The following is a 57671-nucleotide window of genomic DNA, read 5'->3' as shown; positions in this document are numbered from 1 at the left end:
AATCTACTTATATTAAAACATTGAACCGAATGATTGAACTAATTCCATCCGTAAAAACATCTGGAGAAATCGCTTATCGTGGGCGAAACATTTTTGATAAATCCTATACAGTAGAAGAATTACGAACAAAAGTAGGAATGGTGTTTCAAAAACCGAATCCCTTCCCGAAATCGATTTATGAAAATGTTGCGTATGGTCCTAAAATCCATGGTATTCGTGATAAAAAAATCTTAGACCAAATTGTTGAAAAAAGCTTAAAAGGTGCAGCTATATGGGATGAAGTAAAAGATCGTTTACACCAAAATGCATATGGTTTATCAGGTGGGCAACAACAACGTCTTTGTATTGCACGTTGTTTAGCGATTGAACCAGATGTGATTTTAATGGATGAGCCAACTTCTGCATTAGACCCGATCTCTACATTAAAGGTAGAGGAGCTAGTTCAAGAATTAAAGAAAAACTTTAGTATCATCATCGTCACTCATAATATGCAGCAAGCTGCACGTATTTCCGATAAAACAGCCTTTTTCTTAAATGGGGAAGTAGTTGAATATGACCAAACAAATAAGATTTTCTCGACTCCATCTGATAAGAGAACGGAAGATTATATTACGGGAAGATTCGGATAAAACAAATAGGCGATGGAAGGAGTGGCTCTGATGTCAATTAGAGAAAGATTTGATGTAGATTTAAAAGAATTACAAAGTAAATTAATAGAGTTAGGCAATTTTTCGATGGATGCCCTTGAAAAATCAGTGATTGCCTTGGAAAACCAAAATATTGATTTAGCGCTAAAAATTATGGAAGATGATACGAAAGCAGATATTTTGGAAGAAGAAATTAATGATTTAGCGATTTTACTGATTGCTAAGCAGCAGCCCGTTGCTATTGATTTACGTAGGGTAATTGTCGCTATAAAAATTGCCAATGATATTGAAAGAATTGCAGATTTTGCAGTGAATATTGCAAAATCAACGATACGAATTGGAAATGAACCACTAATTAAACCAATTGAGCATATTAAGAGAATGCATGAGATTAATCGTGAAATGCTTAATTTATCATTAGAAGCTTATTATGAAGAGGATATAGTAAAGGCGAAAAAAGTAGCGGAAATGGACGATGAAGTGGATTTCTTATATGGTCAGACAATTCAGGACTTATTGCAATTAAATCTTCATAATCCCGAATTTATTCCGCAAATAACCCAACTTTCTTTTATTAGCCGATATCTAGAAAGAGCAGCAGATCATACAACAAATATCGCTGAACATGTCTTTTATTTAGTAAAAGGCAAGAGATATGATTTAAATAATTAGGGAAAAAAGCTAAGGAAACTCCTTAGCTTTTTGTTATGGTTTTGGCAATTTGTTCAAAACTCATCTCACTTGTTAACTCAAACACCCCTAATTGGATTTTTGTGCTGTAATGATGTTCATCTAAATAATTTTGTAGTTTTTCGGGTTCTTTAACTAATTTTGCTTTTGAAAGTCGGTCAACGATATCTTGGGAAGTCATACCGCTAACGATTTCTAAATGATAGGTAATCATTGTTTTTTGCGGACTATTATTTAACTTTGCTTTATTTTTGTTTTGCGCTTGATTTTCTTTTGTTTCTTTTTCTATTTGTGCTCTTATTTCCTTTTTAACTTCCTCGAATTCCTTCGTTGTATAGACTTGGTAGTCCGCTTTCTTTAAGGTGTTTTTAGCATCTTCAACAGTGACCTCTGTTTTTTCAGATTGCTTATCTAATACAAGGTAACTAGTGCCTATTATACTAACTGAGAATAATATCCCAAAACCAAACGAACGAAAGGCTCGATTATTCATATTGAGAACCTCTATTCTCATTTAGAATTCTTAAGACGCTCTCTGGAGAAAGAGAGGATTGTTGGGCAATTTGATCAATGGTCTTACCTTGCTGTGCGAGTGCATAGACTTGACTTTTGATAATATCGTGAACGACGGTTTGTGAAGCTGGTTGTTCAGTATAGCCACTAGATGCATGAAAGCCATCCATTAATAGTTCCTCTTCTAATATAGAAATCTTTTTCTTTATTTGGTATAAATCTTGTGCTTGCTGTAGGGTAAGTTGATCAATCTCTTCTTTTAATGATTTATAAGGATCTTTTATGAAAAGAGACAACAGAATAATTAGGATGGAGAGTACTAACAGCCCAATCATGATATTTAACATTTATGGCACCTCGTTTAATATGTCGAATTCTATCCCCATTCTACCATTAATAAAAACAATTTTCGATTTCTCACGAAAATTAATGAGTAATTTTGTCATGAGAAAAATAAAAAAGATTGTTAAATGTGTCGAAAAGTTAGAAGGAATAAGATGTGAAATATTTTTTTATGGCTCTAGGCTTTTGAGTCGGTTGATGAGGCAAATTACGACAATATGCGTTCATTGTGGGGGAGAACGTTCAGTGCTACCATTAATTTAAAGGAAATCGGAATAATTCGAATAGATTTAGCATATACATATAAGTTTTGAAAAGAGGGAACTGATGATGGAAGATATGGCTTCCATAGGAAAGAACTATTTAGTTTTAACATTGACCAAGGATCAAAAATTAGCCTCAGACTGGAAAATTGCTCAGTGGCAGAAAGAAGTGGTTGTGTCCTTTTTTCAGGAAAAAGTAAATCAATCAATCATTATATTTCGAATTTATGATGTCACAGATCTTCATTTTAATGGCTCAAATGCACATTCCTATTTTGAATATTATTTAAAGGAAGAACAATCAAGTTGGGTGGTTAAAGGGGTAAAGCCTGGAAGAACGTATGTAACTGAAATTGGCTTTAAAATTTATCCGAATCACTTTTTCCCAATCCTCCGTTCAAATGCTGTTACGATGGCATGTCCGACAAGTCATAAACTGAGCGGAAAAGATTGCGTCAAACCCTTATACCAAAATATGAGTACCGGGAAGCCCGATTGGAGACAGAATGTAAGTACATATAGCTATTATGAAAATGTGAATGAGAGAAAATAGATAGCCGTAATTTAAGTGGGAGGTGGAATCTAGCAGTGAATGTTTTAAATCAAAAAAAATTACGAATCCTTTTACTTACTTGGGAATTCCCTCCTCATATCGTAGGTGGTTTGGCTAGACATACAGAAGGACTTTCTTTTCATTTACAGCAAATTGGTGTGGAGGTTACCGTCATAACCTCAAAAGCATTAGAGATAAACCTCGACTATGAGAATATGACAGGTATTCATATCCATAGGGTAGAGCCGTTAAATAGAATGGATGATCAATTTTTAAACTGGATTGGCGGTTTTAATCTAGCGATGATTCAAAAAGCTTTGGATTTAAATGATATTCATAAATATGATATCATTCATGCCCATGATTGGTTAGTTGGAGAAGCAGCCATATGTTTAGCGAAATTAATGCATATTCCATTAATTACTACCATTCATGCAACGGAGTATGGAAGAAATGAAGGTATTTACACAGAGCTTCAACAATTTATACATCATAAAGAGTTCATTCTCATACATGCATCCATTCATATCATTGTTTGTAGTGAATTTATGAAAAATGAGGTTGGAGAAATCTTCGCTTGTTCCAATGAGAAAATTTCTGTCATTCCAAATGGAATTGAAATGGAAGAGGAAATAAAAGAAAATTCTCAGCTTCTTCATCCCCTTTTAAAAAATGAAAGTCGATCGATAATTTTTACTATTGGCAGACTAGTACGAGAAAAAGGCTTTGATTTAATTATTGAGGCGGCTGCAAAAATGAAGGGGAAAGATCTTTGTTTTGTCATTGCGGGGGTTGGGCCGATGCATCATGTATATGAACAGTTAATCAAACATTACGAACTTGAAAAGAATGTCTACTTGATCGGTTTTATTTCCGATGAGCAAAGGGATCTCTTTTTCAAACATTGCAAAGCTGCTGTCTTTCCCAGTCGTTACGAACCTTTTGGAATTGTTGCACTAGAAGCAATGAAAGCAACTTGCCCAATCATTGTTTCAAATACAGGTGGACTAAGAAGATTAATTAAACCTTTTGAAACGGGATTTATTATGAAGATGAATGATGTAGATAGTCTGGTTGAACAGATTAACTATATTTTAAATAAACCAGAAACTGCTAAAAAGTTTGCAAGAAACGGGAAGAAACTCGTGAGTCACCTCTATAATTGGAGACAAATCGCAAAATTTACGAAACAATTGTATGAAGAAATACATCTTTTATCCTCGAATAAAAAAGAAATTCACAATCTAAATACTAAATAAATTAAAAAAGGTGAACATATGAAAACAATAATGGGAGTAGCGGAATCTCAACAAGATGAAGTAATGTTATCACAATTAAAAATGGTGATTGGAATATGGGTAAATAGCCAAATCTATTGGTTGTACAATCAAAGTGAAAAAATCATTTCAAAGGAACAACTAACCATTAATGTAAAGGATGAGCATATTCATTCCAAGGTAAGGTCAAGCAATATTTATATTACAAACCATAATCAATACGCAAAAGAAATGAAATTAATCATCATGCATCGTTATGTGCAAGCATCAAAAGATCACTTTACCTTTATCTCTCCTTCAGAGCAGGTTATTTTTCATTTAGCCAATAAAAAGGTATTTTTAGTTAATGGACATTATGAAGATCAATTGATGCAACAAGCCACCATCCAACCATTCTGGACGATGAATACAGATAATATGTGGACATGTAAAGAAAAAGGAATTTTAAAATATCAGCCAATGGCTAAAGGATTGGCGGTAAGTTTATTTACTTTAAATCTTTCTATTCCTTCGAATGAGACAAAAAAGGCTTCTACATGGACGATTCAAGGGGAAGCAAAGAGTGAATTATCTAAACTAAATACAACGCTTTTAAAAAAACACACTAGCATTTCCTTTAAATAAATGATATTATAGAAAAGTCGTAAAAACGTACTAGCTTTTATCGTTTGGAGGGAAATATAATGCGTGTAAATATTACGTTAGCTTGCACTGAATGTGGAGAGCGTAACTATATTTCAAACAAAAATAAACGTAACAACCCAGATCGTCTTGAGCTTAAGAAATATTGCCCAAGAGAGAAACGCACAACTACACACCGTGAAACAAAATAAGCAGTGGGATATCCTACTGCTTTTTTTGTGCATTTAAAAATAAATTTTATAATAATAAAATATTTTTTGAAGGGTTGCGAGTCGCGATGAATAAAAAAGAGTATCGAATACAAGTGCTTAACGACCTGAAAAAGTTGTCCAAACCTGAGCATGAACAATACTCCTATGAAATTGCCTGTCGACTATTTGAAGAACCATTATGGAAAGAAGCGAGAATGATAGGGGTTACTATATCCAACCATCCAGAAGTAGATACATACCAAATTATTCGTAAAGCTTGGGAGCTAAATAAGATTGTAGTTGTACCAAAATGTCATCCAAAAGAAAAACAAATGAGCTTTCATAAAATTAGTCAGTTTACACAGCTTGAAACTGTTTATTATGGACTTTTTGAACCAATTATAAATAAAACAGAGAAAGTCGAAGCTGACCAAATCGATTTATTAATTGTTCCAGGGCTTGCATATAACCTTCAAGGTTATCGTTTAGGATTCGGAGGAGGTTATTATGACCGATTTTTAACAAAATATAAAGGTAACACTATCTCAATTGCCTTCTCCATCCAATTGAAGGATGACCTCCCGATTGAAGAGCATGATATTCCTGTTTCGAAAATTATAACGAATGATAAGAATTTTAGAATCGATGATTACTAAAATAATCGTTCTATTTGTCCTTTCAATTGGATCAAGGGAAGCGTACAAGATTCGAGCTCTCTCTAAATCTGGAGCTTTTGCATCATTTTTTGTTGGTGCTAGTATCTATATTGGATTTGAAATAAAGGGTCTTATACTACTCGGAATCTTTTTCGGAACATCTAGCTTTTGGTCGGTTTTTAAAGGTCAGCAAAAAAAAGTGATAGAGGAGAAAATGGAAAAAGGGAGCCAAAGGGATTGGGTTCAAGTATTAGCAAACGGAGGGGTTGCAGCCTTAGCGAGTTTATTGTTTTATTTCACCAATCAAACGATTTGGCTATTGGCGTTTATAACTTCGATAGCAAGTGCTACAGGTGACACTTGGTCATCTGAAATCGGTCCTTTAAGTCGACGACTTCCGGTATCGATTCGAAATTTTAAAGTAGTCAGTAAAGGAACATCTGGAGCGATTAGTTTACTAGGTACAGTTGCTGCCTTATTGGGAATAGGTTTAATCATTCTTTCAGGGTATATCTTCTTTTCTATTTCGTTAAATATACTATGGATCATTTTAGCCTTCGCAATCGTCGGAAATGGAATGGATACCTTTCTAGGAGCCTATTTCCAAAGAATTTATCGTTGTGAAATTTGCTTCATGGAAATAGAAAGACCTAACCATTGTGGTGAAAAGGCAAAAATAATACGGGGGTTACACTATTTAAACAATGATGGAGTGAATTTTTTATCTAGTTTCTTAGCCCCAAGTTTAGCCATTCTAACTTATTTATTCATTGCTTTATAAGTATCTTCATTTGTTTGGATAAAATCCTACCTACCTTCCCAAACTACAGTTAGGAGGGATGGATATGACAAGATTATTCACATCTATTATTATGATTGGTACTTTAGGATACACAGTTTTTCGCTATCGTTATCGATTAATGAACATGATTTTAGGAACAGGGTATTTAAGAAAAATCATCGTTCGATTAGTTATGAATATCCCAGGTATTCGAAAAAGAATGATATCTACTGTTTTTTCAGGACCGTCCAATTGGTGAAGACCAATGGCGGTCTTTTTCTTTTATTTGGTTTATAATAGATGATAGCTATAAGGCGAGAGGAGAATTATTGTGGTAGAGGAATATACATTTTGGGAACTTGCCTATCATTTTGTTAGAGAGGAAAATTATCGTGTCCTTCATCTTTCAAAAGAACAAAATGAACTTTGGCTTGAAAATCCAGATTCGAAACAAGCACCATTCATTCGATTAGTCAATCATGCATTAGATTGGAGCAATTGGGTTGAAAGGGACATACAAACAACTGGATATAACGGGGAAAAAATTCGAAAACAAACGTTTAAGAAAGGCCTTCATATCTTAAATATCTACATAAGTCCATATCCACCTGTTGACGATTATGAGCATCTCATCAAACAAACAAATAAATTTGACCATACAATTGTACAATCGATTATTATGGCCAAATCTACATACAATGATGCAATCGCTGATTTGCAATCTAATTTTACAAAAAAAATTAATATGACTAATACTGAAAATAAACCACTATCAACTGAGTTAGTAGAGGAAATAAAAAGAAACACTCTCCAAATGACGTTTAACAAAATACAAGAAGAAAAATCTCTTTTTTCCTTTGGAAAACCGATTTTCACTTATATTTTTATGGCATTGCAGGTCATCGTTTTCATCCTTTTAGAATTAAAGGGTGGAAGTGAAAATACTGCAACTCTTATTCAGTTTGGGGCTAAATATAATCCCCTAATACTTGAGGGTGAGTGGTGGCGTTTCTTTGCTCCTATTTTTATTCACATCGGATTTTTACATCTATTGATGAACACGCTTGGGTTATATTATTTAGGCACAGCAGTTGAAAGAATTTACGGAAGTGCACGTTTCTTTTGGATCTATTTATTCGCTGGGTTTATCGGATCTGTTGCAAGTTTTATGTTTAGCCCTAATTTATCTGCTGGTGCAAGTGGGGCGATTTATGGATGTTTTGGGGCGCTTTTATATTTAGGCTTGGTCTATCCTAAATTATTTTTCCGAACTTTAGGTCGGAATGTCATTGTCGTTCTTTTATTAAATATTGCAATTGGTTTTTCCATCCCAAACATTGATCAAGCAGGACATTTCGGTGGGTTAATAGGAGGATTTATTGCAACGGGAATGGTTGACTTCCCTAAAAGGAGAAAATTTCTAAGACAATTTCTTTTTCTTTGTTTGGGAATAATCATCACTATTTCTTCTTTATATTACGGTTACCATAAACCTCTTCAATTTCAAAGTGAGGCCTCGATTATTCAATTAGCACAGGAATATATTAATGACAAGAAGTATGATGAAACGTATTCATTACTTACCGAATTCGGAGAGAATTCAAAGAACCTTTCTGAACATTATTATTTTCAACTGTCTTATGTTGAAATTCAAAAGGGAATGTTTGAAGAAGCAAAGAATCATCTTAATAAAGCGGTCCAATTAAATACCGAGTTCCATGAAGCGCATTATAATCTTGCCATTTTATTGCTTCAGTTTCAAGAAACAGAAAAAGCAAAAGAACATGTGTTAAAGGCCATTGAGTTGGCTCCTCAAAATAAAAATTATCAGGAGCTTTTAAATAAAATCAATAGCTACATTCAATCTGTTGATTGAGGTGCATAAACATTTCGGTTATACTTCTAAATGAAATATACTTCGTATTCATATCACTTACTAAAGGACAATATAATGAAAACAATTTATGATGTTCAACAATTTTTAAAAAAATATGGAACCATTATTTATGTAGGCGACCGTTTAGCTGACCTCGAATTAATGGAAGAAGAAATGAAAGAATTATATCAATCCCAACTTATCGATATAAAAGACTTTCAGATGGCTTTGTTATTACTAAGACATGAGGCAGAAGTTGAGAAAGATAAAAGGAAAAGTATGTCATAAGTTAAGGTGAGAATAATGACAGAGAAATTTTTTGTAGGTGTTGATTTAGGTGGAACGACCACAAAGCTTGCATTTATTAATCCGTACGGTGAAATAGTCCATAAGTGGGAGATTAAAACGGATAAGGCTGATAATGGAAAAAATATTATTATTAATATAGCGAAAACCATTGATCAGAAATTGTTAGACCTTGGTGTTGAAAAAACTAAATTAATTGGTATCGGAATGGGTGCCCCTGGTCCTGTGGATACAAAATCAGGAGTTATATATAACGCTGTTAATTTAGGCTGGACTAAGCCATTTCCCTTAAGGGATCTGCTTGAAATTGAAACATCGTTGCAAGCAGTAGTTGATAATGATGCCAATTGTGCTGCTCTCGGAGAAATGTGGAAGGGAGCAGGAAACGGTGCAAAGGATCTTGTTTGCGTAACTCTCGGAACAGGAGTAGGTGGGGGGGTAATAGCTAATGGTCAAATCGTCCAAGGTGTTAGTGGTGCAGCAGGCGAAATCGGACATATTACAGCAGTTCCAACCAACGGCTACTTATGTAATTGTGGAAAAACAGGCTGTCTCGAAACAATTGCGTCGGCAACAGGAATTGTAAGAGTAGCAACAGAATTACTAAAAGAAGGTTTATATTCAAGTGAGTTGACGGATTTGTATAAAAAGGAAGGCTTAGTCTCAGCTAAAAATATTTTTGATTGTGCACGAAATGGTGATGATACAGCAAAAATGATTATTCAAAGTGTCACTTTTTACCTAGGATTAACCCTAGCTAATATTGCTAATACGCTAAATCCTGAAAAAATTGTGATAGGTGGCGGTGTATCTAAAGCTGGTGAAATACTTTTACAAGCCATTAAAGAAAATTTTGATAGGTTTTGCATGGAACGAGTAAAAGAATCTACAAAATTGGCTATTGCGACCTTAGGAAATGATGCAGGAGTTATTGGAGCTGCATGGTTAATAAAAAATAAATTCAATAAATAATATGAGGAAAAACGCACAAGGAGCTCCCTTCAAGAAAAGGAAGTTCCTTGTGTGTTTATTAATTCAATTTTACTAGGTACAAATTCATAAAAACAATTTTCGTGAGAAGAAAGCAAAGGTATAGTCTAAGTCTTAAGAAGTATTTTTAAAGGAAATCGGACAAATTTGAAACAAAAATAGTTTTCAAACGTCTAATATAGAAGGATATTGAATATCGATAAATCATGTCCCATTATAATACTTGTTCGTTAACGACGGTTTGATTTTTTGTAAATTAAGGTTTAAGATAGTGATTGATTGTTTCATAGAAATTTTAAAAAGTAAAGAAAAAATGAATTTTCCAACTGTTTTAACATGGAGGGTAAATATGAATAAAATAAAGGGGCCAAAACTGTCGTTTGTTGGTATGGCGATTGTGATGCTCTGGCTTAAAACATACATTGTCTATCAAACTAGTTTCGATATTAAAATAGAAAACTGGAAGCAAGAGTTTATCTTATTTATTAACCCATTAAGCTTTCTAATGTTTGTTATTGGATTAGGTTATTTAATGAAAGAAAAGGTCCAAAAACGCTTTGTGTTAATTACCAGTTTTCTAATATCAGCTGTATTATACGCAAATGTCGTGTTTTATCGATTCTTTAATGATTTTTTAACTATTCCAGTCCTTTTTCAAACATCGAATATGAGTGACCTTGGAAGTAGTGTCAATGAATTATTAAGTATCAGTGATCTTTTATATTTTGCTGACTTTTTTATTTTACTGGGATTCATAAAGTTTACACCTAAGTTTATTAAGAACCGTGATTTATCCAAATCAAATCGCCGAGCCTATTTTTTAATTGCCATTTCTATTGCATTTTTTAATTTAGGATTAGCTGAAGCCGAGCGCCCACAATTATTAACGAGAACATTCGACCGTGAAATGCTCGTCAAAAACATTGGAACGTATAACTATCATATTTATGATGCCTTTTTACAATCCAAGTCTTCTGCTCAACGTGCTTTAGCTGACGGCAGTGAATTGGTAGATATCGATAACTATGTCCGCGCAGGCTATGACCAGCCGAACGAAGATATGTTTGGAATTGCAAAGGGTAAAAATGTTATCTTGATCTCTTTAGAGTCTACGCAGAATTTTGTCATTAACCAACAAGTAAATGGACAAGAAATTACGCCTTTTTTAAATGATTTTATTAAAGATAGCTATTACTTCGAGAACTTCTATCATCAAACGGGTCAAGGGAAGACTTCTGATTCAGAGTTTATTGTAGAGAATTCTTTATATCCATTAAGTCGTGGAGCGGTTTTCTTTACACATTCGGGTAATGAGTTTAATGCTACTCCAGAAATTTTGAATAAGAATGGTTATTTTACTGCTTCGCTTCATGCGAATAATAAAAGTTTCTGGAATCGAGATATTATGTATAAATCCCTTGGATATGAACGTTTTTACTCGATGACTGATTATGATATTAAAGAGGAAAATTCAGTTGGTTGGGGATTAAAAGATAAGGATTTCTTTGAACAATCCATTGGACATTTAAAAGAAATGCCTAAACCGTATTATGCAAAATTTATAACTTTAACTAATCATTTTCCTTTTGATATAAGTGAAGAGGACCGACTGATTGAACCATATAATTCGGATAGTAACACGTTAAACAATTATTTTCCTACTGTTCGATATGAGGATGAGGCATTAAAGCATTTTGTTCAACGTTTAAAAGATGAAGGATTATACGATGATTCAATTATCATTCTATACGGTGACCATTATGGAATTTCTGAAAATCATAATAAAGCAATGGAGCAATTTTTAGGAACAGAGGTAACGCCTTATGTAAGCACGCAACTTCAACGTGTTCCTTTAATTATTCATATCCCGGGTCAAAAGGGTAAAGTGATTTCAACTGTTTCAGGTCAAATTGATTTAAAACCAACAATTCTTCACCTTTTAGGAATTGATACGAAAAAGGATATCGAGTTTGGTTCAGATTTATTTGCAAAAGGTAAGATGGAGTTTACTGTTTTAAGAGATGGAAGTTTTATTACAAAAGATCATTTATATACTCGTGATATTTGTTATGATAAGAATACTGAAGAACCAACGGATAAAAAGTTATGCGAACCATATATGGAAAAATCAAAAAATGAACTTGAGTTTTCGGATAAGATCATTTATGGTGATTTGCTTCGTTTTTATGAGGAGTCTAAACCAATGAACTAATAAGAAAGAGGCCGATTGGCTTCTTTTTTTGTCATTATTTTTCATTTTTTACATAAGTATTTTGTGATGGTCTAGAAAAATGTAGTTGTATTTGTTTTGAAAGGAGGAAATATATGAAGGTTCAAGTTCGAAAAGGTGACACTTTATGGTATTATAGCCATTTATTTTTAGTACCTTTAAATTTAATTTTGAACTCTAATCCCTCAATTAATCCTTCAGACTTAAAGATTTCTCAGGAAGTTAAAATACCAGGATTTCAAATTATCCCTTATAAGGTAAGACGCGGTGATACTTTATGGAAAATTGCCGCTGCCAGAAATTTATCTGTCGATGCCCTGCTTTTATTAAATAGTAATATAAATGCGAATCAACTTGCCATTAGCGAAACCATTTTTATTCCAAAACGAGTAGTAGCGCCTATTGTTTTAGGAAAAACAGCCTATTCCTTCGAGTCCTTATTGAAAGATATTAATGATTTAAAGAAAGTATATCCATTTATTAGCATTCAAACAATTGGTAAAAGTGTACTTGGAAAGCCTTTACAAGAAATTAGAATTGGTAAAGGAAAAAAGAAAGTTCATATGAATGCTTCTTTCCATGCGAACGAATGGATCACTACACCCATTCTGATGCAATTCCTGAATACGTACTTACTATCATTAACGAATGGAACAAATATGAGGGGATTGTCTTCTGTTCCTTTATACTTACAGACAGAGTTATCCATTGTACCAATGGTGAATCCGGATGGGGTTAATCTTGTTTTGCAAGGACCGCCAATTGAGGTTCGTGAAAACGTAATGGCTATGAATGGTGGTAGTACTGATTTTAAAGATTGGAAGGCAAATATTCGAGGGGTTGATTTAAATAATCAATACCCCGCGAATTGGCAAATTGAAAAAGATCGAAAAGAAGCGAAATCTCCTGCACCAAGAGATTATCCAGGGGATGCTCCATTAACTGAACCAGAAGCAATAGCCATGGCAGATTTAGCTAAAAGTCGAAAGTTTGATCTAGTGGTTGCCTTTCATACACAAGGAAAAGAATTTTATTGGGGATATGAAAATCTTGAACCGCAGGAATCCCAAAAGATTGCTGAGGAATATGCTAGGTTTAGTGGATATCAATCGATTCGTTATATTGATAGTCATGCAGGATTTAAAGATTGGTTTATTCAAGATTTTCGAAAACCCGGATTTACCCTAGAATTGGGGAGTGGTAGAAATCCTTTACCACTATCACAGTTTGATGAGATTTACGAGCATGTTCTTGGTATCTTTTTGGCCTCGTTGTATATGTAAAAGATTTAAAAAAATATAAGTATTTTTAACTTGTCTTTGCAGATGGAAATCGATTAAAATAGGTTCATTGTCTATGGAAAAGCCGTTTATCCGGCTTTTTCCTATTTTGTATTAATGGTTAGGATTTTGAAACATATCTTACTTCTATTCGTATGATTAAATAATGACTTAAAAAAGGTGATGAGGAGGAAATGAAACGAAAAACTAAATATTTATTGATTGGATTATTGATCATTTTTTTTAACCTCTTCCTATTAACCAGTTGCGAACAGGATAATCATTATTCAGCTAATAGTCATTCAAAAATCAATCGAATAAATAATTTAAAGAAAGCTCCAGCACCTTCTTTTTTTAGAGAATATCAATTACCTTTTTCTGTTTCTACTAGTGAATTTACAAAAGCAATAGGATGGCTTAATAATGATGAAATCGTTTATATGACTAATTCGCCCGATAGTACGAAACTTTACAGGTATCATTTGAAAATGGGAATGAATCAATTACTTTATAAAAGTCAGTTTCCAATTGTTTCTGCTATGATCAGTCCTGATCGGAAAAATATATTAATACATACTTCACCTACTACATATGAGGGAAATGTCACAGTGCTCTCTATTGAAGGAGAAAATCTGTATTCGGAGAAATTTCCATCGGTTGAAATCGTCATCGAATGGAATCAAAATGATCCAAACCAACTCCTTATAACTACATTTAAAGAGGATTGGAGTTTCACGAATTATTTTTTATACTTAGATAAAAAGGAATTACGACAAAGTAGTCTTCGAAAACCATTTGCAAAATGGACGGGGAAGGATGAACTTGCTTTTTTAGATTGGGATGAAAATGATATTTCATTAGTTGCCCCACTTGTACAAATAAACGGAAAAAATGATGAAGAGATACTAGAAGAAGAGCTCATTCATTTTGACACTTTTTTTGATAAAAAATTTACAGTTCAAATAAATCAGGCAGAACAGCAAGCCATTTACAAAATTGATGATGATCGAAATAATCTACACAATAGTTACAAGGTTCCGGTGTTAACAAATTATTCTGGATGGTTAATCCCATATTATGGATTAATAGATGATCAACAACATTTTTTAACTATGCTGCCTTTAGAAAGTAAAGAAGTGGATCAATATCGAGAGGGATTCCAGCTCGTATCATTTGATTTAACATCAAATAAAACGGAAGTCATTTTGGATCATACTGAAAATGTTCCGTTTACCTGCTCACCGAACGGAAAACTATGCTTAATTGGTTATCAACTGGATCAGCTTTTGCAACTTGAAAATCATTCATTAATCTCCCTAATTAGAAAAAGCGAATAAAAAAAAGACTACGAAGCGTAGTCTTTTTTTATTAATGCGCTGTAGGAAAACCGTGGTGAAGAATGGTCATAATAGTAAACCAGCCGAATACTAAAAGTGTTCCACCACCAAAGACGATTCCTAGTAAATTTTTATTTTTTAAAGCAGTGAATGTACCATACCCACCAAGAATTGTTACTAAAGCGAAAATAATCATTAAAGCATTCATTATATTTTACCCCCTTTATTAAGTAATAAGGCAGTTACCTACCATTTTATTCGTTGAATTCATATGTACCTTATTATTGCATTCATGTATTATTTTATATTTTTTTTTAGTATTTGTCGAGGTCAAAAAAATGATACTTTTGTGTACAAAAAAATGTTCTAAAATGATCTTCCTGTTCTTTTTCATTTAATCGTGTAAAATAGTAATAGTAATTTTTATTTAAAGAGGTGATGGTATGAAATGGTTTAGACTTCCATTAGGTCCGCTACAAACGAATTGTTATATATTAGTTGAAGATGATGGCACATGTTTAATTGTTGATCCAGGTGAGGAAGGGTCGAAACTGCATCAATGGTTAAAGGAAAAGAAGCTTTCTCCCCAAGCAATCCTTTTAACCCATGCACATTTTGATCATATCGGAGCAGTTGATTATATTAGGGATGCGTTTCAAATCCCAGTTTACATACATGCTAAAGAGTCTAAATGGCTCGGTGATCCGTATCGAAATGGTTCTCAATCTTTCATGCAACCGATGATTGTAAAGGAAGCAGATGTTGTCATACATAAAGAAGAGACCTTGCAAATCGGCCTGTTTAATTTTAGCATACTCGAAACACCAGGACATTCTCCTGGAAGTGTCTCATATTATTTTGCGCAAGAAAGAATTGTTGTGTCGGGTGATGCATTATTTCATCAAAGTATAGGTCGGACGGACTTGTATGGGGGAAATCATGAGCAATTGTTACAAAGTATCCACAAAAAGCTGCTTACTCTGCCAGAGGATACCCTTGTTCTTTCTGGACACGGTCCTGAAACCATTATTGAAGATGAAATGGATTTGAACCCATTTTTAAATGGGTTTTAATAGGATAAGCGGGAGCGCCTTGATCAGCCCCGCTAAAGAAGACTGGTCGACAATGGCGCGACGTCCTGTCGCATTGTAGACACTCGTACATCCTGTACTTAGTGGCTAGGACGCTTGCGCTGGATAATTTTCGAAAATAGAAAAACCCTTCTCCTAAAGAGAAGGGTTTTTCTGGGGGATGTTCATTTCATAATAATGGGAGGGGATATAATTAAGCTACTAATTTTACAATATAATAAAGTATTCACTATGTCAATGATGTAAATTCGAAAAGGAGTTATTATGGATAATATATTTATTGAAAAAATAAACCAAGAGAAAAACAAACTTATTACATATGCACAATTCATTGAACTTGCGTTATACCATCCTTTAAAAGGTTATTATATGAGGGATCGTGTGAAAATAGGCAAGGACGGGGATTTTATAACAACGAGTAATGTATCACCGATTTTTGGTGCCGTTTTTTCCAAATGGTTTTTGTATCAAGTGATGAATAATGGGATAGACCCTTATGTTTGTGAACTAGGTGCAGGGAATGGTCGATTTGCCAAAGCTTTTCTCGATACTTGGAAAAATGAAACGGATATTCCATTGTCGTATTATATTGTTGAGACTAGTCCCTACCATAAAAAATTACAAGAAGAAATATTACCAATTGGAGAAGGGGTTTACCAAGTTGAACATTTATCTGAATTAAAACCGTTTCATGGACTCGTTTTTTCAAATGAGCTTTTCGATGCTTTTCCAGTGCATGTAATCGAAAAGCAAAATGGGCAATTGTTTGAAGTAATGATTGGTTGGGATGGACAACAATTGATTGAAAAACTTGAACCATTGCATAATCCCAACATTTTCACTTTTTTAGAAACGAATCAAATGTCTTTATTGGAAAATCAGCGGATTGAAATTCCTTTACAAATGGAAGTAATGCTAAATGAAATCTCAAATACGGTGGAAAAAGGAATTGTTGCAACGATTGATTATGGTTATACGAATGAAGAGTGGCAACTTCCCGAACATCGTAGGGGAAGTCTAAGAGGTTATTATAAACATCAAATGATTTCAGATGTAATATTACATCCAGGGGAAATGGATATTACGACACATATTCACTTTGATCATCTTATTAAAAAAGGGGAAGAATTGGGATTACATTTTCTTAAGAAACAAAGACAAGATGAGTTTTTAGTGTCCGCGGGAATTCTCAAAGAACTTGAAGATAATTATGATCCGAACCCTTTTTCGGAGAAGAGCAAAAGAAATCGGGCGATACGAAGTTTAATTATGCCAGGAATGAGTTCTTATTTTCATATTGTCTTGCAAGAAAAAGGGACTGAAGTTACAGACAGGAATATTTTTGAAAAATAAAAAACGGTGGAATGTCCACCGTTTTTTATAATGATAATTAATGACCAGCACCTGGTACCATCAAGAAAGTAGTATAATACGTAAATCCAGCAAAGAAAACAGTTAAGTATGCGCCGAAAACGTAAATATACATACGCTCAGATAGTTTTAAATAGCTTAACAATAAGAAGAATCCTGTCTGACATAAAAATATTAAAGACACGGTCTCCATATGACCTAAGTAGAACATGACAGTAAAAATCCCTGTCCAGAAACCTAATACTCTGAACATACGATCCATATGTATCCCTCCTTTACCACAAGTCCATCACAACATATTATAAATGATAGTGATTCAAAAAGTAAATAACAGATTCGTGACTACTTCGAAACAAATGCCTGATAGGTACAGGTTTGGCAACCAGACATCATGTTTTCGTTTTCGATTAATTCCACTGTTTGAAATAATACCTCAAACATGCCTTTTAAAAATTCATGGTGCATGTGACAAACTGACTCCGAATGATCCATAGCAATTTCTTTAAAAGGGCAATTAAATATTTTGAAATAAATTTTGGTTTGTTCATCATTAACTTCAAATTCTGGATAGAAGCCGGCTAAAGTAGCTGCTCCTTTTAATATGTTTAGCTTTTGTTGGAAACTTAATTCTCTGCCGCTTTGCCCTTTTTTTGTTATTTCTTGTTCTATCATCTCAGTTCCAAAGCGTTTCCCTGTTTGGAATAGAGCTTTTTTACCTTCCTCTCCAAGCTCTAACATCGTTTGGATGGCTACCCTAGAGAGAAGCATATAGTCACGGAATGGGAAGTGAAGCTGAATGACATCATCGGATAAGCGATACAAACGGCTTGGGCGACCCCCTTTTCCGGTTTTCTTAGTCTCTGATATGAGCATATTAACATCTTCAAGTTTTGATAAATGGAGTCTAGCAACATTCGGGTGAATATTAAAATTTTCCGCTATCTCTTGAACAGTAACTTCCTCATGACGTTTCGTAATATATTGATAAATGTAATAGCGTGTTGGGTCAGATAAAACATTGGTTATTTTTAATGTTTCTTCCATCTCAATTCACCTCGGTCCTATAATTTTCTTCATTATAATACAGCTGCACATATCTGGGAATGAGGTTAATAACATAAACACTATATGTTTATAAAATGTTCACAATATTATTTCTTGATTGTCATAAAATATTCACAATTTATAAAAAGGATTTGAAAGAGAATGGTCGAATTCATTTACTAAGAAATGTAAAGGTGGTGTTTATTATTAGTAAAAGCTCAATTGAGCAGCTTGCAGATCGAATTATTACTGATGCTGCTCGGAATCAAGCGTCTGATATTCATATTATTCCCCGGCAACACGATACTCTCATACAGCTTCGCATGAATAACAACATTATTCCACGTCTCTATTTACCAAAGGATGAATGTGATCGATTAGTTTCTCATTTTAAATTTATGGCCAATATGGATATTGGCGAAAAAAGGCGACCGCAAAGTGGTTCTTTTGTTAGCTACGTTAATCGTAAAGCCTATGGTCTTCGTCTCTCAACCTTACCCTCGAATAGTAGTGAAAGTCTTGTTATTCGATTATTACCTCAGCAAGAACAAATTCCCTTTTATCAATTATCATTATTTCCAAATATGACAAGAAGGCTTCTAGCTTTATTAAAGCATGCCCATGGATTGATTATTTTCACTGGTCCAACCGGCAGTGGAAAAACCTCAACCCTATATTCTCTACTAAACGAAACAGCCCATTTATTCCATCGCAATATCATTACGTTAGAGGATCCAATCGAGAAAAGTTATGATGGGGTTTTGCAAGTGCAAGTTAACGAAAAGGCTGGTATTACTTACTCTACAGGATTAAAAGCGATATTACGACATGACCCCGATATTATAATGGTGGGTGAAATTAGAGATGCTGAAACAGCACAAATTGCTGTTCGTGCTTCATTAACTGGACATTTAGTTTTAAGCACGATGCATACGAGAGATGCAAAGGGGGCGATTTATCGGTTACATGAATTTGGTGTGAATTGGGTAGAGGTGGAACAGACGATTGTTGCCGTGACAGCGCAAAGACTTGTGGAATTAGCTTGTCCTTTATGCAAGGGTGATTGTTCACCGTTATGTTCTTCCTATGACGGATGGAAACGGGCTAGTGTGTTTGAATTATTAACTGGTAAAAATTTAACAAGCGTGTTAAAAGAGGCAAAGGGCGAAAATGCGGAAATTAAATACCGAACATTAAGAGATGTAATTAAAAAAGGGATTGCCTTAGGCTTTATTAAAGAGGGTGAATATGAAAGATGGGTTTGTGACGATGATGCGTAAAAAATGGACCTTACTAGAACAAGGGCTTTTCTTAAAGAAAACTGGCGAGTTACTTGAAAGAGGATATTCTTTCTCTGAAGCTGTGGAGTCGCTCCTTTATCAAATCCCATTAAAGAGACATTCGGAAATGAAAATCTGTTTAGAGGGGCTTAAAGCTGGACATCCACTATATAGTGTTTTAGCAGAATTAAAATTCCAAAAAGATATAATTGGTTATATCTATTTCGCGGATAAACATGGTGGAATGTTAGAGGCGATTGCAGAAGCAAGTAAAATGATCCTCAAAAAACATTTACATTTTCAAAAGCTTCAAAAAGCTTTCTTTTATCCTACACTTTTGTTTATGATGACAATTCTTCTATTTGTTTTTGTTGAAAAGACGCTGCTCCCTCAATATTTTACCCTTTACGATTCGATGGGATTGGAGGTGAATTTATTCACTAAATTAGTCGCTTCGTTAGGCAAGATGCTCCCGAAATTTCTCATCCTACTCTTCCTGTTTATCATCATTCTTATCCTAGGGTATTTCACTTACTTTTCAAAACTTCCTATATTAGTTCAAAGAAAATATCTATTAAAAATTCCTTTCCTAGGAGCGACCTTAAGATTACTTCAAACTCAGTACCTATCACTTCAGCTTGGTTACTTGCTGACAGGTGGTTTATCTGTGTATGAAGCCTTACAACTTTTTGAAAATGCTCCTAAGAATGTGTTTTATCGGGAAATCGGATTGTATATAACGGAAAAATTAAAAAGAGGGGAAGATTTCCCAAATATTTTGATGCAACTTAGCTTATTTGAATATGAACTGCCCTTCGTATTTAAACATGGACAATCCAATGGGAAGCTTGATCAGGAACTATTATTTTTCAGTAATAATTGTCTTAAAAAGCTCGAAGAAAAAATGGAAAAGCTGCTCAAATTAATTCAACCAATATTATATGGAATCATCGGGATATTAGTGATCTCAATGTACTTATCCATCATGTTACCGATGTTTCGAATGCTAGATGGAATATAAAATGGAGGCAATATATATGAAAAATCAAAAAGGATTCACTTTAATAGAAATGTTAATCGTCCTAATGATCATTTCGGTGTTATTAATCATAACGATTCCAAATATGACAAAGCATAATGATAATATCAATAAAAAGGGTTGTGCTGCTTATGTGAAGATGGTACAGGCTCAAGTCCATGCATTTGAAATGGATAAAAATAAGTATCCTATTTCGATACAAGAATTAGAAACGGAAGGGTATGTAACATCGGTAAATTCAACATGTGGAAAAGATAAGCAAATATCCATTTCCTCTACTGGTGAAGTATCCCTTACCACACCACCTACTACCACTGAATGATGAAAGACAAAGGATTTACATTAATTGAAACGTTAATCGTTTTATCCATCGTTGCAATCATTTCCTTAGGATCCTTCGTATTAATAAAGCCGCAAAAAGAATTAATCGCAAACCATCTCTTCCTTACACAATTCCAGTCCGATCTCTATGTTGCTCAACAATACGCCATTGCTCATCAAATAGAGGTAACAGTGAAAATTATTCCTGAGAGAAACTATTATTACATCCATGAACGTTACGATGCTAAGTATATCGTTGAAAGATATTATTTACCTACAATTACTTTTGGTCCAGGCTCACTTCCATTCATGTTTAAGTTTTTACCAGATGGAAATGTCAGTCATTTTGGTTCTCTAAACTTTAAAATAGGTAGCAAATCCTATAAATTGACGATTCAACTCGGGAAAGGACGTTTCTACATTGTGGAATCATAAAGGGTTTTTTATGGTTGATCTTCTACTCTCTTTATCATGTTGGATGCTCATAAGTGTAACGATATTACCGATAGGGATTCAATTTATGGAGAACTCAATGGATGAAAAGGAAGAATATGCTGCAACTGTTTTATTATACGAAAAACTTCAAGAAATGATCGTTGAAGGAGAAGTGCCTACTGCTCAAAAGATTATCAAAAATGAGAAGCAGTATGACATGAAGTCGAATTTAGAAACGAAGGAGGTTTGTATACAATTTGAAAATCGTAATCAGAAAAAATATGAAGTATGTGAATATTGGGAATAAGGGTTTTACGTTATTAGAAGCTATTCTCGGCCTCGCTGCTTTTTGTTTGATGGCTGCGCTTTTTCCTTTCACAATGCAGATTATTAATGGAATCACAGAAACAGAAAGTCGATTACAAAAGATGGAATGGGAGGTTTTTTCTAGTCAAATTAAGAAAGAAATCCGAACAAGCGATAAAATTCAAATAAATTCTAATTTTATTTCACTAACAAAGGATGTTGCCTCCGTTACGTATGAACAATATGGCACTAAATTAAGAAGAAGAGTAAACGGTGCCGGGCATGAAATAATATTACAAAATGTAAAAAATGTAAGTTTTACTCAAGTGAAAAATGGCGTTTTCATTTTGGTCAAAGACATATGGAATAATAATTATTCATTAACAGCTAGATTATTTATTACTAGTGTGTAAAAGAAAATGAACAGAAATGAAAAAGGTTTAACATACCCAGTTGTTTTATTTATCATTGTAATATTATCCTTGTTCTTTACCCTACAAATACAATTCTACCTTTCAGAACAAAAGCTATTCCAACAATCAAAAAATATTTTAAAACAAGAATATTATATGTACATTTCGTTCTATAAGTTAGAAAAATCTCTCACGGACAATGAATTTTTAAACAGTACTGGTCAATACCATTATTATAATGGTACAGCTAATTATCGTATTGAATCGTTATCCAGCACGATGATGAAAGCCAGTATTACAATCAGGATGAATACATCTGAAGAAATGTTCGGATACGGACTTTATGACAAAAACAAAATGAAGATGGTAAAATGGATAGAAAAAAACTAGGTGAAATGATGAAAGTAATTTATTTAATTGGATTTATGGGTTCTGGTAAAACAACAATCGGAAAAGCATTAAGCGAGAAGTTAAAGGTGAATGTCTACGATTCAGATGAAGAGATTATTCGCCAGAAAGGTAAATCGGTTGAAAAGATTTTTGAGGCAGTAGGGGAAGATGGTTTCCGTGCATTTGAAACTGAAATGTTAAAAAGCCTGCCAGTAGTGGATTCGATTATCACTACCGGTGGGGGTGTTATCTTACGTCATGTCAATTGTGATTGGATGAAACAAAATGGAACCGTTATCTTTTTGCAGGCTACACCAGATGAAATATTAAAAAGGCTTGAAGGCGATCAATCTCGTCCTTTATTATTGGGTGATAAAAAAACGAAAGTGCCTCAAATCTTACAAGAAAGAATGCCTTTGTATTTGGGAACAGCAGAAATAATAATCGAAACAACAGATAAGTCAGTTGATATGATTGTACAAGAGATTGTTCAAAGATTGAAAATCAGTTAAATGGGTATACTTGTAAAGTGATTAATAAAGGAAGAAATAGTGTGACTATTTTCTTTTAAAAGGCAGGTATGTTCATGAAAACAAATGATTACGTTAAATATCTTACACAAACTGTTGTCAAATATATTGACCAACCAAAAGATGAGAGACGAAAAGTGAAATTGGCAAAAAAGGATGAAAAGGAACCATTTCTTATGAAATGGTTTGGTGTGTTACCTTATCTATTTTACTATACTATGAAAAAAAAGAATCATTAAGAGGAGCAGTTCGTAAGACTGCTTCTCTTCATTCTCTATTTGGAATTTGCACTTTTATATAGCTTTTTCCGTCAAGTAAAAAAGTCCTCCATTGATAATCGAGATCCTTACTTTCGGTTCATACTGTTCTTTTAATGCTTGTTTTTCCGTTTCGTAGCTATCGCTCTGCTCTTCAAGATCTTCATAGAAATGATTAAGTAACTTCAAGTCCTTTTCCCATCTAGTAACAGCTTCACTTGCCCATGTATGATCCTCTTTTTCAATCTGTTGTTTAAAATAATTCTCTATTCGAAATACCCCACTACGTGGCATGACAAGTGGGGAAAGGGTGTAAGAATAATCAGGGATTTTAGGTGTAAGCTGCATGTTTAAAAGTCGGTCATGAAAGCCTTCTACCATTTGTCCATTTATTAATTGAAGACCAATTGATTTAAAGTGGTCACGTTTGCGGTCGCATTGATAAGAAATTTTAATATTTAATCCTAACCAAGGTAATAGTGGGACTTGCGTTTGTTTAACTAGGTGATTTTCATAAAGTCTAATATAGCCAGCTAGCTTTTTTGTAGATTGAAAAATTTGATGAAGTCGCGGTGAGCCAAAATGAATGAATTCACCTTTTACATGCTCTGGAGCTAGCTGCCTATCCGTTATAAACGTTAGTTTCATTGGATTTGGAATACCACCCGTTTTCTCTAGATAATGCCAGTAAAACGGGCGATTCATTAACTCTTTGTCCATTTCAATTGTTAACTGAACAGTCAAATATCCATTTCCGCTATCAACAATCTCACAATGGTTAGACAAGAAATACTTTTCCAAAAACTTATGAATTTCCTGTTGCTGCATGTTTTTCGCTTCCTTTCATTTCTTCTGCAAATTGAATCATAGCTGTTAAATTGTCTATCTTAATTCTCATTTCACCTTCTGAACTAGATTGTCCAAAAATATCAATTAAATGGTCTTCTACATTTCCAAATTCTAATCTTGTTAATATATCGTCGAGATCACCGATTACTTTTTCAAATAGTTCAATTTTTTCATATAAAAGCTTTAATATATGCTCTTCCACTGTGTTTTTAATTGCAAAATTATAAATATGGACATCCTTTTCTTGCCCAAGACGATGGATTCTTCCGATCCTTTGCTCAAGTCTCATTGGATTCCAGGGTAAATCAAAATTGATTATATGATTGCAGAACTGAAGATTGATCCCTTCTCCACCAGCTTCAGTAGCAATAAGGACTTGTGCTTGCTTTTGAAAGAGCTCTCTCATCCAATCCTTTTTCCCCCTTTTAAATCCTCCACGAAATGGAACAGAACTAATCCCATGTTGCTTTAAGAACCACTGTAAATATAGTTGAGTTGCTCGGTATTCTGTGAAAATAATTACCTTATCATCAATCTGCTGAATTAATTCAAGAGCTTTATTTGCTTTAGAATTGGCCTTTACTTGTTCAACTTTTTTAATTAATAATTGAATTTGATCTTGAAATGTTTTAGATGGATTTTCTTTTCTTTCGAGCATGTTTTTTAGCGTATAAAATACTGCTTCACGGCTGGAACATGCTTCCCGTTGGAGTGTCATTACAGAAAATTGACTTGTCCCCAACCAATCTCCTTCATTTCGAAGATTGGTCACTGCTTCGTATAATTCTCTTTCCTCTTCAGTAAATTCAATTGGGTAGGTTTCAACTTTTCTTTTCGTCCATTCAATACCAGTATCATTTCTACGATTACGAATCATTACTTTATTGACTAATTCTTTTAAATGTTCATTATCATTTAATGTTCGTGAATCACGTTTATATTTCTCATAGAAAGCTGTTTCGTTTCCAAGATGACCAGGCTTTAGTAAAGAGACAAGATTGAATATCTCTTCTATTCGATTTTGAATAGGGGTTGCTGTCAGTAGTAGGCAAAATTTTTTCTTTAAACTCTGAACAAATTCATAGTTTTTGGTTTTATTGTTTTTTAGTTTGTGTGCCTCATCAATAATAATTAAATCATAATCCTGTTTGAAAATGATCTCTCGATGAGGATTTCGTTTGGCCGTATCGATGGAAGAAACAACCACATCTGCTTGTTCCCAAACATAGCTCTTTCTTTGTGTCATTGCTGGAATGAAGAATTTCGTATTTAGTTCAAATGCCCATTGAGTTACCAATGATGCTGGAACGAGAATGAGAACTTTCTTCACCAACCCTCGGATCATATATTCTTTTAATATGAGTCCAGCTTCAATTGTTTTACCTAGCCCAACCTCATCAGCTAAAATAGCTTTTCCGTTCATATTTTCAATGACCTGTTTTGCTACCTCGAGCTGATGAGGTAATGGTGTTAAATTGGTTAAATGTTTCGGTGCTTGCAAACCTTCGAAGTCAGGAATTATGAGATGATTTTCCACTTCAATCGCTAATTTATATAATTCGAAATTTCCCCATGGACCATCATTTTCAATTAGGTTAAGAAATTCATCATGCCAAGAATGATCGAATTCGATTTGCACCGTCAATTTTTTCATCTCCATTTCAAATTACAGCCACATCAAATTTAATAAAAAAATAGGTTTATAAAAAGATTGCTGAAAAAGTATTTTTCATGTAGGATGATAGTAGCTTGGAAAGTATTAAATATTTAAAGCAATCAGAAATATTTAATTACACTTTTCACGTTCTTTTATTATGACCAACTTGGAAAATTTTATAAATGCGAATGATAGCAAGGGGAGAGACTGCAAATGTGGCGCCGAAGGAGCAAGCGACGACTCGTTTCGTTGTGAATCTCTCAGGCAAAAGTACTCTTGTTGGACGCGCCTCTGGAGAGAGCTTCTATGGGAAGCCACCAAAGGGGAAAACCTTTTTCGGTAAACTTTCAGGTGCAAGGACAGAGACCTTCTTTAAAAGCATAGGGGGTTTTCTGTCCTTTTTTGCGTAATTTTTGTACCTTATCAGAAATTTTAAAAAAGATTCAAGGGGGAAAAGGAATGTCAGAACTAAAACGTACACCTTTATTCGAAGTTTATAAAGAATACGGTGGAAAAACCATTGATTTCGGTGGATGGGAGCTTCCAGTTCAATTCTCAAGTATTAAAGATGAGCATGAGGCAGTTCGTACGAAAGCTGGTTTATTTGATGTTTCACATATGGGTGAGTTTGAAGTAAAAGGAAATGATAGCTTAAGCTTTTTACAAAAAATGATGACAAATGACATTTCTAAAGCGAAAACTGGTGGTGCAATTTACACTGCAATGTGTTATGAAAACGGTGGAACAGTCGATGATCTATTAGTCTATAAAATGGAAGAAGATCACTATTTATTAGTTGTAAATGCTTCGAACATTGATAAAGATTATAAATGGCTTGAAGCCCACTTAGAAGGCGATGTAACACTAGTAAACATTTCAGAGGATACTGCACAAATAGCTATTCAAGGACCTTTAGCCCAAACGGTTCTACAAAAGCTTGCAGTAGATGTGGATTTATCAGAAATTGGCTTTTTTAAATTTCAACAAGAGGTAAAATTAAACGGGAAGAATGCGTTAGTTTCAAGGACAGGCTACACTGGTGAAGATGGTTTTGAAATTTACTGCAAACCAGAAGATGTTGTCTTACTTTGGAAAGAAATTTTAGAAGCAGGCAAAGAGGAAGGTATTCTACCTTGTGGCTTAGGTGCTCGTGATACTCTTCGTTTCGAAGCAAATCTTGCTCTTTACGGCCAAGAACTTTCACCTGAAATCTCACCACTTGAAGCTGGAATTGGTTTCGCTGTGAAAATAGCTAAGGAAGCTGACTTTATCGGTAAAGATGTATTAAAAAACCAAAAAGAAAATGGACTTCCACGTAAAATTGTTGGGATTGAAATGATTGATCGAGGCATCCCACGTCACGGGTATCCAGTTTATAAAAATGACGAGTTAATCGGTGAAGTAACTACAGGTACTCAATCACCAACATTAAAGAAAAATATTGGTATGGCGCTTTTAAAGCTTGAACATACAAACGTAGAAACAGAAGTGGAAGTTGAAATTAGAGGGAAGCGCTTAAAAGCAATCGTGATCCCTACTCCTTTTTACAAAAAAGAAAAGAAATAATTTTTGCTAAAAATATGAATTAAGAGGAGATAAGATAATGAAACATCGCTATTTACCGATGACTGAAAATGACAAAAAAGAAATGCTTGAAACGATCGGTGTGTCCTCCATCGATGAATTGTTTAGCGATATTCCAGAGAGTGTTCGTTTCCAAGGGGAATACAAAATTAAACCTGCAAAGCCTGAAACTGCATTAATGAAAGAATTAATGTTAATGGCGGAAAAAAATGCAGATTTAAAAAAGAATACATCTTTCCTAGGTGCTGGGGTTTATGATCACTATATGCCTACAATTGTTGATCATGTGATTTCACGTTCTGAATTCTACACAGCCTATACACCATATCAGCCTGAAATTTCTCAAGGGGAACTTCAAGCAATCTTTGAATTTCAAACGATGATTTGCGAACTTACTGGAATGGATGTAGCAAATGCTTCAATGTATGATGGCGGAACGGCCCTTGCTGAGGCAGCAATGTTAAGTGCTGGGCACACACGTCGTAAAAAAGTATTAATTTCTAGTGCTGTACATCCAGAAACGAAAGAAGTAGTTAAAACATATGCAAAAGGTCAATTTATTGAAGTGATTGAAGTACCACATGTAAATGGAATAACTGATGTGGATTCTTTAAAAGAAATGATGAATGACGAAATCGCTGCAGTTATCGTTCAATATCCAAACTTCTTCGGTAGAATTGAACCTTTAAAAGAGCTTGAACCAATCATCCATGAGCAAAATGCATTGTTCGTTGTTTCTAGTAATCCACTATCTTTAGGTGCGCTTACACCTCCTGGTAAATTCGGCGCTGATATTGTAGCAGGAGACGCACAACCATTTGGTATTCCCGCAGCTTTCGGAGGACCACATTGTGGCTATTTTTCTGTAACAAATAAGTTAATGCGTAAAGTTCCAGGTCGTTTAATTGGACAAACTGTTGACGAACAAGGACGTCGCGGTTTTGTTTTAACATTACAAGCACGTGAACAACATATTCGTCGTGATAAAGCGACATCAAATATTTGCTCCAACCAAGCATTACTTGCCCTTGCGGCATCTGTTGCAATGACTGCACTTGGTAAAAAAGGTGTTAAAGAAATGGCTATAGCAAATATTCAAAAAGCCAATTATGCAAAAAATTTATTCAAAGAAAATGGATTTACTGTTGCTTTTGACGGTTCTTCTTTTAATGAATTTGTCGTGAAGTTAAATAAACCTGTTAAACAAATTAATCAAGCACTTCTGAAAAAAGGAATAATCGGAGGCTACGATTTAGGTCGTGATTTCCCTGAGCTGGAAAATCATATGTTAATCGCCGTAACAGAGCTTCGGACGAAAGAAGAAATCGATACTCTTGTAAAAGAATTGGGGGATTTCCATGCATAATCAAGATCAATCACTAATTTTCGAAATCAGCAAGCCCGGTCGTGTTGGATATAGTCTCCCAGAAATGGATGTACCGACAGTAGCTCTTGAAACGCTGTTACCAGAAGGATATATTCGTGAGGAAGAAGCTGAATTACCAGAAGTGTCGGAATTAGATATTATGCGCCACTATACTGCATTATCTAATCGTAATCACGGGATTGATTCAGGGTTTTATCCACTAGGTTCTTGTACAATGAAATATAATCCTAAAATTAATGAAAATGTTGCTCGTTATGCTGGTTTTGCTCATATTCATCCGTTACAAGATGAAAGCTCTGTTCAAGGTGCATTGGAGCTTATGTATGATTTACAAGAGCATTTAATCGAAATTACAGGTATGGACGAAGTAACGCTTCAATCAGCTGCTGGCGCTCATGGTGAATGGACTGGATTAATGATGATTCGCGCATACCATGAAGCAAATGGCGATTTTAATAGAACGAAGGTTATCGTTCCAGATTCAGCGCATGGTACAAATCCTGCGTCTGCTACTGTAGCTGGTTTTGAAACAATTACAGTTAAATCAAATGAGAACGGGTTAGTTGATATCGAGGATTTAAAGCGTGTTGTTGGTCAAGATACAGCGGCACTTATGTTAACAAATCCGAATACACTTGGCTTATTTGAGGAAAATATTTTGGAAATGGCTGAAATCGTGCATAATGCAGGTGGAAAGCTTTATTATGATGGCGCTAACTTAAATGCTGTTTTATCGAAAGCGCGTCCTGGAGATATGGGCTTTGATGTCGTCCATTTAAATCTTCATAAAACATTCACTGGTCCGCACGGTGGGGGCGGTCCTGGTTCAGGTCCTGTAGGAGTAAAAGCCGATTTAATTCCATTCCTTCCAAAACCAGTTGTGGCGAAACGTGGGGACGAATATGTACTTGATTATGATCGTCCACAATCAATCGGAAGAATTAAACCATACTATGGAAACTTCGGGATTAATGTACGCTGCTATACGTATATTCGTTCAATGGGTCCAGATGGCTTAAAAGCGGTGACGGAATATGCTGTATTAAATGCAAACTATATGATGAGAAGATTAGCTCCACACTTCGATCTGCCATTTGACAGACATTGTAAACATGAATTTGTATTAAGTGGTAGACGTCAGAAGAAACTTGGTGTTCGTACATTGGACATCGCAAAACGACTTCTTGATTTCGGATACCATCCGCCAACGATCTACTTCCCATTGAATGTAGAAGAGTGTATCATGATTGAGCCAACTGAAACGGAATCCAAAGAAACTTTAGATGGATTTATTGATAAAATGATTCAAATTGCTCATGAAGCTGAAACGAATCCTGAAATTGTTCAGGAAGCGCCACACTCAACAGTAGTCGGTCGTTTAGATGAAACACTAGCAGCACGTAAACCAGTTTTACGATATCAAAAGCAATAAGATGTAAAGGGTAACCCATGGGAGTGTGGGTTACCCTTTACTATTAAAGTTTTTAATCGACGGTTGAACAAGAAAAGAGAAAGTGGTCATTTTTAGCTTTTTATTCACTTTGAAAAATAACATTTAATTTCATAGCAATTTAAAAAAGCTACACCCCAAATGATGGGTGCAGCTTCAAAATCATCTTTTATTTCGATTTAACTTTCCCAGACCACTTTTTAAATCCACCTTGTAAGTGAGATAGCTCTTTGTATCCTTTACGGTGAAGCATTGTTGCTGCACGACCACTTCTTAATCCGCTTTGACAATATAAATAAACTGGCTTGTCTGGACGGATTTCTTTTAAACGATTTTTTAATTGTGATAATGGAATATTTCTTGCTCCTAAAATATGTCCACCTTCAAATTCATTCGGCTCACGAACATCTATTAACTGTGCTTTTCGATATCCTTCTCGAAACTTTTCTTCTGTTAAGGTTGTTAGAATTCTCTTCTGATAGAACCAAGTGATCAAAGAATAAGTTAGGATAGCACCTGCGATAATGAGTAATGTAATGAGAGTATCCAAAAATAATTGCTCCTTTCAAGCTAACTAATCTACCTTTCATTATATAGGGCAAAGGACAATATAGTAAAGAAAACATGATTATTTTTTCTAGAAGGATGTATAGAACTTTGATTTTACCGTTTCTTTTGCTAGACTAAATAATCGTAACATATATTTGAAAAAAGAGGTTAATGACATGGAAAAACAGATTTGGAGATTTATCGATTCTGGAGATTGTTCTCCTTCATTTAATATGGCTTTAGATGAAGCACTATTGGATTGGCATAGTGAGGGGAAGATTCCTCCAACGATTCGTTTCTATGGATGGAATCCTGCTACTTTATCGATTGGCTATTTTCAAAAGGTAGAAAAAGAGATTAATCTGGATGCAGTAAAAGAACACCATCTTGGTTTTGTTAGGAGACCAACAGGAGGTAGAGGGGTTCTGCATGAACATGAGCTTACATATAGCGTCATTGTCTCAGAAGACTATCCAGACATGCCACAATCAGTAACAGAGGCATATCGGGTCATTTCAGAAGGGATTTTAAAAGGATTTCAGTTACTTGGTCTTGATGCTTATTTTGCAGTGCCAAAGACAGCGGAGGAAAAAGAGGCATTAAAAAGCCCACGATCAGCCGTCTGCTTCGATGCTCCTAGTTGGTATGAACTTGTTGTAGAGGGACGGAAGGTAGCAGGTAGTGCACAAACGAGACAAAAGGGAGTTATCCTTCAGCATGGGTCGATCCTTTTAGATTTAGATGAAGATAAGCTCTTTCAATTATTTAAATACCCTAGTGAACGTGTGAAAGAACGGATGCAGAAAGCATTTAAGGATAAAGCAGTTGCAATGAATGAGATTTCTGCCAGAAAAATTACCATAAAAGAGGCGAAGGAAGCATTTTTCAAAGGCTTTGAAGAGGGACTTAATATTGAATTGAAACCGTATATTCTTTCGGATGAAGAACTAGACTATGTTCATCATATAGCCGTAACAAGATATGAATCGGATGAATGGAATTATAAAAGATAGTAGTGACTATTTTCTAAAATAGTCACTTTTTTTTATGGGAATTTTTTCTTTAGTTCATATTTACTATTAATGAAAAGAGCAAGTGTTGAAACTTGTTAAAACTAGTCAAAATTTGCGGTTTTTCCGTTTATATCTCTTAAAATCTTTAAAATCTACTTTATTTTAAGTTTGACAAAATATATTTTTTGTATGTTAACCACAATATGTAGTGGTGTCGAAAAACTTTTGCACACTACATATTGATTATATGTATTATTTTATGATACCTTATAACAAGCAACTAGATTTTGCTTAATAGAAACTATTAAATCATTGATCTATTAAGATTTTTGAAGGAGATGTGATCATGTCTGTTGTGTTAAGACAAAAAATGAATATTAATTTTGAAAGATTAAACGAGGATATTCGCTTATTTCCACAAGTGCATCCTGTTACTCCAGATATGAAAATTTCTCACAAAGGTGTTTCCCGTTTAGTTATGTTGGACCGTTATACATTTAAAGATACGGAAAAAATCACTTTAACAAACGGCGACTTCGTTGTTCTCACCATAAAAGAAGACCCAAAATTTCCTGCACGTGGCCTTGGATTCATTCAAGAAATTGATTGGGAAAAGAAAACAGCTAAAGTGTTAGTCGAGGAAGAGTTCAGAGGGGTATTAGATGACCCAGAAGAGTCGAGCACAGGTATGATTATTCGTTCATTAGATATTATTGAGAAGCCATTAGAAGTATTTTACGAGCAAGTGGCAAAGCGAAATGCAACTGGACTTGCTTCTGTGGAAAAAACAGAAGAAAAGCGCCAAGAATGGTATCAGAAGTTTTATCATGAATTAATGAGTATGAATTTTATCCCTGCTGGACGAGTTCTATATGGTGCCGGGGCAGGAACCGAAGTGACATTTTTTAATTGTTACGTGATGCCTTTTGTACCAGATTCCCGTGAAGGAATTTCTGAGCACCGTAAGCAAGTCATGGAAATCATGAGCCGCGGTGGTGGCGTTGGAACAAATGGTTCAACATTAAGACCGCGTAATACACTTGCCAAAGGCGTAAATGGAAAATCATCTGGATCAGTTTCGTGGTTAGATGACATTGCAAAGCTAACACATCTTGTGGAGCAAGGTGGGTCAAGACGTGGAGCACAGATGATTATGTTATCGAGCTGGCACCCGGACATCATCGAATTCATCATTTCTAAAATGCAAAATCCTCGCATTTTACGTTTCTTAATTGACACGACAAGTGATGAGACGATTAAAAAGCTTGCAAAGGATAAGCTTAAATTCACTCCTTTAACAGAACAAGAAAAAGCGATGTATCAAGGAATCTTAAACTTCAAGAATATTCCAGGTTATGGTGGTTTTAATGCATCCATTATTGCTGAAGCAGAAGATAGATTAAATACAGGTGGGAATTATAGTGTCCATAACTCGGAATTTCTAACAGGTGCCAATATCTCTGTTTGTTTGACGAATGATTTTATGGATGCTGTTGAAAATGACGAAGTATATGATTTAAGATTCCCTGATATTGAGAGCTACAGTGCTGATGAAATGAAAGTTTATAATACAGAATGGCAAAAAATCGGCGATGTTCGTGAATGGGAAAAACTAGGGTATAAAGTTCGTACGTATAGAAAAATCAAAGCAAAAGAACTTTGGAATTTGATCAATATATGCGCGACGTATTCTGCTGAGCCAGGAATTTTCTTTATCGATAACGCTAACGATATGACAAATGCCAAGGCATATGGACAAAAAGTGGTTGCTACCAACCCATGTGGTAAAGTCGCTTAGTTTGCCTCATGTAAAAAATTGCGGAATAAAGCGGGAAGGCTGAGATGCTAATCCGAACCGAAGGCTGAATGTAAAAAATCAGTCAGGGGCAACGCATAGGAGATGAACCTACTTTAAAGTAGAATATAATTCTCCCACGAGGCCGCAACATTACAATTTATCAATATAGAGGTGGGAAATGAATAGGGGATATGCAGGATATAATAACGGGGTCTTCTTAAGAAGTTCTTACGAATATGCATACGCCAAATACCTCGATTTTAATAAAGTTGAATGGAAATATGAAGTTCAATCCTTTGATCTAGGTCATAAAATTTATAAGCCTGACTTTTTTATTTATAGTGAAGAAGGAAGTCTTATAAATATTATTGAAATTAAATCGAAAGAAAGAATGCCAAAAAAGCTGCTGAACTCAATTTAGAAAAACTTAAGAAATTAACAGGACTTTACTGTGAATTAATTTCTTATGAGGAACTATTAATCTTATACAAGTCTTTACCTTTTTCACTCAATTCAACAATTAATGAATGGAATATGTCTAATAAAACTACAATAAATAAATCTCTAAGTGGTCCAAACAATGGACATTTTTATTGAAACACAGTAATAAAACTAAAAAAGTTATTGGAGAGCATACAAAAAGATTATGGATGTCAGATAGTCAGGCAAAGGAAAGAATGCTGGAAGGTTTGCGGAAAGTGGATTAGCTCAGAAAGGAAGGATATAAATACCACGAGAATCAAGAAATTGTTTAGTCTGTGGAAGGTCCTTTACTGTACTAAGTTCGTCTAACCAAACATACTGTAGGCAGAAGTGTGCTGGCTCTAATAATATTAAAATTGCTACTCAGAGACAAATGAATTTACGGGTAGAAAGACATATTAAAATAAAAAATTTCATAATTGAGTGGAGTAGGACTAATCAGATATTTGTAAATCAAATCCTTTATAACAAAATTAATACTAGCTTGAAATTGTTGATTGGTGAAATTAATGAAAAATTTGGGGTAAAGGATTATAGGATTATTTCAACAGCTATTTTTGGAGAAGATCGGGGAAGAAAAGAACTTTTACACTTTATGAAAAAAATTGCTAATTGTAATGAAAAGTTATGCTGAACTTACACAAAAGAAGAAGTGTAAGAAATGGATGATAAAAAACTTCCATGATAACAAAATTGGAACAACCTCTCGCACCATACTCGGTGTGTAATCTTGCGGCAGTTAATCTAGCTGAAATGGCAAATAAAGATACCAAAACGGTTGACTTTGATAAATTAAAACAAACCGTAGCGGTTGGAGTTCGAATGCAAGATAACGTAATTGATGCTACACCGTATTTCCTTGAAGAAAACAAAAAGCAAGCTTTAAGTGAGCGCCGTGTTGGATTAGGGGTTATGGGTTTACATGATTTATTAATCTACTGTGAAACGGAATACGGATCTGAAGAAGGTAATAAATTAATAGATAAAGTGTTTGAGACAATTGCCACTACTGCTTACGAAGAAAGTATTGAACTTGCAAAAGAAAAAGGAAGTTTTCCTTATTTAGTTGGTGAATTAGAAGAAGATTCAAATCGACTTCGTAACGCTTTTATTAATACTGGCTTCATGAAAAAAATGCCTGAACACGTTCGCCAAGATATTTTAAAATACGGAATAAGAAATTCACATTTGCTAACTGTCGCTCCGACGGGCTCCACGGGTACAATGGTTGGCGTATCCACAGGTTTAGAACCATATTTCTCTTTCTCCTATTATCGAAGTGGACGTTTAGGAAAATTTATTGAAGTAAAAGCAGATATCGTACAGGAATATTTAGACCAAAATCCTGAAGTAGATCCAAGTAATTTACCACACTGGTTTGTAACAGCTATGGAATTAGCTCCAGAAGCACATGCAGACGTTCAGTGCGTCATTCAGCGTTGGATTGATAGCTCAATCAGTAAAACGGTTAATGCGCCAAAAGGTTACAGTGTTGAACAAGTTGAGCAAGTTTACGAACGTTTATATCGTGGTGGTGCTAAAGGGGGAACTGTTTATGTCGATGGTTCTCGTGATTCGCAAGTATTAACCCTTAAAGCTGAAGAAAACGACGTAAATGAAACAGCATTTAGAGAAAAACCAAAACAACATGTTGTTCTAGTCGACACCATCACTCCACTTCGTTCCACAGATGTAACAATTGGATCTGAAGTAGGAAATACATGCCCAGTTTGTCGAAAAGGTAAAGTGAAGGAAATTGGTGGATGTAATACATGTACGAATTGTAATGCTCAATTAAAATGTGGATTATAAATAAGATAAAGTGTTTAGAATTCTGGCTTTGAATAAAGTTCGATAATTTAAAATGTAGATTGATAATGGATAATAAAGTCTGACAAAAAATAACCTCTTTGGTATTATAGCCGAAAAGAGGTTATTTTTTATATTTCTGAAAAATCCCAATATTATGTAAAAATTTAGTAACCATACAAGTGAACCTTTTTATAATATTAAAAAGGAGTTCAATGACAAATGGAGATCATATCCGTTTATATAATTATGGGGTTATTGATTAGTACATTAATTTGTGCAGTGGCAGATTTTCGACCTTGGTATTTTTTTTGTGCGTTATGCATTTCCTGGTTACCTCTAATATTAATTGTAATGATTATAACTTTATTTATAGATGTAGAAGAAATCTCCAATAAGCTAAACAGATAAAGGCACAAAACCAAGAAATAAATCCAAAAACTGTGACAATTGTAGTTTCGGACCACCCATATTTTAAGCCAAAGTGATAATGAATAGGTGTCATTCTGAAAATACGCTTATGAGTAAGTTTAAATGACGAAACTTGTAAAATAACCGAAAGTTGTTCAGCAAAATATATTAAGAACAAAATGGGAATTAAAATTTCAACTTTCTCAATTACAGCAAGAAATGAAAGTGATCCCCCTATTGCCAATGATCCCGTATCCCCCATAAAAGCTTTGGCTGGATAGATATTATAAATGAGAAAGCCGAGTAAACATCCTATCATAATTAAACAAAAAATTTCCACCTCTGATCTGTCTGAAACCATAAAGAAGAAAAAGTATGTAGGGATTGCAACAACTCCTAAAAGACCGTCTAAACCATCCGTGAAATTAATGGCATTTGCAGAACCTACGACAAATAAGGTGATGACAATGACATATAAAACCAAAGGAAGATCCAAGGAAATATTTTTATAGATATTAATGCTGGTGTCTACGCCCAGTACGTTTATCACATAAAAAAGCAAAGTACCTGTAAAAATAAATTGAAAAATAAGTTTGGTCTTACCCGATACTCCTCCTGGATCTTGACGGGAAGCTTTCCAAAAATCATCCAAAAACCCAACAAAACTAAAAAGAATGTAGGTAATAGTCAAGAAATACATTAATGGAGTAGGTGAAAAAAGAATTGATACAATAATTCCTACAAACAGAATAATTCCAAACATTAACGGAGTGCCTTTTTTTAACTGATGATCTGAAGGAAGTTCTTTTCTTATAGGTTGAATGAGCCTAAGTTTTCTCAAAACAGTAATTAATAGTGGAGATAAAATTAAAACAACAACAAAAGAAATTAATGCTGGGATTATTTGATATATCACTTTTCATTTCCCCCCTTTTCTTTTTACTATCTATAAAAGTTCTCGTATAAGTTCTACAAAACTCATTCATTTCCTCTATTTATTCAGGAAAAGGGCGCTTTTGTAGAGGATTGGATCATAGAAATGGTCAACCTTATTTTATAAAATTGCGCAATAGTTCATAAATAATGAGCTCGTTTTGATCAATCTTTCTTTCAAAATGGGTTCTTTTAATTTAACGTAAAATGTGGATTTTCGGGGTATTTTTGATCATACTTTATTTTAAAGATAAGTAAAGAATCAGATTAATTGCTAAACGGTACCCGTAAAACAAGTAAAAAACCAAACTTCACTAACCGAGAAATTTGGCTTTCTAATTCATTAGTTAATTCTAAGGTGACAATTGTATTTTTTGTTCTTTTCTTTTGTGCTTAACGAGTAATAGAAGTAGGTTTAATGTTTCCTTACTTCATTTTATCCAGAGTTACCTCAAAAATAATACACAACAAAATGGAGAATGGAACTGATAGGATTAGGGCAACTAATGGCCTTGTGTAATGGATACGAATAACATAAAACATCACGACCACAAAGAAAAATGACCATCCGAGATTCCAATCATGGTGATAAGTGATTGCACCAATTTTGATTGAAATATATTCTAAAATTATAAAGGCTGCGATAAAGAAAGATACATACAGCATCTTTCGAAATAAACTAGAATGGTATGGATAATGAGATAGAAACACCCATGTTGATAGCGGCATACCGATTAATATTAATAAAAGCATTGGGATGATCGAGTACTTCAGTCCGTTCGGTTCCATTTGCCACAATTGATACTTGTAACAGAGGATTTCGTAAATAGCATTCCCAAGCGCAGCAAATAACATTGAAGGGTAATATTTTTTCCAATCTCGGTCACCGAATTTTATGGCAACCAATATCCACAATATAGAAAGAATAATTGCTACCATTTCAACACCTACCTCTTTATAGACTTCCAATCTTGGAAAAAATTAACCGTGTATTTTTGCAATACATACTCGATAAGGAATCGATCTGTAACAAAGATACAGGATCTCTATCTGTATGGCTATCGTGTATCATCATAGCAAAATGTCGCAGCGTATATTAAAATATACTTCTCTTTCCTTACTTCTTTGCCACTAACTATAGCTGGACCGATCAGACATATTAATACAATTCTTCTCAAGCGAAACAATTTCTCATTCAGTTTTTTAAAAAAATACTGCATGTCCTCCGTACTATTTTCCACCCGTACTGCTTAAAGATGTATCAATGAGCATCCGAGGGGAGTGAAACTCAGGTGGAAATAGACGGGGTTTTTTCTGGTGGAGGGGTGAAAGGGCTTGCGTTAATTGGTGCAGTATGTGCGATTGAAAAGAAAGGATTTACTTTTAAGCGAGTGGCTGGGACTAGTGCAGGTTCCATTATTGCAGCGTTAATTGCGGCAGGTTATAAAAGCAAAGAAATGTTTGCCATGATGGATGAATTAAATTTAACGAGTTTTTTAGATGCTAGAAGGACGTTGATTCCTTCTGCCATTGCCAAATGGTTTCTATTGTATTGGCGTTTAGGACTTTATAAGGGAAATGAATTAGAGGCTTGGATTGAAAGTAAACTGGCGGTAAGGGGGATCCGAACTTTCTCAGATATACCACCTAATACGCTACGAGTAATTGCTTCTGATTTAACGAATGGTCGCCTTGTTGTCCTACCAGATGATTTACCTAAATATGGAGTTCCAATCCAATCATTTTCCATTGCGAAAGCCATTCGTATGAGCTGCAGTTTACCATATTTTTTTGAACCTGTTAAATTAAGAACATTAGAAGGAAATAATATCATTGTGGATGGCGGAGTGTTAAGTAATTTTCCAATGTGGTTATTTGACAAAGAAAATGTTAAAAAAGAAAGACCTGTACTGGGCATTAAACTTAGTCATGGAGAGCAAAATCAACAACCAAAGAATAAAATAAATAATGCAATTCAAATGTTTGAAGCATTATTTGAAACGATGAAAGATGCCCATGATGCAAGATATATTTCGAGAAAGCATGAGAAAAATATCATTTTCATTCCAACAGAGGGTATTTTAACAACAGAATTTCAACTTACCGATGAGCGAAAGCAAACCCTTTTTGATCTTGGTGAAAAACAGGCCAACCAATTTTTTAATAGATGGAGTTATTAAACATAAATAGAGCCTCCCTCAAAAGGAAGCTCTATTTTTCTTTTTATTCTTTTTTCCCTCGATAACAGTCAGATGGGCTGAGGATTTTTTTCGTATCGGGGTCAATTTTGTCAAAGTATGGGTTTTTGTACCTTCATCAGTTTTTTTTCGATGCACTTTACGTTTTGTTTTTCTTGCTGCTCTTAGAAAAGCTTTTTGTTCCTTTTTTGCAGGACTAGGTTTATAAAATCGTTTAAAAACAAAATATATGGTTAAACCGATCAAAATCATGACAGCTATTCTTTGTAAAAAAGCGGCTGGATTTTGGACAAGGCTACTAACGACACCGATTAGAGCAAGTAGGATCATACTAATAGCGAAAATGGATGAAGTCCGATTTTTCAAGAAAGCCACCTCCCTAAGAGCATCATAATCATTTTTTTCTATTTTTAAACAACTATTACACGATTTCTTCCATGTTTTGTTGATTCTCGGTTTCTTCTTCGATTCTTAATAATTCTTTAAAGGATAGGATAGCCACTTCCACTTGATCATCTGAAGGCTCCTTTGTTGTTAAAAGCTGAAGCCAAAGACCAGGAAGACCTAAATATTTTAATACAGGAACATCTTTTAATTTGTTTGTAAATTGTAAGACTTCAAAAGATATTCCAAGTACAACAGGAATTAATGCTAAACGGTCAACTACACGCAACCAGAGCGGGTCAGTTGGTACTAACATATAGACAAAAACTCCAACGATTACGGTAAATAAAATAAAACTACTCCCGCATCGATAGTGAAGGCGAGTTTGAGCCTGGACATTTTGCACAGTTAATTCTTTGTTATTTTCAAAAGCATTAATTACTTTATGCTCCGCTCCATGGTATTGGAACACTCTTTTTACAATAGGTGTAAGGGAGACTGTATAAATATAAATTAACAAAAGCATTAGCTTGAAAAAGCCTTCGATTAAAATTTGTGAAAGATCACTAGAGAAAACAGGACGGGTAAAGTTTGCTAAGAAGACAGGGACCAATGTAAAAATAAATTTTCCGAATAAGAAAGAAATAACCCCAATTGCAGCGACACCTAAAACCATTTGTACCTTCGAAACTTCTTGTTCTTGGATGACATGGTCTTCATTTGGGTCTACATCAAAACGCTCTGTTGAAAAATTTAAGTGTTTTGAGCCATTGGCACTTGCTTCAATTATCGCGACGATTCCTCTAAGAAAGGGAACCTTTTTTAAAGCAGAAAACAAAGGATTTGATTTCCTTGGAAGATGAAAATAATCAATGGATTGATCTTTACGGCGAATCGCGGTAACTGTATGGTGTTTACCACCAAACATAACCCCTTCTACTACAGCTTGACCGCCATAAACAGGTTTTTGTTGATTTGACATATTGTATGAACACCAACCTACTTTATTTTATTGACAAGACAGATTTTCCATTCCTGTTTTGTATATAGCTATATTCTACTAAAAGTTTTCGAAAACCTCTAGGAAAGACAGAAGAAATTATAAAAAGGTTCAATTATTTAATAAATAATTTGACGTTTCTTACAGATAATAAGGAAGGAAATGTGTATGGAGGTGGTTTAATGGGTAACAAAGACCAGAAACATGAACAAGAACAACGTGAAAAAACGATGTCATTAATGGGTCTTACAATTGTAACTGGATTATTTGGAGGTATTTTTTGGAGTTCAATTGCCTATTTAGCTTATGTTTTTCATTTTACCGATATCCGCCCAAATGTTATTTTGGAACCTTGGACGATTGGTGATTGGAAAGGTAGCTGGTTAGGAACGGTCATTTCGATCATTTTAATTGGTATATTTTCAATTGGTGCTTCTTTAATCTATTATTTTACTTTAAGAAAACTCACACGATTGTTCGTAGGAATTGCCTACGGTATCGTTTTATTTTTATTAGTGTTTTTTGTTTTGAATCCGATATTTCCTGGAATTTCCCCATTTAGTGAATTGGATAAAAATACGATTGTAACATCCATCTGTATTTACATTCTTTTCGGCGCTTTTGTTGGATACTCTATCTCGTATGAAGAAAGTGAAATAAGAAAAATGAAAGAAGCAAAACAAAAAGAAATTCAAACCACTTAGTGGTCAGTAGTCCTTAAGAAATAATTTATGATAGAATGTCTAATGTGGGCATTCTTTTTTCACTTGATGAGGAATCCCTAGTCTAAAAATTAGGAGAGGGGATAAAAAATGATGGAGAAATTAGTGAAGTTAAGATCCAGTTTTGAAAAATTAGGCATTGATGGAATGCTTATTGGAAGTACATATAATCGTCGCTACATGACAAATTTTACAGGTTCTGCTGGTGTTGTATTAATTAGTGGAGAAAAGGCATTATTTATTACTGATTTTCGCTATGTTGAGCAAGCAACTAAGCAATGTGAAGGATATGAAATCGTCCAGCATATGGGAACTATAGTTGAGGAGGTTGCAACTCAAGCTAAGAAGCTAGGAATTAAAAAGCTTGGTTTCGAACAAGATCAACTAACATTTGCAGCACACCAATCCTACGTAAAAGCGGTTGAAGCAGAATTGGTTCCAGTTTCAGGTATCATTGAAAACTTACGCTTGATTAAGACTCCACAAGAGATTAAGATATTAAAGGAAGCAGCAGACATTGCTGATGCTGCATTTAAACATATTCTAGACTTCATCGCACCTGGAAAAACAGAGCTAGAGGTTTCGAATGAATTAGAGTTCTTTATGAGAAATGCTGGTGCAACTTCTTCTTCGTTTAATATCATTGTAGCTTCAGGATATCGTTCTGCTCTCCCACATGGTGTAGCAACTGATAAATTAATTGAAACAGGCGATTTCGTTACTTTAGATTTCGGTGCCTACTATAAAGGTTACATTTCAGATATTACCCGTACGGTTGCAGTAGGAGAGCCTAGTGCAAAATTAAAGGAAATTTATGATATCGTATTAGAAGCTCAGTTAAGAGCAATGGCTGGTATTAAGCCTGGAATGTCAGGTATTCAAGCTGATGCTTTAACTCGAGATTATATATCTGAAAAGGGATACGGAGAATACTTTGGTCATTCAACTGGCCATGGAATTGGTCTAGAAGTACACGAAGGTCCTTCTTTATCTTCAAAATCAGATATCATTCTTGAACCTGGTATGATTGTAACAGTTGAGCCTGGTATATATATTCCGGGACTTGGTGGTGTCCGAATTGAAGACGATACGATGATCACTGAAACCCTTAATGAAACATTAACTCATTCAACGAAAGAACTCATTATTTTATAATGACTATCTAGGAGGAAATTTTAGTATGAGCATGACTTCTGTAAATGATTTTCGAACAGGTTTAACTATTGAAGTGGATAACGGCATTTGGCGCGTTATTGATTTCCAACACGTAAAGCCAGGTAAAGGGGCAGCATTTGTCCGTTCTAAGCTTCGTAACCTTCGTACGGGAGCAATCCAAGAAAAAACTTTTCGTGCAGGCGAAAAAGTAGCAAAAGCGCAAATTGATAATCGTAAAATGCAATATCTATATGCAAGTGGCGATCAACACGTCTTTATGGACCAAGAATCATATGAACAAATTGAATTGCCAGCAACAAGCATAGAATATGAATTGAAATTTTTGAAAGAAAATATGGATGTTCACATTATGCTTTACCATGGTGAATCACTTGGTATTGAGCTACCAAATACGGTGGAATTAGAAGTTATTGAAACTGAACCTGGAATCAAAGGGGATACAGCTTCAGGTGGTACGAAACCAGCTACTCTTCAAACAGGATTAATCGTTCAAGTTCCTTTCTTTATTAATGTTGGGGATGTATTAATAATTAATACTGTCGAATCAAGCTATGTTTCACGTGCTTAATATGTAGACAAAGAAAAGCTGACCAGCACGGTCAGCTTTTCTTTGTCTAATTAAAATATTGATACGTTACAACTAAGGATGAAGTAAATTGAAGTATACCTGGTTGAAATTGCTCTGTGGAGGCAGCTTTTACATAGGTTTGCTGTGGATGAATTGGGCTGGTTTCTTTCCCTCTCTCTTCAATTCGTAAAGGGATCGAATTCCAGTTGACTTTTAAATCCGATACAATTGTCTCTGCTTTTTCATGAGCATTCTTTAATGCTTTTCTTAATGCCTGTAAGTAGTATTGCTCTGGATTAGATACTTGAAATTGCACATTTGAAACATAATTTGCACCTGCCTTGATAATAGCGTTGATGATCTTACCGAGTTCATCTATCTGATCGATGGTCATTTTTAATAGGTTTTGAACCCTGTATCCTCTAAATATTTGTTTCCCATTCTCGTAATCATATTCAGTGTTCACTTGATAGTCATACGTTTGGATATTTTTTTTAGGAATGTTGAACGAATTTAATACTGTCATCATATTGGTAACGATACTAGAATTCCTTTCTTGTACCTCAGTTAAATCTTTTCCTTCCGTAATCACGCCTATTGTAGCAGTAGCTTGATTAGGAACAGCTGTCACCACGCCTTCTCCATTTACCCTAATAATGTTCTTATTTTCTACTTTCCCCATCTGCTGTCGATAAAAGGTTGACACTGGATAGTTGTAATACACGTTCTTTTCCTCCTCTCTCTACCTTATATATGTATTTCCTTTACTTATCAAACATACTATGACTAATAAAAAGTCGAAAACTCTTAAAAGGAAAACGACTAAATGATAATTTGTCCAAATTGAAAGTCATAATGTGTCCAAGCAGGCATACATTTTAAATAATGAGAGACTTGCTCTAAGAGGAGGAACCATATGGATACTGTCCTATCTTTTTTGCCGAAAACCATTATTGAACAATTACATCTTATCCCTCCTTTACAGAAACTAGAAATTGAGGAAATTCGGATTAGGATTAAGCGACCAATTGAATTGACGCTAGGTGGAAAGTCGATTTTTTTACCATATACAGTTAAACCAGAAGATGGCCTCCATCTCTTAAATAAAATTAGTCATCACTCTATTTATGCCCTCGAGGAGGAGCTAAGAAGGGGATATATCACAATTGATGGTGGTCATCGGGTTGGGCTTGCAGGAAAAGTGATTTTAGAGGCAGGGAAAGTAAAAGCCATTAGAGATATTTCGTCCTTTAATATTCGAATTGCAAAGGAGAAGATTGGGATTGCTGACGCGCTTGTCCCCCTTCTTTATGATCAACAATGGCAAAATACTATCATCATCGGTCCCCCACAAACAGGGAAAACGACTCTGCTAAGAGATATTGCAAGAATTGCATCCACAGGAATTCCAGTTCAATCGATTTCAGCCAAAAAGGTTGGGATCGTCGATGAAAGATCAGAAATTGCAGGCTGTGTGAATGGGATCCCACAGTTAACATTCGGACCGAGAATAGATGTTTTAGATGCCTGCCCAAAGGCAGAAGGAATGATGATGATGATCCGATCCATGAGCCCTGAAGTTTTAATTGTAGATGAAATCGGTAGAATGGAAGATTCAGAAGCTATATTAGAGGCAGTTAATGCAGGAATTAAATTAATGATGACCACACATGGGGATTCATTGGAAGAGATACAGAACCGCCCCAGCTTGCAAATGATATTAAATCAGGGAATCTTTCAAAGATTTATTGAATTAAGCAGGCAAAAAGGTCCAGGAACAATAACAAAAATAAAGGACAGCTTTGGTAAAGAAATTAAAAGTAAAGTGAGGGTGACTTAAAAAATGATGAAAGTAATTGGTGCCATATTCATTATTGTCGCCACCACTTGGACAGGTTTCGAAGCATCTAGGCACTTAAGTGAACGCCCAAGACAATTAAGGCTATTAAAATCAGCTTTACAGTCGCTTGAAGCAGAAATTATGTATGGACATACTCCTTTACATGAAGCTGCGAGAAGGCTCTCTTCCCAATTATCTAACCCTGTATCATGGTTCTTTGAATCGTTCGCTAAGAAACTGACTGACTCCGATACAACTGTAAAAGATGCATGGGAAGAAAGCTTAAAGGAGATTTGGAAGTTAACAGCTTTTAAGCAATCCGAATTCGAAATCATGAAACAATTTGGTGAAACATTAGGCCGACATGATCGGATATCACAGCAAAAACATATTATGTTGACCCTCTCGCATCTCGAAAGAGAGGAAATGGAAGCAAGAGATAGACAAGTGAAATATGAAAAAATGGTTAAAAGTCTTGGATTTCTTTCAGGGTTATTACTTGTCATCTTACTGATGTAATTTTTAGGAGGAGAAATAATGGGTTTAGAGGTAGATATCATCTTCAAAATTGCTGGGGTGGGAATTGTAGTAGCCTTCTTACACACCATTTTGGATCAGGTTGGAAAGAAGGAATATGCACAATGGGTCACTCTTTTTGGCTTTATATATATTTTATTTATGGTTGCCTCCATCGTCGATGATTTATTTCAGAAAATTAAATCCGTCTTTTTATTCCAAAGTTAAAGGAGGATTCCTACCATTGAAATTTTGCAGATTGTCGGAATTGCTCTAGTCTCTACCTTTTTAGCTTTAATTGTAAAAGAACAAAAGCCAAATTTTGCTTTTTTATTAATTGTGTTTGTCGGATGTGCAATTTTTCTATTCTTAGTCGACCAAATCTATGAAATCATTCAAATGCTTCAAAAAATCGCTTCAAATGCACATGTAAATTTAATATACGTTGAAACGATTTTAAAGATTATTGGAATTGCATATATTGCTGAATTTGCTGCGCAAATTACAAAAGATGCTGGTCAAGGAGCGATTGCTTCGAAAATTGAACTTGGTGGAAAAATTCTTATCCTAGCAATGGCTATTCCTATATTAACAGTCATGATTGAAACGATCATTCAACTCATTCCAAATTAATATGTACTAGGATTTACACAAATCGAGGTGGAAAAAATGAAGCAGCGATCGAAGTTCCTATTATCTATCATAGTCCTATTATCCTTTATTTTCACTCCAGTTGTACAAGCTTCACCTCAGACTAATGAAGAAGAAAAGCCTTTAACCCCACAGCAGCTTGTTGAATCTCAGCTAGATACGTTAAATATGGATGAATTAAAACAATATTGGGAAAATATTTTGCAGCAATATGGTGGTTTTTTACCTGAAAGTCAAAAAGGGAGTTTATATGATTTTATTAAAGGTGAAAAGCAATTTTCATTTAAACAATGGTTTACAGGCATGTTCAAATTTGCTTTTCAAGAATTTATTATGAATGGAAAGTTATTAGGCTCATTAATCCTTTTGACGATTTTCAGTATGTTTCTACAGACCTTACAAAATTCCTTTGAAAAAAGCACGATTAGTAAAGTTGCCTATTCCATTGTCTTCATGGTTTTAATGATTATTGCTTTAAATAGCTTTCATGTTGCCATTGAATATTCAAAGGAAGCTATTAATACGATGATCTCATTTATATTAGCTCTAATCCCTCTACTTTTGGCATTAGTAGCTGCCTCTGGCGGACTTATATCTGCAGCATTCTTCCACCCAGTGATCTTATTTCTCATGAATATGAGTGGAGTATTTATTCAATATATCGTGTTACCGATGCTATTTTTATCGGCATTATTAAGTATCGTAAGTACGTTAACAGAGCATTACAAGGTCAGCCAATTGGCGAATTTATTACGAAATTGGAGTATAGGATTACTTGGTCTGTTTTTAACAGTGTTTCTAGGAGTCATTTCTGTACAAGGTGCTTCTACTGCGATTACAGATGGAGTAACGATAAGAACGGCCAAATTTATTACAGGTAATTTTATCCCAGTAATTGGTAGGGTGTTTACTGATGCAACGGATACGGTTATCAATGCTTCAGTTTTGTTGAAGAATACAGTTGGAATTGCAGGCGTGGCCATTTTAATATTAATCGTCGCATTCCCAGCTATTAAAATATTAATGATTGCCTTTATATATAAATTTGCTGCGGCGATCCTTCAGCCGTTAGGTGGAGGACCAGTAATTGCTTGTCTTGACATTATTAGTAAAAGCGTTATTTACGTTTTTGCCGCTTTAGCCATCGTTTCACTTATGTTTTTTCTTAGTATTACTGTCATTATTGCCGCTGGAAATTTAACTATGATGGTAAGGTAGGTGGAAATCATTGCAATTTTTAACTGAATGGGTTACGAATATTATTTTATTTATTCTACTTGCCACAGTCATTGACATGCTATTGCCAAATTCAAGTTTTCAAAAATACACTAAAATTGTAACTGGACTTTTGCTGATCGCTATCATCTTAACACCCGTATTGAAATTAATATCAAAAGATTTTGAATCAGCTCTTGCATCAATCCCTATTTTTGAGGACTCTAAAGAAAAAAATATGGAAAATTTAATAGAATTTAAGAAAAAAGAAATACAAGCTACATCAGATGCATATATTTTAAAACAAATGGCTGTCCAACTAAAACAGGACACAGCGGAGGAGTTGATGGAACAATACGGTTTAGAAATCGCAAACATTGATTTCTTAGTTGATGAAGCAAAAAACAATCAGGCTTTCCCAGATAACCTCCAAAAAGTCATCGTCCAGTTGAAGCAGTCAGAGAAAGAAACGCAGGTTGTAGAAGTGGTACAGAGAGTGGAGATTAATACAGTAACTCCTCCTCCATCTAAACGATTAACAGCCCAATCACAAGAAATTACTACGCTCCTATCTGAAAAATGGAATGTAACAGAAAGCGCGATTGAAGTTTTGATTGAAGGGGAGGTGACAGGCAAAAATGGATCTTAAAGGGCCATTTTCTCGGTTGAGAAATCTTCTGCCTACAAAAGAAAAGCAAGGAAAAAAAAATGTGAAAATGCAGTATTTATTGCTCGTTGGACTTTTTGGAGCAGTGATCATGCTAGCGAATAATATTCTTTTTTCTGATAAATCTTCATTGGATCAATCGATTTCAACTTTTCAGAATCAAGCAAATTCCGAAAAAGACGTTGAAGTGTTCGGTCCGAAATCGAGTGGTGGAGGAAAAACAAGCATCTCAGATTATGAACGAGCTTATGAAGCTCAGCTTAAGGATGCATTAGAGCAAATGTTAGGTGTCGATAAGGTCACCGTCATAGTCAATGTTGATGCAACAGATAAAAAAGTATTAGAAAAAAATGTTACTACTCAGTCTCAGACAACAAATGAAACCGACCGCGAAGGTGGTAAAAGAAAAGTCGAAGATGCCTCCATAAATGAACAATTAGTCATTGTTCGAGAGGGAGAAAAAGAAGGGCCTATTCTATTAGAAACAAAGAAGCCTAAGATTCGTGGTGTGTTAGTCGTTGCACAAGGCGCTGAAAATATCCAAGTGAAGAAATGGATTATTGAGGCGGTAACAAGAGTACTTGATGTGGGCAGTCATCGCGTTGCGGTCATGCCTAAAAAAAACTAAGGGGGATTCATTAAATGTTATTAAAAAAACAAACAGTATGGTTATTAACAATGTTAAGTTTAGTAGTAGTATTATCCGTTTACTATATAACATCACCTGAGCAAAAAATTTCGGATTTGGCTTCCGTAGAAAAGAAACAAGAAAAAGGGAATGAAAAAGATGTAGTTAGTTCAGGTAAAGAACTTAACATCACTTCTGGTATCGCAAGCGATGAAGTATTTGAATCACTTCGCATGGATCAAGAGGATGCACGTAGTCAAAGAAAAGAAGAATTAGAGACCATCATTGCAAGCACTGAACTTCCTAAAGACCAAATTAATGATGCAGTTGTTGAAATGAAAGAAATAAATGAAGTGGCAGATAAAGAAAGAATGCTAGAAACGTTAATTAAAACTTTAGGGTATGATGATGCGTTAGTACGAGCTGATGGAGAAGACATCCGCATTACTGTAAAAGCAAAAGAGAAATCACAAAAAGCGGCAAATGATATTTTACGCCTAGTAAGAGACGAAATTGGCTCAATGGAATTCGTTGTAGTTGATTTCCAAATCGAGAAATAAAATAAAGGAAAGCCAACTTGGCTTTCCTTTATTTTTGTAATTCTAATAAACTCTCAATCGAATCATGTGCGGATGTAATGGCTTGAAAAAGTTTTTCATGCTCAGATGTTTGGAGTCCAACCGAAATGGATAACTCCTGTAAAGTTGCACTTGCTTGCTCGATGATAGAACTAAATTCATTAACCGAAACTTCCATTGTTTTGGATGAATGACTAAACTCCTTTGTTAAAGACTCGTATTTAGAAATATCACTTCGCAATTTTACAAAGGACTCGCTAATTTTAGAAAATGATTCTTGAGTTTCAATGGCTAGTTGTAAATTTTCTGTAGTCTTTCTACTTGTGTTGCTTATTTGTTCCATTGTCTCTTCTGTACCAATAAAAACACTTTTTAGATTATCTGAAATTTGCGAAGCTGTTTTACTAGAATTGTCTGCTAGTTTTCGTACTTCTTCTGCGACAACTGCGAATCCCTTACCACTTTCTCCAGCACGGGCAGCTTCAATAGAGGCATTTAATGCTAATAAATTTGTTTGATTTGCTATTTCTTGAATAGCTGTAACAAAGCTTGATGTATCTTGTATCAGTTTAGAAAGATTCGTCATTTGTTCATTAGCTTGAATCATATCTTGATAAGAAAATTGAATCTCGTCTTTTAATCTCGAAACAAGAGAAAAACCAGAAGATGCTACTTCATCTGTTTGAATGGCATCGCTATGGAGTTTTTCGACTAGAGTCGCAGTTTGCGAAATGGTATAACCTGAATACTCTAATGATTTTGTTAAATCAACAATCGTATTAGATTGGACTTGCATCCCTATCGCCATTTCTGATATTGAACGGTCCATCTCATTTGAAGCACGATAGTTTTCCTGACTTTTACTTTTTACAAGTTCAATCATACTTGAAATGCTTTTTGTGTGTTCGGAAATCGCCATTTGCACTTGACGATCTCTTGTTAAAAGCTGTTCGGTTTCTTTTTGTGCTTTTTCAATATGTTCGGACAGTTTCTTTGAAATGGATAGCTGAAAGGTTAATAGTATAGTCACTAAAATAAATAACAAGTAAATCGTTACATAGTTTTTTAATTCAAAAGGCAGAGATTCGTGGTGGAGATAGGAAAATGCTGTAATTCCAACTAACCCTAAAAATGATGCTAGCCATAATATGAGTCGATCCATATAAATGGCGGCTATAGCAAGTACAAAATAAATTAAGAAATAAGCTGTTGGTGAAACGCTGTTTTCCATAATAATAAAAATGACAGAAGTAACGATAATTATAGATATATAAGGAATGATTTTTATCAATTTTCGTGAATAATGAAGGGAAGCGACGATTGCTACACCAATACCACCTGCAATAATAATGGATAAGATTACAGCCAAATCTTTTTTCATAGCGATATCTACAACGGTGGCTAATATTACACTGACAAAGGCTGCTTTAATAACAAGCGAATTCTTCCTCATTAAGTCATCTTTCTTAATTTGTTCGATATTATTCATGTACATTTCCCTTTCCTTAAGTCACAATATATATTATTTCGATATTTTTCAGCAAAATCCTTCAACAAAATGTCATCTAATTTTACAAAAGCTAGGAATGAAAATAATAATGAGTGAAAAATAATTGGAGGAATGGATTCCATTATTGAACTTATATAAGTTTTTATCGTATAGTATTAGTATCTAGTCATAAAGTGAAACTTCCAACAGTAGGGTGACTTATTCCCTACTGTTGGTTAGTTGAACATATCGGGCATTTACGGGCAGTTTATCCCACTAGTTATTTACTCGATTCCTTATATTCTCTAGAAGAGGATTTACTGCCCGTTAATCTGCGATAATTTTTTTATGGTTATATAATTTTTTGCACAAATAAATATAAATTTTGGCAAGGAGAGTGTTTCGTTTGTTAAAAGTACAAGAAATACGTGAACTAATTAAATTAGTGGACCAGTCGAACATCGATGAATTTGTTTATGAATCGGAAGGTTCTAAAATTAAAATGAAAAAAAATACAGCGAATACCGTTACAGTTACCCAAGCACAACCACAACCTGTATCGATTGCAGCGGTTCAACCGCAAAAGGTTATTGAACCAGTTGCAGTTCAAGAAGTACAGTCCATTTCACAAGAACCTGCAAAAGAAGTGGTGCAGGACACGTCAAATTTACATAAAATCACATCTCCAATGGTGGGAACATTTTATCAATCCCCATCACCAGATGCAGATGCCTATGTGAAAGTAGGAACTAAAGTTTCTAAAGATTCAGTTGTTTGTATCGTAGAGGCAATGAAATTATTTAATGAAATAGAAGCAGAAATTAACGGCGAAATTGTTGAAATTCTTGTAAAAGATGGACAATTAGTTGAATACGGACAACCATTATTTTTAGTAAAGCCTGAATAAGGAGCGATTTGGAGGATGATAAAAAAACTATTAATTGCAAATAGAGGAGAAATTGCGGTACGTGTAATTAGAGCTTGTCGTGAAATGGGAATTGAGTCTGTCGCAGTTTTCTCGGAAGCAGATAGAGAATCACTACATGTTCAATTGGCCGATGAAGCCTATTGTATTGGGCCAACCTCATCAAAAGATAGCTATTTAAATGTTACAAACATCATCAGTGTGGCTAAATTGACAGGCTGTGATGCTATCCATCCAGGCTATGGATTTTTAGCTGAAAATGCTGATTTTGCAGAGTTATGCCGAGAAGTGAATATTACATTTGTTGGCCCTAGTCCTGAAGCAATTACAAAAATGGGAACGAAGGATATTGCTCGTGAAACGATGGCTGAAGCGGGTGTTCCGATTGTACCAGGTTCAAAAGGGATTATAAAGAATAATGAGGAAGCAATTGAACTCTCGAACCAAATGGGTTACCCAGTAATCATTAAGGCTACAGCAGGTGGCGGTGGTAAAGGAATTCGTGTTGCTAAAAATGAACAAGAATTAATTAAAGGAATAGCCATTACCCAACAAGAAGCTGCAACGGCGTTTGGAAATCCAGGAGTATATATTGAAAAATATATTGAAGATTTCCGTCACGTAGAAATTCAAGTACTTGCTGATTCCTATGGCAACACGATTCATTTAGGTGAACGGGATTGCTCAATCCAAAGAAGACTTCAAAAACTATTGGAAGAGACTCCGTCGCCAGCCCTTGATGGGGAAATTCGTGAAGAAATGGGAAATGCAGCGGTAAAAGCGGCGAAAGCAGTTGATTATACAGGCGCTGGCACGGTAGAATTTATATATGATTATCGCAATCGTAAATTCTATTTCATGGAAATGAATACTCGAATTCAAGTAGAGCATCCAGTAACGGAAATGGTGACAGGAGTAGACTTAATTAAAGAACAAATTAAGATTGCTTCTGGGGAAAAGCTCCCTTTAACACAGTCTGAAGTTACTTTTACAGGATGGGCAATTGAATGTAGGATAAATGCTGAAAATCCAGAGAAAAATTTTATGCCATCTCCTGGAAAAATCAAAATGTATTTACCTCCTGGCGGATTAGGAGTAAGAATTGACTCTGCAGCGTATCCTGGATATTCCATCCCGCCTTACTATGATTCCATGATTGCTAAGGTAATAACTTATGGTAATAGTCGAGAGGAAGCTATTTCTAGAATGAAGCGTGCGTTAAGTGAGTTTGTTGTCGAAGGTATTCATACAACGATTCCATTTCACCTTAGATTATTAGAACATGAGCAATTCGTAGAAGGTCAGTTTAACACGAAATTTCTAGAAATGTACGATGTGATGAAATCCTAGTATACATGGGAGGTATTTAATATGGGCGAAAACAATATTTTAGAAATGAACAAAGACAATGCTGGACTTGGAAAAGTTGAAATTGCTCCTGAAGTGATCGAAGTGATCGCAGGAATTGCTGCATCTGAGGTTGAAGGTATTGCTCAGATGCGTGGGAACTTTGCTTCTGGTGTCGTTGAAAGATTAGGAAAGAAGATTCACGGTAAGGGTGTTAAAGTAGAACTTTCAGAAGAAGGCATTAAAGTGGATGTTTATTGTGTGATGAAATTTGGTATTTCCATTCCTACTGTAGCAGGAAAAGTTCAGGACAATATTCGTCAAGCTTTATTAAATATGACAGCACTAGACGTGGAAGAAGTTAATATCCATGTCGTAGGGATTCAATTTGAAAACCCAAAAAATGAATTAGTTGTCGAACAAGAGTTATAAAAGAAGAACCAAAGGCCCTGTCTTTGGTTCTTTATTTTTTAAAAAATTTCGAATATTTCCTTTGTGCTTGATTGAACTAGTTTTTAGTTAGGAAGTTTGTCATAATAAAGAAAAGCGTTTAGTAAATAGATGAAATTAGTTCTATGAAAGTTAGATAAAGGGGTTATCATTAAATGAAACGTAGAACAGCAAGAGAAAAAGCATTACAAGCTTTATTCCAAATAGATGTAAGTGATATTGATCCAAGTGAAGCAATTGAACATGTTTTGGAAGAGGAATCATCTGACTCCTATTTAGAGAAATTAGTTTTTGGTGTCATTGAACATCAATCGGAGATAGATGAAAGCATTAAAGCTCAATTAGAAAAATGGTCGTTAGAAAGATTGGCAAATGTAGATCGGAGTTTACTTAGAATGGCAATATTCGAGATGAAGTACTGTTCCGATGAGGTCCCAGTTAACGTCATTCTCGATGAAGCGATAGAAATTGCGAAAATGTATGGAGATGACCAATCAAGTCGTTTTATTAACGGGGTTTTGGCTAACATAAAACAACATATGTCTTAATTCTTCAAACCACTTTGAATTGGTTCTCTCCAAAAAATGGAGGAGAATGAAAAGATGGCTGCTAAGATTATTGATGGAAAACTAATTGCACAAAAAAAGCACGAAGAAATTTCATTGGAAGTTGAAAGGCTTAAAAGCAAAAACATCGTTCCAGGGCTTGCCGTACTTTTAGTAGGGAATAATCCTGCATCAAGAACATATGTGAAAAGTAAGGAAAAGACTTGTAAAAATCTCGGGATGAAGTCTGTATTAATAGAATATCCAGCAACCGTAACTGAGGATGAGGTTTTAGCAAAGATTATGGAATTGAATGAGGATCGTACCATTCATGGTATCCTTATACAATTACCTTTACCTGATCATATTAATGAAAAAAAGGTCATTGAAACCATCTTACCTGAAAAAGATGTAGATGGCTTCCACCCCATTAATATCGGTAGAATGATGACTGGACAGGATTCCTTTTTACCGTGCACTCCATACGGTGTAATGGTTATGTTAGAGGAAATGAATATTTCAATAGAAGGTAAGCATGTTGTTGTTGTTGGCAGAAGTAATATTGTTGGTAAGCCTTCAGGTCAACTATTTTTAAATGAAAATGCGACGGTTACCTATTGCCATTCAAAAACAAAAGATTTGAAAGCAATCACAAAGCAAGCTGATATATTAGTTGCTGCTGTAGGTAAGATGAATTTCATAACAGCTGATCATGTTAAAGAAGGAGCAGTTGTCATTGATGTTGGTATTAATCGCAATCTAGAAGGTAAGCTCTGCGGTGATGTTGACTTTGAAGAAGTGAAGGAAAAAGCCAGCTTCATTACTCCGGTTCCGGGTGGAGTTGGACCTATGACGATCACAATGTTAATGTACAATACATTAAAATCAGCAAAAAATACGCAACAAACGCTTCAAAATTCAATTAAATAATCCTTCAAGTCCTTGTCCATTACATTATTCACACTTAATATAGTAGAGAATAGCCGTAATGGATTTGGACATTTTTTTGTAGGAAATTATTTTAACAAGATGTGGATACTTTGGAGTAGTTTATCTTAATCCAGCTCCAGCGCCTAGCCCCCTCGAGGTCAAAAGCCAATCCGACAGGAAGGTTAATGAACAACCTTCCCGCCGGCTCGTCTTTTGCTTGTCGGGGCTGATCAAGGCGCCTCCGCCTTTTGTTTAAGGAGCTCTAACATGTCTGATCAAAAATATTTATCAGTTAATGCTTTAACTAAATATATTAAAAGAAAATTCGATGTCGACCCACATTTACAGGATGTTTTAGTAAGAGGAGAGATTTCGAATTACAAACAGCATTCAAGCGGGCATATGTATTTTACTTTAAAGGACGATAAAGCACGGATTTTAGCTGTTATGTTCTCTAGCAATAATAAAAATATGAAATTTTCCCCAGAGAATGGCATGAAGATTTTAATAAAAGGGGATATATCTCTCTACGAGCCAAGTGGTCAATATCAAATATACATAAAAGAAATGCAGCCAGACGGAATTGGTGATCTCTTCCTAGCTTACGAGCAATTGAAAAAAAAGCTTGAGCAAGAAGGATTGTTTTTACAGAGTGTTAAGAAAAGTCTACCCCCATTTCCCAAAAAAATTGGAGTAATTACTTCTCCAACAGGTGCAGCCATTCGTGACATACTGACTACCTTAAAAAGAAGATACCCCATTGCGAATATTTTAATTCTACCGGCTTTAGTACAAGGTGCACAGGCAGGCTCTTCTATTGTTAAAGCAATCGAAAATGCCAACAAATTAGGGGATATTGATGTGCTGATTGTTGGGCGGGGTGGTGGTTCGATTGAAGAGCTTTGGCCATTTAATGAAGAAATCGTTGCTAGAGCTATTTTTTCATCAGTTATTCCGATTATTTCAGCTGTTGGACATGAGACCGATTTTACAATTGCCGATTTTGTCGCTGATTTAAGAGCTCCAACCCCTACAGGTGCGGCGGAACTTGCTGTTCCACATATTGATGATTTAAAAGATAAAGTAGCCGAACGACAATCACGTCTATTTAGAGCTATGCGTGAGAAAATTAGTTTTCAAAAAGCTCGTATTGATCGAATTCAAAAATCCTATGCATTTAGATATCCGAAAAAATTGTATGAGCAAAAGCTAGAACAGGTGGACAGACTGACAGATCGATTAATGAAAGGGACAACCCTTTCAACGAATCAGAAAAAAGAAAAACTTGACTTGCTAATGAAGAGAATAACACGAAATCACCCGAACCAACTTTTACTAAAAGGACAGGATTCGTTTGAAAAGACTCAGAGAAGGCTAGTTCGAGCTACAATTGCTATTCATCAACAGAAAAGGCAACAGTTTCAACATGTTTTATCTACATTAGATGCTCTAAGTCCATTAAAAATTATGGATCGTGGTTATAGTCTTGTATATACGAAGAATCAACAGTTAATAAAGAAAATTGAACAGGTACAAAAAAATGATCTGATCAATATTCAATTAAATAATGGGAAAATGGAGTGCCAAGTAATTAATGTAGAAAGAAGTGATATGAATGTCTGAGAAAGTAACACTTACTTTTGAAGAAGCGATTCAGAAATTAGAAGTGATCGTGGAACGATTAGAAGAAGGAGACGTCCCTTTAGAGGAAGCAATAGAAATATACAAAGAAGGCATGAATTTATCAAAGCTTTGTCAAGATAAATTAACATATGTTGAAGAGCAGTTAGCCCAAATGTTAACAGAGGATGGGCGGACAGTGCAGTTTGCAATCCGCGAGGAGGAATAATTTGTGCGGGCATTACTTTTACCTGAATTTTCGGAAAGGTTTCGTTCGATTCTTGAGGAAGAATTAAAACGTAGAACCCTTTCATTAAATGCTCCAACCATAATTAAGGATGCTATGCTTTATTCCTTAGAAGCTGGTGGAAAAAGGATAAGACCATTATTATTATTCGCTACCATACATGCTTTTAATAAAGATTCATCGATTGGACTTGATACAGCTGTTGCAATCGAAATGATACACACGTATTCACTAATTCATGATGATTTACCATGTATGGATGATGATGATTTACGTCGTGGAAAACCGACGAATCATAAAGTTTTTGGTGAAGCGATTGCTGTATTAGCTGGTGATGCTTTACTAACATATAGCTTTCAAGTAATTACGGAAACCTCAAAGGAAATCGTTTCTAACGATATTAAATTAGAATTAATAAAAGAATTAGCTAAAGCTGCTGGATCAGAAGGTATGGTTGGTGGGCAAGTTGCTGATATGGAAGCTGAAGGAAAACGCTTGGACTTAAGTGAATTGGAATATATACATATTCATAAAACAGGAAAACTTTTAGCGTTTAGTATTCTTGCTGGGGCAATCATTTCTGAAGCAACTGAAATAGAGAAAAAATGTTTAACTAATTTTGCCCATCATCTTGGATTAGCGTTCCAGATACAGGATGATATTCTAGATCTTGAGGGTGATCAAGAAATTATTGGTAAGCCCGTAGGAAGTGATCAACATAATAATAAGAATACATATCCTTCCTTATTAACGATTGAAGGGGCTAAAAAAGCACTGCAAGACCATATAAAAGAAGCAAAAAGGAATTTAGTGGAGAGCGGACTAAACACAGACTTATTAGCGGAAATCACCAACTTAATCGCTTCAAGGGATCATTAAACAACGTTATCAACATGATTTGAGAGAAAATAACATATATGATATAATCAATTTTATTAAATGAAACTTCAATCAGATTATAAAATGATATTCACAATGGCCGTTACCACATTTGTGTTAGC

General features: G+C 34.8%; 65 protein-coding genes, 2 pseudogenes and 2 riboswitches (1 of these 69 only partly in view). Of the genes and pseudogenes, 53 read left to right on the top strand and 14 right to left on the bottom strand.

Annotation, left to right across the window (positions count from 1 at the left end; translation table 11 throughout):
* On the top strand, positions 1-629 hold the 3' portion of the coding sequence (gene pstB, locus ACFSO7_RS19090) for a phosphate ABC transporter ATP-binding protein PstB (RefSeq protein ID WP_377878957.1). Its footprint begins 184 nt before the window's first position; only the last 629 of its 813 coding nucleotides appear in the window; its start codon lies off the left edge, out of view; it ends in the stop codon at positions 627-629.
* Between the two features lie 30 nt (positions 630-659).
* Entirely contained in the window at positions 660-1319 is a 660-nt protein-coding gene (phoU, locus tag ACFSO7_RS19085; RefSeq protein ID WP_377878956.1) for a phosphate signaling complex protein PhoU, read from the top strand.
* 22 nt (positions 1320-1341) lie between these two features.
* On the opposite strand, the gene ACFSO7_RS19080 is transcribed toward phoU, so the two are convergent.
* The gene (locus tag ACFSO7_RS19080; RefSeq protein WP_377878955.1) at positions 1342-1830 is read right to left on the bottom strand and encodes a hypothetical protein; all 489 of its coding nucleotides are present in this window, start codon (positions 1828-1830) and stop codon (positions 1342-1344) included.
* Positions 1823-2197 (bottom strand): helix-turn-helix domain-containing protein, encoded by a 375-nt coding sequence (locus ACFSO7_RS19075; RefSeq protein WP_377878954.1) that lies wholly within the window; start codon positions 2195-2197, stop codon positions 1823-1825. The genes ACFSO7_RS19080 and ACFSO7_RS19075 overlap by 8 nt, the downstream gene beginning before the upstream one ends.
* Positions 2198-2519: 322 nt before the next feature.
* Here ACFSO7_RS19075 and ACFSO7_RS19070 point away from each other — a divergent pair, with 322 nt between their 5' ends.
* From ACFSO7_RS19070 to ACFSO7_RS19010, 13 genes are all read left to right on the top strand, one after another.
* The gene (locus tag ACFSO7_RS19070; RefSeq protein ID WP_377878953.1) at positions 2520-3008 is read left to right on the top strand and encodes a DUF4912 domain-containing protein; all 489 of its coding nucleotides are present in this window, start codon (positions 2520-2522) and stop codon (positions 3006-3008) included.
* 35 nt (positions 3009-3043) lie between these two features.
* Complete coding sequence (locus ACFSO7_RS19065; protein ID WP_377878952.1) at positions 3044-4267, top strand: glycosyltransferase family 4 protein; 1224 nt, start codon at positions 3044-3046, stop codon at positions 4265-4267.
* A gap of 18 nt (positions 4268-4285) precedes the next feature.
* Entirely contained in the window at positions 4286-4909 is a 624-nt protein-coding gene (locus ACFSO7_RS19060; RefSeq protein ID WP_377878951.1) for a hypothetical protein, read from the top strand.
* A 59-nt stretch (positions 4910-4968) separates the two neighbouring features.
* Complete coding sequence (gene rpmG / locus ACFSO7_RS19055) at positions 4969-5118, top strand: 50S ribosomal protein L33 (protein WP_377878950.1); 150 nt, start codon at positions 4969-4971, stop codon at positions 5116-5118.
* An 86-nt stretch (positions 5119-5204) separates the two neighbouring features.
* Positions 5205-5774, top strand: a complete 570-nt coding sequence (locus ACFSO7_RS19050; protein WP_377878949.1) for a 5-formyltetrahydrofolate cyclo-ligase — start codon at positions 5205-5207, stop codon at positions 5772-5774.
* Positions 5764-6555 carry a DUF92 domain-containing protein gene (locus ACFSO7_RS19045; protein ID WP_377878948.1) on the top strand — a complete coding sequence of 264 codons (792 nt, stop codon included), beginning with the start codon at positions 5764-5766 and terminating at the stop codon, positions 6553-6555. The genes ACFSO7_RS19050 and ACFSO7_RS19045 overlap by 11 nt, the downstream gene beginning before the upstream one ends.
* 64 nt (positions 6556-6619) lie before the next feature.
* Positions 6620-6814 (top strand): hypothetical protein, encoded by a 195-nt coding sequence (locus tag ACFSO7_RS19040; protein ID WP_377878947.1) that lies wholly within the window; start codon positions 6620-6622, stop codon positions 6812-6814.
* A gap of 72 nt (positions 6815-6886) precedes the next feature.
* Complete coding sequence (locus ACFSO7_RS19035) at positions 6887-8431, top strand: rhomboid family intramembrane serine protease (protein ID WP_377878946.1); 1545 nt, start codon at positions 6887-6889, stop codon at positions 8429-8431.
* Positions 8432-8506: 75 nt separating this feature from the next.
* Entirely contained in the window at positions 8507-8719 is a 213-nt protein-coding gene (locus tag ACFSO7_RS19030) for a YqgQ family protein (RefSeq protein ID WP_377878945.1), read from the top strand.
* A gap of 15 nt (positions 8720-8734) precedes the next feature.
* Positions 8735-9709 (top strand): ROK family glucokinase, encoded by a 975-nt coding sequence (locus ACFSO7_RS19025; protein WP_377878944.1) that lies wholly within the window; start codon positions 8735-8737, stop codon positions 9707-9709.
* A gap of 367 nt (positions 9710-10076) precedes the next feature.
* Entirely contained in the window at positions 10077-11939 is a 1863-nt protein-coding gene (locus ACFSO7_RS19020) for an LTA synthase family protein (RefSeq protein ID WP_377878943.1), read from the top strand.
* Between the two features lie 113 nt (positions 11940-12052).
* Positions 12053-13240: a M14 family metallopeptidase gene (locus ACFSO7_RS19015; protein WP_377878942.1), complete on the top strand. Its 1188-nt coding sequence runs from the start codon at positions 12053-12055 to the stop codon at positions 13238-13240.
* A 191-nt stretch (positions 13241-13431) separates the two neighbouring features.
* Entirely contained in the window at positions 13432-14574 is a 1143-nt protein-coding gene (locus ACFSO7_RS19010) for a YqgU-like beta propeller domain-containing protein (RefSeq protein WP_377878941.1), read from the top strand.
* A 31-nt stretch (positions 14575-14605) separates the two neighbouring features.
* Here ACFSO7_RS19010 and ACFSO7_RS19005 read toward each other — a convergent pair whose 3' ends face one another.
* Complete coding sequence (locus ACFSO7_RS19005; RefSeq protein ID WP_377878940.1) at positions 14606-14782, bottom strand: DUF2759 domain-containing protein; 177 nt, start codon at positions 14780-14782, stop codon at positions 14606-14608.
* Positions 14783-15017: 235 nt separating this feature from the next.
* On the opposite strand from ACFSO7_RS19005, the gene ACFSO7_RS19000 reads away from it, so the two are divergent.
* Positions 15018-15647 (top strand): MBL fold metallo-hydrolase, encoded by a 630-nt coding sequence (locus ACFSO7_RS19000; protein WP_377878939.1) that lies wholly within the window; start codon positions 15018-15020, stop codon positions 15645-15647.
* 282 nt (positions 15648-15929) lie between these two features.
* Positions 15930-17018 (top strand): class I SAM-dependent methyltransferase, encoded by a 1089-nt coding sequence (locus ACFSO7_RS18995; RefSeq protein ID WP_377878938.1) that lies wholly within the window; start codon positions 15930-15932, stop codon positions 17016-17018.
* A 37-nt stretch (positions 17019-17055) separates the two neighbouring features.
* On the opposite strand, the gene ACFSO7_RS18990 is transcribed toward ACFSO7_RS18995, so the two are convergent.
* Complete coding sequence (locus ACFSO7_RS18990; RefSeq protein WP_377878937.1) at positions 17056-17298, bottom strand: DUF2626 domain-containing protein; 243 nt, start codon at positions 17296-17298, stop codon at positions 17056-17058.
* A gap of 80 nt (positions 17299-17378) precedes the next feature.
* Positions 17379-18080 carry a helix-turn-helix transcriptional regulator gene (locus tag ACFSO7_RS18985; RefSeq protein ID WP_377878936.1) on the bottom strand — a complete coding sequence of 234 codons (702 nt, stop codon included), beginning with the start codon at positions 18078-18080 and terminating at the stop codon, positions 17379-17381.
* Between the two features lie 206 nt (positions 18081-18286).
* Here ACFSO7_RS18985 and comGA point away from each other — a divergent pair, with 206 nt between their 5' ends.
* The 9 genes from comGA to ACFSO7_RS18940 all read left to right on the top strand — a co-directional run bounded on the left by comGA (position 18287) and on the right by ACFSO7_RS18940 (position 23033).
* Positions 18287-19360: a competence type IV pilus ATPase ComGA gene (gene comGA / locus ACFSO7_RS18980; protein ID WP_377879484.1), complete on the top strand. Its 1074-nt coding sequence runs from the start codon at positions 18287-18289 to the stop codon at positions 19358-19360.
* The gene (gene comGB / locus ACFSO7_RS18975; RefSeq protein WP_377878935.1) at positions 19329-20381 is read left to right on the top strand and encodes a competence type IV pilus assembly protein ComGB; all 1053 of its coding nucleotides are present in this window, start codon (positions 19329-19331) and stop codon (positions 20379-20381) included. Before comGA ends, comGB begins: the two co-directional genes overlap by 32 nt.
* Before the next feature lie 16 nt (positions 20382-20397).
* Positions 20398-20721 (top strand): competence type IV pilus major pilin ComGC, encoded by a 324-nt coding sequence (gene comGC, locus ACFSO7_RS18970; RefSeq protein ID WP_377878934.1) that lies wholly within the window; start codon positions 20398-20400, stop codon positions 20719-20721.
* Positions 20721-21155, top strand: coding sequence for a competence type IV pilus minor pilin ComGD (gene comGD, locus ACFSO7_RS18965; RefSeq protein ID WP_377878933.1), 435 nt, complete (start codon positions 20721-20723; stop codon positions 21153-21155). Before comGC ends, comGD begins: the two co-directional genes overlap by 1 nt.
* Positions 21142-21462: a phosphatase gene (locus ACFSO7_RS18960; RefSeq protein ID WP_377878932.1), complete on the top strand. Its 321-nt coding sequence runs from the start codon at positions 21142-21144 to the stop codon at positions 21460-21462. The genes comGD and ACFSO7_RS18960 overlap by 14 nt, the downstream gene beginning before the upstream one ends.
* Entirely contained in the window at positions 21413-21874 is a 462-nt protein-coding gene (comGF, locus tag ACFSO7_RS18955; RefSeq protein ID WP_377878931.1) for a competence type IV pilus minor pilin ComGF, read from the top strand. The genes ACFSO7_RS18960 and comGF overlap by 50 nt, the downstream gene beginning before the upstream one ends.
* 6 nt (positions 21875-21880) lie before the next feature.
* Complete coding sequence (gene comGG, locus ACFSO7_RS18950) at positions 21881-22264, top strand: competence type IV pilus minor pilin ComGG (RefSeq protein WP_377878930.1); 384 nt, start codon at positions 21881-21883, stop codon at positions 22262-22264.
* Positions 22246-22776 carry a shikimate kinase gene (locus ACFSO7_RS18945; protein ID WP_377878929.1) on the top strand — a complete coding sequence of 177 codons (531 nt, stop codon included), beginning with the start codon at positions 22246-22248 and terminating at the stop codon, positions 22774-22776. Before comGG ends, ACFSO7_RS18945 begins: the two co-directional genes overlap by 19 nt.
* Positions 22777-22850: 74 nt before the next feature.
* A complete protein-coding gene (locus ACFSO7_RS18940) occupies positions 22851-23033 on the top strand; it encodes a YqzE family protein (protein WP_377878928.1) in 183 nt (60 codons plus the stop codon).
* Between the two features lie 54 nt (positions 23034-23087).
* On the opposite strand, the gene ACFSO7_RS18935 is transcribed toward ACFSO7_RS18940, so the two are convergent.
* Positions 23088-23879, bottom strand: a complete 792-nt coding sequence (locus ACFSO7_RS18935) for a YqhG family protein (protein WP_377878927.1) — start codon at positions 23877-23879, stop codon at positions 23088-23090.
* A complete protein-coding gene (locus ACFSO7_RS18930) occupies positions 23857-25545 on the bottom strand; it encodes a DEAD/DEAH box helicase (RefSeq protein WP_377878926.1) in 1689 nt (562 codons plus the stop codon). The genes ACFSO7_RS18935 and ACFSO7_RS18930 overlap by 23 nt, the downstream gene beginning before the upstream one ends.
* Before the next feature lie 200 nt (positions 25546-25745).
* A riboswitch (glycine riboswitch) is annotated at positions 25746-25843 on the top strand.
* Between the two features lie 3 nt (positions 25844-25846).
* A riboswitch (glycine riboswitch) is annotated at positions 25847-25922 on the top strand.
* Between the two features lie 94 nt (positions 25923-26016).
* Here ACFSO7_RS18930 and gcvT point away from each other — a divergent pair.
* The 3 genes from gcvT to gcvPB are packed head-to-tail and all read left to right on the top strand — an operon-like array spanning position 26017 to position 29960.
* Positions 26017-27123, top strand: a complete 1107-nt coding sequence (gene gcvT, locus ACFSO7_RS18925; protein WP_377878925.1) for a glycine cleavage system aminomethyltransferase GcvT — start codon at positions 26017-26019, stop codon at positions 27121-27123.
* A 37-nt stretch (positions 27124-27160) separates the two neighbouring features.
* Positions 27161-28507: an aminomethyl-transferring glycine dehydrogenase subunit GcvPA gene (gene gcvPA, locus ACFSO7_RS18920; protein ID WP_377878924.1), complete on the top strand. Its 1347-nt coding sequence runs from the start codon at positions 27161-27163 to the stop codon at positions 28505-28507.
* Positions 28500-29960 (top strand): aminomethyl-transferring glycine dehydrogenase subunit GcvPB, encoded by a 1461-nt coding sequence (gcvPB, locus tag ACFSO7_RS18915; protein WP_377878923.1) that lies wholly within the window; start codon positions 28500-28502, stop codon positions 29958-29960. Before gcvPA ends, gcvPB begins: the two co-directional genes overlap by 8 nt.
* A 187-nt stretch (positions 29961-30147) precedes the next feature.
* Here the strand turns inward: gcvPB and ACFSO7_RS18910 are convergent, their stop codons facing one another.
* Positions 30148-30528, bottom strand: coding sequence for a rhodanese-like domain-containing protein (locus ACFSO7_RS18910; protein ID WP_377878922.1), 381 nt, complete (start codon positions 30526-30528; stop codon positions 30148-30150).
* A 175-nt stretch (positions 30529-30703) separates the two neighbouring features.
* Here ACFSO7_RS18910 and ACFSO7_RS18905 point away from each other — a divergent pair, with 175 nt between their 5' ends.
* The 4 genes and pseudogenes from ACFSO7_RS18905 to ACFSO7_RS18890 form a co-directional block, all read left to right on the top strand.
* Positions 30704-31540, top strand: a complete 837-nt coding sequence (locus ACFSO7_RS18905; protein WP_377878921.1) for a lipoate--protein ligase family protein — start codon at positions 30704-30706, stop codon at positions 31538-31540.
* Between the two features lie 346 nt (positions 31541-31886).
* Positions 31887-33329 (top strand): annotated as a pseudogene (locus tag ACFSO7_RS18900) (vitamin B12-dependent ribonucleotide reductase); the annotation flags it as partial.
* Between the two features lie 187 nt (positions 33330-33516).
* On the top strand, positions 33517-33759 hold the full coding sequence (locus ACFSO7_RS18895) for a hypothetical protein (protein WP_377878920.1): 243 nt from the start codon (positions 33517-33519) through the stop codon (positions 33757-33759).
* Between the two features lie 758 nt (positions 33760-34517).
* Positions 34518-35633: pseudogene (locus ACFSO7_RS18890) on the top strand (vitamin B12-dependent ribonucleotide reductase); the annotation flags it as partial.
* Between the two features lie 367 nt (positions 35634-36000).
* Here the strand turns inward: ACFSO7_RS18890 and mraY are convergent.
* Entirely contained in the window at positions 36001-36957 is a 957-nt protein-coding gene (gene mraY, locus ACFSO7_RS18885; protein ID WP_377878919.1) for a phospho-N-acetylmuramoyl-pentapeptide-transferase, read from the bottom strand.
* A gap of 443 nt (positions 36958-37400) precedes the next feature.
* Complete coding sequence (locus ACFSO7_RS18880; RefSeq protein WP_377878918.1) at positions 37401-37913, bottom strand: CBO0543 family protein; 513 nt, start codon at positions 37911-37913, stop codon at positions 37401-37403.
* A 353-nt stretch (positions 37914-38266) separates the two neighbouring features.
* Between ACFSO7_RS18880 and ACFSO7_RS18875 the strand changes: the two genes are divergently transcribed.
* A complete protein-coding gene (locus ACFSO7_RS18875; RefSeq protein WP_377878917.1) occupies positions 38267-39154 on the top strand; it encodes a patatin-like phospholipase family protein in 888 nt (295 codons plus the stop codon).
* 18 nt (positions 39155-39172) lie between these two features.
* Here ACFSO7_RS18875 and ACFSO7_RS18870 read toward each other — a convergent pair whose 3' ends face one another.
* Positions 39173-39547, bottom strand: a complete 375-nt coding sequence (locus ACFSO7_RS18870; protein ID WP_377878916.1) for an SA1362 family protein — start codon at positions 39545-39547, stop codon at positions 39173-39175.
* 46 nt (positions 39548-39593) lie between these two features.
* On the bottom strand, positions 39594-40538 hold the full coding sequence (locus tag ACFSO7_RS18865; protein ID WP_377878915.1) for a DUF1385 domain-containing protein: 945 nt from the start codon (positions 40536-40538) through the stop codon (positions 39594-39596).
* A gap of 200 nt (positions 40539-40738) precedes the next feature.
* On the opposite strand from ACFSO7_RS18865, the gene ACFSO7_RS18860 reads away from it, so the two are divergent.
* The 3 genes from ACFSO7_RS18860 (at position 40739) to efp (ending at position 43022) form a co-directional block, all read left to right on the top strand.
* Entirely contained in the window at positions 40739-41260 is a 522-nt protein-coding gene (locus ACFSO7_RS18860; protein ID WP_377878914.1) for a YqhR family membrane protein, read from the top strand.
* A gap of 111 nt (positions 41261-41371) precedes the next feature.
* Complete coding sequence (locus tag ACFSO7_RS18855) at positions 41372-42433, top strand: M24 family metallopeptidase (protein ID WP_377879483.1); 1062 nt, start codon at positions 41372-41374, stop codon at positions 42431-42433.
* Between the two features lie 31 nt (positions 42434-42464).
* Positions 42465-43022: an elongation factor P gene (gene efp / locus ACFSO7_RS18850; RefSeq protein ID WP_377879482.1), complete on the top strand. Its 558-nt coding sequence runs from the start codon at positions 42465-42467 to the stop codon at positions 43020-43022.
* A 46-nt stretch (positions 43023-43068) separates the two neighbouring features.
* On the opposite strand, the gene ACFSO7_RS18845 is transcribed toward efp, so the two are convergent.
* Positions 43069-43746, bottom strand: coding sequence for an SIMPL domain-containing protein (locus tag ACFSO7_RS18845; protein WP_377878913.1), 678 nt, complete (start codon positions 43744-43746; stop codon positions 43069-43071).
* Between the two features lie 192 nt (positions 43747-43938).
* Here ACFSO7_RS18845 and spoIIIAA point away from each other — a divergent pair, with 192 nt between their 5' ends.
* From spoIIIAA to ACFSO7_RS18805, 8 genes are read left to right on the top strand one after another with little or no spacing between them, the layout of a single operon-like run.
* On the top strand, positions 43939-44862 hold the full coding sequence (gene spoIIIAA / locus ACFSO7_RS18840) for a stage III sporulation protein AA (RefSeq protein ID WP_377878912.1): 924 nt from the start codon (positions 43939-43941) through the stop codon (positions 44860-44862).
* A 3-nt stretch (positions 44863-44865) separates the two neighbouring features.
* A complete protein-coding gene (spoIIIAB, locus tag ACFSO7_RS18835; protein ID WP_377878911.1) occupies positions 44866-45381 on the top strand; it encodes a stage III sporulation protein SpoIIIAB in 516 nt (171 codons plus the stop codon).
* An 18-nt stretch (positions 45382-45399) separates the two neighbouring features.
* Positions 45400-45606, top strand: coding sequence for a stage III sporulation protein AC (gene spoIIIAC / locus ACFSO7_RS18830; protein WP_221846559.1), 207 nt, complete (start codon positions 45400-45402; stop codon positions 45604-45606).
* A gap of 15 nt (positions 45607-45621) precedes the next feature.
* Positions 45622-46011: a stage III sporulation protein AD gene (gene spoIIIAD / locus ACFSO7_RS18825; protein WP_377879481.1), complete on the top strand. Its 390-nt coding sequence runs from the start codon at positions 45622-45624 to the stop codon at positions 46009-46011.
* A gap of 36 nt (positions 46012-46047) precedes the next feature.
* Entirely contained in the window at positions 46048-47247 is a 1200-nt protein-coding gene (gene spoIIIAE / locus ACFSO7_RS18820) for a stage III sporulation protein AE (RefSeq protein ID WP_377878910.1), read from the top strand.
* A 10-nt stretch (positions 47248-47257) separates the two neighbouring features.
* Complete coding sequence (gene spoIIIAF / locus ACFSO7_RS18815; RefSeq protein ID WP_377878909.1) at positions 47258-47893, top strand: stage III sporulation protein AF; 636 nt, start codon at positions 47258-47260, stop codon at positions 47891-47893.
* Positions 47883-48539: a stage III sporulation protein AG gene (gene spoIIIAG / locus ACFSO7_RS18810; RefSeq protein ID WP_377878907.1), complete on the top strand. Its 657-nt coding sequence runs from the start codon at positions 47883-47885 to the stop codon at positions 48537-48539. The genes spoIIIAF and spoIIIAG overlap by 11 nt, the downstream gene beginning before the upstream one ends.
* Before the next feature lie 14 nt (positions 48540-48553).
* Entirely contained in the window at positions 48554-49099 is a 546-nt protein-coding gene (locus tag ACFSO7_RS18805; RefSeq protein ID WP_377878906.1) for a SpoIIIAH-like family protein, read from the top strand.
* Positions 49100-49127: 28 nt separating this feature from the next.
* Here ACFSO7_RS18805 and ACFSO7_RS18800 read toward each other — a convergent pair whose 3' ends face one another.
* The gene (locus ACFSO7_RS18800; protein WP_377879480.1) at positions 49128-49913 is read right to left on the bottom strand and encodes a methyl-accepting chemotaxis protein; all 786 of its coding nucleotides are present in this window, start codon (positions 49911-49913) and stop codon (positions 49128-49130) included.
* 1099 nt (positions 49914-51012) lie between these two features.
* On the opposite strand from ACFSO7_RS18800, the gene accB reads away from it, so the two are divergent.
* The 8 genes from accB (at position 51013) to ACFSO7_RS18760 (ending at position 57549) form a co-directional block, all read left to right on the top strand.
* Entirely contained in the window at positions 51013-51513 is a 501-nt protein-coding gene (gene accB / locus ACFSO7_RS18795) for an acetyl-CoA carboxylase biotin carboxyl carrier protein (RefSeq protein WP_377878905.1), read from the top strand.
* Between the two features lie 15 nt (positions 51514-51528).
* The gene (gene accC / locus ACFSO7_RS18790) at positions 51529-52881 is read left to right on the top strand and encodes an acetyl-CoA carboxylase biotin carboxylase subunit (protein ID WP_377878904.1); all 1353 of its coding nucleotides are present in this window, start codon (positions 51529-51531) and stop codon (positions 52879-52881) included.
* Positions 52882-52902: 21 nt separating this feature from the next.
* Positions 52903-53310, top strand: coding sequence for an Asp23/Gls24 family envelope stress response protein (locus ACFSO7_RS18785; RefSeq protein WP_377878903.1), 408 nt, complete (start codon positions 52903-52905; stop codon positions 53308-53310).
* Between the two features lie 173 nt (positions 53311-53483).
* Positions 53484-53876, top strand: coding sequence for a transcription antitermination factor NusB (gene nusB / locus ACFSO7_RS18780; RefSeq protein WP_377878902.1), 393 nt, complete (start codon positions 53484-53486; stop codon positions 53874-53876).
* A gap of 54 nt (positions 53877-53930) precedes the next feature.
* Entirely contained in the window at positions 53931-54803 is an 873-nt protein-coding gene (gene folD / locus ACFSO7_RS18775; protein ID WP_377878901.1) for a bifunctional methylenetetrahydrofolate dehydrogenase/methenyltetrahydrofolate cyclohydrolase FolD, read from the top strand.
* A 267-nt stretch (positions 54804-55070) separates the two neighbouring features.
* Positions 55071-56426 (top strand): exodeoxyribonuclease VII large subunit, encoded by a 1356-nt coding sequence (xseA, locus tag ACFSO7_RS18770; protein ID WP_377878900.1) that lies wholly within the window; start codon positions 55071-55073, stop codon positions 56424-56426.
* Positions 56419-56652, top strand: a complete 234-nt coding sequence (gene xseB / locus ACFSO7_RS18765) for an exodeoxyribonuclease VII small subunit (protein WP_377878899.1) — start codon at positions 56419-56421, stop codon at positions 56650-56652. Before xseA ends, xseB begins: the two co-directional genes overlap by 8 nt.
* A 3-nt stretch (positions 56653-56655) precedes the next feature.
* Positions 56656-57549 carry a polyprenyl synthetase family protein gene (locus ACFSO7_RS18760; RefSeq protein WP_377878898.1) on the top strand — a complete coding sequence of 298 codons (894 nt, stop codon included), beginning with the start codon at positions 56656-56658 and terminating at the stop codon, positions 57547-57549.
* The last annotated feature ends 122 nt before the right edge of the window (positions 57550-57671 follow it).

The organism is Bacillus sp. CGMCC 1.16607, from assembly GCF_042683745.1.
In the GTDB taxonomy this organism is placed as follows: Bacteria; Bacillota; Bacilli; order Bacillales; family Cytobacillaceae; genus Pseudoneobacillus.
Note: the sequence above shows the minus strand (reverse complement) of the source record. Positions and strands in the feature narration are given on the sequence as shown.

Bases quoted from the DNA above. Each gene is read 5' to 3' on its own strand.
- phoU (WP_377878956.1), top strand. From the start codon at position 660: ATGTCAATTAGAGAAAGATTTGATGTAGATTTAAAAGAATTACAAAGT.
- ACFSO7_RS19080 (WP_377878955.1), bottom strand. From the start codon at position 1,830: ATGAATAATCGAGCCTTTCGTTCGTTTGGTTTTGGGATATTATTCTCA.
- ACFSO7_RS19075 (WP_377878954.1), bottom strand. From the start codon at position 2,197: ATGTTAAATATCATGATTGGGCTGTTAGTACTCTCCATCCTAATTATT.
- ACFSO7_RS19070 (WP_377878953.1), top strand. From the start codon at position 2,520: ATGATGGAAGATATGGCTTCCATAGGAAAGAACTATTTAGTTTTAACA.
- ACFSO7_RS19060 (WP_377878951.1), top strand. From the start codon at position 4,286: ATGAAAACAATAATGGGAGTAGCGGAATCTCAACAAGATGAAGTAATG.
- rpmG (WP_377878950.1), top strand. From the start codon at position 4,969: ATGCGTGTAAATATTACGTTAGCTTGCACTGAATGTGGAGAGCGTAAC.
- ACFSO7_RS19050 (WP_377878949.1), top strand. From the start codon at position 5,205: ATGAATAAAAAAGAGTATCGAATACAAGTGCTTAACGACCTGAAAAAG.
- ACFSO7_RS19045 (WP_377878948.1), top strand. From the start codon at position 5,764: ATGATTACTAAAATAATCGTTCTATTTGTCCTTTCAATTGGATCAAGG.
- ACFSO7_RS19040 (WP_377878947.1), top strand. From the start codon at position 6,620: ATGACAAGATTATTCACATCTATTATTATGATTGGTACTTTAGGATAC.
- ACFSO7_RS19030 (WP_377878945.1), top strand. From the start codon at position 8,507: ATGAAAACAATTTATGATGTTCAACAATTTTTAAAAAAATATGGAACC.
- ACFSO7_RS19025 (WP_377878944.1), top strand. From the start codon at position 8,735: ATGACAGAGAAATTTTTTGTAGGTGTTGATTTAGGTGGAACGACCACA.
- ACFSO7_RS19020 (WP_377878943.1), top strand. From the start codon at position 10,077: ATGAATAAAATAAAGGGGCCAAAACTGTCGTTTGTTGGTATGGCGATT.
- ACFSO7_RS19015 (WP_377878942.1), top strand. From the start codon at position 12,053: ATGAAGGTTCAAGTTCGAAAAGGTGACACTTTATGGTATTATAGCCAT.
- ACFSO7_RS19010 (WP_377878941.1), top strand. From the start codon at position 13,432: ATGAAACGAAAAACTAAATATTTATTGATTGGATTATTGATCATTTTT.
- ACFSO7_RS19005 (WP_377878940.1), bottom strand. From the start codon at position 14,782: ATGAATGCTTTAATGATTATTTTCGCTTTAGTAACAATTCTTGGTGGG.
- ACFSO7_RS19000 (WP_377878939.1), top strand. From the start codon at position 15,018: ATGAAATGGTTTAGACTTCCATTAGGTCCGCTACAAACGAATTGTTAT.
- ACFSO7_RS18995 (WP_377878938.1), top strand. From the start codon at position 15,930: ATGGATAATATATTTATTGAAAAAATAAACCAAGAGAAAAACAAACTT.
- ACFSO7_RS18990 (WP_377878937.1), bottom strand. From the start codon at position 17,298: ATGGATCGTATGTTCAGAGTATTAGGTTTCTGGACAGGGATTTTTACT.
- ACFSO7_RS18985 (WP_377878936.1), bottom strand. From the start codon at position 18,080: ATGGAAGAAACATTAAAAATAACCAATGTTTTATCTGACCCAACACGC.
- comGB (WP_377878935.1), top strand. From the start codon at position 19,329: ATGAAAGATGGGTTTGTGACGATGATGCGTAAAAAATGGACCTTACTA.
- comGC (WP_377878934.1), top strand. From the start codon at position 20,398: ATGAAAAATCAAAAAGGATTCACTTTAATAGAAATGTTAATCGTCCTA.
- comGD (WP_377878933.1), top strand. From the start codon at position 20,721: ATGAAAGACAAAGGATTTACATTAATTGAAACGTTAATCGTTTTATCC.
- comGG (WP_377878930.1), top strand. From the start codon at position 21,881: ATGAACAGAAATGAAAAAGGTTTAACATACCCAGTTGTTTTATTTATC.
- ACFSO7_RS18945 (WP_377878929.1), top strand. From the start codon at position 22,246: ATGGATAGAAAAAAACTAGGTGAAATGATGAAAGTAATTTATTTAATT.
- ACFSO7_RS18940 (WP_377878928.1), top strand. From the start codon at position 22,851: ATGAAAACAAATGATTACGTTAAATATCTTACACAAACTGTTGTCAAA.
- ACFSO7_RS18935 (WP_377878927.1), bottom strand. From the start codon at position 23,879: ATGCAGCAACAGGAAATTCATAAGTTTTTGGAAAAGTATTTCTTGTCT.
- gcvT (WP_377878925.1), top strand. From the start codon at position 26,017: ATGTCAGAACTAAAACGTACACCTTTATTCGAAGTTTATAAAGAATAC.
- gcvPA (WP_377878924.1), top strand. From the start codon at position 27,161: ATGAAACATCGCTATTTACCGATGACTGAAAATGACAAAAAAGAAATG.
- gcvPB (WP_377878923.1), top strand. From the start codon at position 28,500: ATGCATAATCAAGATCAATCACTAATTTTCGAAATCAGCAAGCCCGGT.
- ACFSO7_RS18905 (WP_377878921.1), top strand. From the start codon at position 30,704: ATGGAAAAACAGATTTGGAGATTTATCGATTCTGGAGATTGTTCTCCT.
- ACFSO7_RS18895 (WP_377878920.1), top strand. From the start codon at position 33,517: ATGAATAGGGGATATGCAGGATATAATAACGGGGTCTTCTTAAGAAGT.
- ACFSO7_RS18880 (WP_377878918.1), bottom strand. From the start codon at position 37,913: ATGGTAGCAATTATTCTTTCTATATTGTGGATATTGGTTGCCATAAAA.
- ACFSO7_RS18865 (WP_377878915.1), bottom strand. From the start codon at position 40,538: ATGTCAAATCAACAAAAACCTGTTTATGGCGGTCAAGCTGTAGTAGAA.
- ACFSO7_RS18860 (WP_377878914.1), top strand. From the start codon at position 40,739: ATGGGTAACAAAGACCAGAAACATGAACAAGAACAACGTGAAAAAACG.
- ACFSO7_RS18855 (WP_377879483.1), top strand. From the start codon at position 41,372: ATGGAGAAATTAGTGAAGTTAAGATCCAGTTTTGAAAAATTAGGCATT.
- efp (WP_377879482.1), top strand. From the start codon at position 42,465: ATGACTTCTGTAAATGATTTTCGAACAGGTTTAACTATTGAAGTGGAT.
- spoIIIAA (WP_377878912.1), top strand. From the start codon at position 43,939: ATGGATACTGTCCTATCTTTTTTGCCGAAAACCATTATTGAACAATTA.
- spoIIIAB (WP_377878911.1), top strand. From the start codon at position 44,866: ATGATGAAAGTAATTGGTGCCATATTCATTATTGTCGCCACCACTTGG.
- spoIIIAC (WP_221846559.1), top strand. From the start codon at position 45,400: ATGGGTTTAGAGGTAGATATCATCTTCAAAATTGCTGGGGTGGGAATT.
- spoIIIAE (WP_377878910.1), top strand. From the start codon at position 46,048: ATGAAGCAGCGATCGAAGTTCCTATTATCTATCATAGTCCTATTATCC.
- spoIIIAG (WP_377878907.1), top strand. From the start codon at position 47,883: ATGGATCTTAAAGGGCCATTTTCTCGGTTGAGAAATCTTCTGCCTACA.
- ACFSO7_RS18805 (WP_377878906.1), top strand. From the start codon at position 48,554: ATGTTATTAAAAAAACAAACAGTATGGTTATTAACAATGTTAAGTTTA.
- ACFSO7_RS18800 (WP_377879480.1), bottom strand. From the start codon at position 49,913: ATGCAAGTCCAATCTAATACGATTGTTGATTTAACAAAATCATTAGAG.
- accC (WP_377878904.1), top strand. From the start codon at position 51,529: ATGATAAAAAAACTATTAATTGCAAATAGAGGAGAAATTGCGGTACGT.
- ACFSO7_RS18785 (WP_377878903.1), top strand. From the start codon at position 52,903: ATGGGCGAAAACAATATTTTAGAAATGAACAAAGACAATGCTGGACTT.
- nusB (WP_377878902.1), top strand. From the start codon at position 53,484: ATGAAACGTAGAACAGCAAGAGAAAAAGCATTACAAGCTTTATTCCAA.
- folD (WP_377878901.1), top strand. From the start codon at position 53,931: ATGGCTGCTAAGATTATTGATGGAAAACTAATTGCACAAAAAAAGCAC.
- xseA (WP_377878900.1), top strand. From the start codon at position 55,071: ATGTCTGATCAAAAATATTTATCAGTTAATGCTTTAACTAAATATATT.
- xseB (WP_377878899.1), top strand. From the start codon at position 56,419: ATGTCTGAGAAAGTAACACTTACTTTTGAAGAAGCGATTCAGAAATTA.